General features: G+C 41.2%; 42 protein-coding genes and 1 tRNA gene (1 of these 43 only partly in view). 28 read left to right on the plus strand and 15 right to left on the minus strand.

The window, feature by feature from the left end:
* Together CWB80_RS11975 and CWB80_RS11980 are read left to right on the plus strand one after the other, a co-directional pair.
* Positions 1–387, plus strand: the final stretch of a protein-coding gene (locus tag CWB80_RS11975) for a DEAD/DEAH box helicase (RefSeq protein ID WP_138599616.1). It extends 855 nt beyond the left edge of the window; only the last 387 of its 1,242 coding nucleotides appear in the window; the start codon falls outside the window, past its left edge; it ends in the stop codon at positions 385–387.
* Between the two features lie 41 nt (positions 388–428).
* Entirely contained in the window at positions 429–1,397 is a 969-nt protein-coding gene (locus CWB80_RS11980) for a sensor domain-containing diguanylate cyclase (RefSeq protein ID WP_138599617.1), read from the plus strand.
* Here the strand turns inward: CWB80_RS11980 and CWB80_RS11985 are convergent.
* Positions 1,394–2,350: a methylenetetrahydrofolate reductase gene (locus tag CWB80_RS11985; protein WP_138599618.1), complete on the minus strand. Its 957-nt coding sequence runs from the start codon at positions 2,348–2,350 to the stop codon at positions 1,394–1,396. The genes CWB80_RS11980 and CWB80_RS11985 overlap by 4 nt on opposite strands.
* Before the next feature lie 247 nt (positions 2,351–2,597).
* Here CWB80_RS11985 and CWB80_RS11990 point away from each other — a divergent pair, with 247 nt between their 5' ends.
* Entirely contained in the window at positions 2,598–5,483 is a 2,886-nt protein-coding gene (locus tag CWB80_RS11990; protein WP_138599619.1) for a M16 family metallopeptidase, read from the plus strand.
* A gap of 35 nt (positions 5,484–5,518) precedes the next feature.
* Here CWB80_RS11990 and CWB80_RS11995 read toward each other — a convergent pair whose 3' ends face one another.
* Both CWB80_RS11995 and CWB80_RS12000 read right to left on the minus strand, forming a co-directional pair.
* A complete protein-coding gene (locus tag CWB80_RS11995; RefSeq protein WP_138599620.1) occupies positions 5,519–6,460 on the minus strand; it encodes a sensor domain-containing diguanylate cyclase in 942 nt (313 codons plus the stop codon).
* A 130-nt stretch (positions 6,461–6,590) separates the two neighbouring features.
* Complete coding sequence (locus CWB80_RS12000) at positions 6,591–7,169, minus strand: TetR/AcrR family transcriptional regulator (RefSeq protein WP_138599621.1); 579 nt, start codon at positions 7,167–7,169, stop codon at positions 6,591–6,593.
* Positions 7,170–7,318: 149 nt separating this feature from the next.
* On the opposite strand from CWB80_RS12000, the gene CWB80_RS12005 reads away from it, so the two are divergent.
* The 3 genes from CWB80_RS12005 to CWB80_RS12015 are packed head-to-tail and all read left to right on the plus strand — an operon-like array spanning position 7,319 to position 9,295.
* Positions 7,319–8,218 (plus strand): haloalkane dehalogenase, encoded by a 900-nt coding sequence (locus CWB80_RS12005; protein ID WP_138599622.1) that lies wholly within the window; start codon positions 7,319–7,321, stop codon positions 8,216–8,218.
* 8 nt (positions 8,219–8,226) lie between these two features.
* The gene (locus CWB80_RS12010; RefSeq protein ID WP_054551218.1) at positions 8,227–8,826 is read left to right on the plus strand and encodes an NAD(P)H-dependent oxidoreductase; all 600 of its coding nucleotides are present in this window, start codon (positions 8,227–8,229) and stop codon (positions 8,824–8,826) included.
* A gap of 28 nt (positions 8,827–8,854) precedes the next feature.
* A complete protein-coding gene (locus tag CWB80_RS12015) occupies positions 8,855–9,295 on the plus strand; it encodes a PaaI family thioesterase (protein WP_054551219.1) in 441 nt (146 codons plus the stop codon).
* Between the two features lie 159 nt (positions 9,296–9,454).
* On the opposite strand, the gene CWB80_RS12020 is transcribed toward CWB80_RS12015, so the two are convergent.
* Positions 9,455–9,772: a helix-turn-helix transcriptional regulator gene (locus CWB80_RS12020; RefSeq protein ID WP_054551220.1), complete on the minus strand. Its 318-nt coding sequence runs from the start codon at positions 9,770–9,772 to the stop codon at positions 9,455–9,457.
* 3 nt (positions 9,773–9,775) lie between these two features.
* A complete protein-coding gene (locus CWB80_RS12025) occupies positions 9,776–10,177 on the minus strand; it encodes a hypothetical protein (protein WP_171041522.1) in 402 nt (133 codons plus the stop codon).
* A 341-nt stretch (positions 10,178–10,518) separates the two neighbouring features.
* On the opposite strand from CWB80_RS12025, the gene cysE reads away from it, so the two are divergent.
* Together cysE and CWB80_RS12035 are read left to right on the plus strand one after the other, a co-directional pair.
* On the plus strand, positions 10,519–11,343 hold the full coding sequence (gene cysE, locus CWB80_RS12030; protein ID WP_138599624.1) for a serine O-acetyltransferase: 825 nt from the start codon (positions 10,519–10,521) through the stop codon (positions 11,341–11,343).
* A gap of 20 nt (positions 11,344–11,363) precedes the next feature.
* Positions 11,364–12,017: a hypothetical protein gene (locus CWB80_RS12035; protein ID WP_138599625.1), complete on the plus strand. Its 654-nt coding sequence runs from the start codon at positions 11,364–11,366 to the stop codon at positions 12,015–12,017.
* Between the two features lie 2 nt (positions 12,018–12,019).
* Here CWB80_RS12035 and xseA read toward each other — a convergent pair whose 3' ends face one another.
* Positions 12,020–13,354 carry an exodeoxyribonuclease VII large subunit gene (gene xseA, locus CWB80_RS12040; RefSeq protein WP_138599626.1) on the minus strand — a complete coding sequence of 445 codons (1,335 nt, stop codon included), beginning with the start codon at positions 13,352–13,354 and terminating at the stop codon, positions 12,020–12,022.
* Between the two features lie 134 nt (positions 13,355–13,488).
* On the opposite strand from xseA, the gene guaB reads away from it, so the two are divergent.
* Both guaB and guaA read left to right on the plus strand, forming a co-directional pair.
* Positions 13,489–14,958, plus strand: a complete 1,470-nt coding sequence (gene guaB / locus CWB80_RS12045) for an IMP dehydrogenase (protein ID WP_054551225.1) — start codon at positions 13,489–13,491, stop codon at positions 14,956–14,958.
* A gap of 100 nt (positions 14,959–15,058) precedes the next feature.
* On the plus strand, positions 15,059–16,636 hold the full coding sequence (guaA, locus tag CWB80_RS12050; RefSeq protein WP_054551226.1) for a glutamine-hydrolyzing GMP synthase: 1,578 nt from the start codon (positions 15,059–15,061) through the stop codon (positions 16,634–16,636).
* An 86-nt stretch (positions 16,637–16,722) separates the two neighbouring features.
* Here the strand turns inward: guaA and CWB80_RS12055 are convergent, their stop codons facing one another.
* Positions 16,723–17,853, minus strand: a complete 1,131-nt coding sequence (locus CWB80_RS12055; protein ID WP_138599627.1) for an FAD-dependent oxidoreductase — start codon at positions 17,851–17,853, stop codon at positions 16,723–16,725.
* A gap of 101 nt (positions 17,854–17,954) precedes the next feature.
* Here CWB80_RS12055 and CWB80_RS12060 point away from each other — a divergent pair, with 101 nt between their 5' ends.
* The 4 genes from CWB80_RS12060 to rimI all read left to right on the plus strand — a co-directional run bounded on the left by CWB80_RS12060 (position 17,955) and on the right by rimI (position 19,924).
* Positions 17,955–18,854: a LysR family transcriptional regulator gene (locus tag CWB80_RS12060; protein ID WP_138599628.1), complete on the plus strand. Its 900-nt coding sequence runs from the start codon at positions 17,955–17,957 to the stop codon at positions 18,852–18,854.
* A gap of 189 nt (positions 18,855–19,043) precedes the next feature.
* Positions 19,044–19,120 (plus strand) — tRNA-Trp (locus CWB80_RS12065).
* A gap of 68 nt (positions 19,121–19,188) precedes the next feature.
* A complete protein-coding gene (locus CWB80_RS12070; RefSeq protein ID WP_054551229.1) occupies positions 19,189–19,491 on the plus strand; it encodes a hypothetical protein in 303 nt (100 codons plus the stop codon).
* Positions 19,478–19,924 carry a ribosomal protein S18-alanine N-acetyltransferase gene (gene rimI, locus CWB80_RS12075; protein WP_171041523.1) on the plus strand — a complete coding sequence of 149 codons (447 nt, stop codon included), beginning with the start codon at positions 19,478–19,480 and terminating at the stop codon, positions 19,922–19,924. Before CWB80_RS12070 ends, rimI begins: the two co-directional genes overlap by 14 nt.
* Here the strand turns inward: rimI and CWB80_RS12080 are convergent.
* Positions 19,921–22,575 (minus strand): hybrid sensor histidine kinase/response regulator, encoded by a 2,655-nt coding sequence (locus tag CWB80_RS12080; protein WP_138599629.1) that lies wholly within the window; start codon positions 22,573–22,575, stop codon positions 19,921–19,923. The genes rimI and CWB80_RS12080 overlap by 4 nt on opposite strands.
* Positions 22,576–22,826: 251 nt before the next feature.
* Between CWB80_RS12080 and prfC the strand changes: the two genes are divergently transcribed.
* From prfC to CWB80_RS12100, 4 genes are all read left to right on the plus strand, one after another.
* Positions 22,827–24,410 carry a peptide chain release factor 3 gene (prfC, locus tag CWB80_RS12085; protein ID WP_054551232.1) on the plus strand — a complete coding sequence of 528 codons (1,584 nt, stop codon included), beginning with the start codon at positions 22,827–22,829 and terminating at the stop codon, positions 24,408–24,410.
* A 61-nt stretch (positions 24,411–24,471) separates the two neighbouring features.
* Positions 24,472–26,214: an arginine--tRNA ligase gene (gene argS, locus CWB80_RS12090; RefSeq protein WP_138599630.1), complete on the plus strand. Its 1,743-nt coding sequence runs from the start codon at positions 24,472–24,474 to the stop codon at positions 26,212–26,214.
* A 429-nt stretch (positions 26,215–26,643) separates the two neighbouring features.
* Positions 26,644–27,282 carry a pyridoxamine 5'-phosphate oxidase gene (pdxH, locus tag CWB80_RS12095; RefSeq protein WP_138599631.1) on the plus strand — a complete coding sequence of 213 codons (639 nt, stop codon included), beginning with the start codon at positions 26,644–26,646 and terminating at the stop codon, positions 27,280–27,282.
* Entirely contained in the window at positions 27,283–28,056 is a 774-nt protein-coding gene (locus tag CWB80_RS12100; RefSeq protein ID WP_054551235.1) for a TatD family hydrolase, read from the plus strand.
* Here the strand turns inward: CWB80_RS12100 and CWB80_RS12105 are convergent.
* Entirely contained in the window at positions 28,023–28,643 is a 621-nt protein-coding gene (locus tag CWB80_RS12105; RefSeq protein WP_054551236.1) for an AhpA/YtjB family protein, read from the minus strand. The two genes, CWB80_RS12100 and CWB80_RS12105, sit on opposite strands and share 34 nt — an antisense overlap.
* A 125-nt stretch (positions 28,644–28,768) precedes the next feature.
* On the opposite strand from CWB80_RS12105, the gene serB reads away from it, so the two are divergent.
* Positions 28,769–29,788, plus strand: a complete 1,020-nt coding sequence (gene serB / locus CWB80_RS12110) for a phosphoserine phosphatase SerB (protein WP_138599632.1) — start codon at positions 28,769–28,771, stop codon at positions 29,786–29,788.
* Here the strand turns inward: serB and CWB80_RS12115 are convergent.
* Entirely contained in the window at positions 29,771–32,251 is a 2,481-nt protein-coding gene (locus tag CWB80_RS12115) for a PilZ domain-containing protein (RefSeq protein ID WP_138599633.1), read from the minus strand. The two genes, serB and CWB80_RS12115, sit on opposite strands and share 18 nt — an antisense overlap.
* Positions 32,252–32,577: 326 nt before the next feature.
* Here CWB80_RS12115 and radA point away from each other — a divergent pair, with 326 nt between their 5' ends.
* Together radA and CWB80_RS12125 are read left to right on the plus strand one after the other, a co-directional pair.
* A complete protein-coding gene (gene radA, locus CWB80_RS12120) occupies positions 32,578–33,963 on the plus strand; it encodes a DNA repair protein RadA (RefSeq protein ID WP_054551239.1) in 1,386 nt (461 codons plus the stop codon).
* Positions 33,964–34,004: 41 nt separating this feature from the next.
* A complete protein-coding gene (locus CWB80_RS12125; RefSeq protein WP_138599634.1) occupies positions 34,005–34,937 on the plus strand; it encodes an aq_1923 C-terminal domain in 933 nt (310 codons plus the stop codon).
* 21 nt (positions 34,938–34,958) lie between these two features.
* Here CWB80_RS12125 and CWB80_RS12130 read toward each other — a convergent pair whose 3' ends face one another.
* Positions 34,959–35,297, minus strand: a complete 339-nt coding sequence (locus CWB80_RS12130) for a BON domain-containing protein (RefSeq protein ID WP_054551241.1) — start codon at positions 35,295–35,297, stop codon at positions 34,959–34,961.
* Positions 35,298–35,518: 221 nt separating this feature from the next.
* Positions 35,519–36,751, minus strand: a complete 1,233-nt coding sequence (srmB, locus tag CWB80_RS12135; RefSeq protein WP_055198154.1) for an ATP-dependent RNA helicase SrmB — start codon at positions 36,749–36,751, stop codon at positions 35,519–35,521.
* 76 nt (positions 36,752–36,827) lie between these two features.
* On the opposite strand from srmB, the gene CWB80_RS12140 reads away from it, so the two are divergent.
* Positions 36,828–37,526: a tRNA1(Val) (adenine(37)-N6)-methyltransferase gene (locus CWB80_RS12140; protein ID WP_138599635.1), complete on the plus strand. Its 699-nt coding sequence runs from the start codon at positions 36,828–36,830 to the stop codon at positions 37,524–37,526.
* Positions 37,527–37,529: 3 nt separating this feature from the next.
* On the opposite strand, the gene CWB80_RS12145 is transcribed toward CWB80_RS12140, so the two are convergent.
* Both CWB80_RS12145 and CWB80_RS12150 read right to left on the minus strand, forming a co-directional pair.
* Positions 37,530–38,213 carry a hypothetical protein gene (locus tag CWB80_RS12145; protein ID WP_138599636.1) on the minus strand — a complete coding sequence of 228 codons (684 nt, stop codon included), beginning with the start codon at positions 38,211–38,213 and terminating at the stop codon, positions 37,530–37,532.
* Between the two features lie 57 nt (positions 38,214–38,270).
* Positions 38,271–38,705 carry a hypothetical protein gene (locus CWB80_RS12150; RefSeq protein ID WP_138599637.1) on the minus strand — a complete coding sequence of 145 codons (435 nt, stop codon included), beginning with the start codon at positions 38,703–38,705 and terminating at the stop codon, positions 38,271–38,273.
* 104 nt (positions 38,706–38,809) lie between these two features.
* Here CWB80_RS12150 and CWB80_RS12155 point away from each other — a divergent pair, with 104 nt between their 5' ends.
* On the plus strand, positions 38,810–39,238 hold the full coding sequence (locus tag CWB80_RS12155; RefSeq protein ID WP_138599638.1) for a DUF2147 domain-containing protein: 429 nt from the start codon (positions 38,810–38,812) through the stop codon (positions 39,236–39,238).
* Positions 39,239–39,280: 42 nt separating this feature from the next.
* Here CWB80_RS12155 and fldB read toward each other — a convergent pair whose 3' ends face one another.
* Complete coding sequence (gene fldB / locus CWB80_RS12160; RefSeq protein ID WP_054551247.1) at positions 39,281–39,802, minus strand: flavodoxin FldB; 522 nt, start codon at positions 39,800–39,802, stop codon at positions 39,281–39,283.
* 128 nt (positions 39,803–39,930) lie between these two features.
* On the opposite strand from fldB, the gene xerD reads away from it, so the two are divergent.
* From xerD to lysS, 5 genes are all read left to right on the plus strand, one after another.
* Positions 39,931–40,818, plus strand: a complete 888-nt coding sequence (gene xerD, locus CWB80_RS12165) for a site-specific tyrosine recombinase XerD (protein WP_229677541.1) — start codon at positions 39,931–39,933, stop codon at positions 40,816–40,818.
* 59 nt (positions 40,819–40,877) lie between these two features.
* The gene (gene dsbC, locus CWB80_RS12170; protein WP_138599639.1) at positions 40,878–41,612 is read left to right on the plus strand and encodes a bifunctional protein-disulfide isomerase/oxidoreductase DsbC; all 735 of its coding nucleotides are present in this window, start codon (positions 40,878–40,880) and stop codon (positions 41,610–41,612) included.
* Between the two features lie 76 nt (positions 41,613–41,688).
* Positions 41,689–43,410 (plus strand): single-stranded-DNA-specific exonuclease RecJ, encoded by a 1,722-nt coding sequence (recJ, locus tag CWB80_RS12175; RefSeq protein ID WP_138599640.1) that lies wholly within the window; start codon positions 41,689–41,691, stop codon positions 43,408–43,410.
* A gap of 143 nt (positions 43,411–43,553) precedes the next feature.
* Positions 43,554–44,652, plus strand: a protein-coding gene (gene prfB, locus CWB80_RS12180) for a peptide chain release factor 2 (protein ID WP_105181232.1) whose coding sequence is annotated in 2 segments (ribosomal slippage) — positions 43,554–43,628 and positions 43,630–44,652 — 1,098 coding nt in all. Because the reading frame shifts where the segments join, the coding sequence is not laid out codon by codon here.
* Between the two features lie 26 nt (positions 44,653–44,678).
* Entirely contained in the window at positions 44,679–46,214 is a 1,536-nt protein-coding gene (gene lysS, locus CWB80_RS12185; protein ID WP_054551251.1) for a lysine--tRNA ligase, read from the plus strand.
* The last annotated feature ends 213 nt before the right edge of the window (positions 46,215–46,427 follow it).

Below are 46,427 nucleotides of genomic sequence, written 5' to 3' on the forward strand. Positions count from 1 at the left end.
GCATTACAAAACTTTAAATCTGGTGTAACTCGGGTATTAGTCGCGACTGATGTGGCCGCTCGCGGCCTTGATATTGCCTCTTTAAAATATGTCATTAACTATGAGCTACCTTATGTGGCTGAAGATTATGTGCATCGAATAGGTCGTACAGGTCGTGCTGGCGAAAAAGGGTTAGCGTTGTCGCTAGTTAGCATTGATGAACAATGGTTATTAGATGAAATAGACATTTTACTGGGCACCAGACTTACTCCTCAGTGGTTACCGGGGTATGAGCCAGATTTAACGAAAGAGCCTAAAAATATAAGAAAAAACACTAATAAAGCTCGTCGCTCGCGAGATAAAAAGCGTATTTTGGGTCAAAAAAGTATGAGACACCGTAAAAAGTGACGTATATTTATACTATCCACTGACTAAAATAAGTGTGTAGTATGTTAGAAGTTAATAAATGGTCATTTTGTCAGCCTGACAACCAGTTTTCTTTGCAAAAATGGCAAAAAACAGTCGATTTAATGACCGAGTTATTCTCAGCGCCTGCAGGCTTTATTGTTCATAAGACAGATGAAGCATACCGCATAATTGTTTCTAGCGAACAACGAGAAAACCCTTACCATGCTGGAATCGAGTTAGCCATTGACGACAATATCTTTTGCAAAAAGGTATTAAAAGATATGGCTCCTTTATACATTCCACAAGTTAGTCTAGATAATCAATGGGATGATTGTCCACTTACTGTCGATGGCGTTGAATCCTATTTAGGTGTGCCTATAACTTGGCCGAGCGGGGAACCGTTTGGTACTTTTTGTGTAATGGATTTTAAGAAAACTGATTATCAGCATAGTCTTTTAGAACTCATCGAACAGCTTAGGGATATGGTGGAAGATGATTTAGCTCTACTTGATAATTTCACCCAAATGCGTGAAATTGCGATGCTAGACCCCCTCACAAATATTTATAATCGCCGCGCACTGAATTTACTTTGCCAACATAAATTAAATCTTGCCGCCCGGTTGGGCTTTAATATCTGTTGTTTGTTTATCGATATAGATAACTTTAAACCACTCAATGATAAGCATGGTCACGAAGTAGGAGATAAAGCACTGATATGTCTGGCTGATACATTGAAGCAATATCTACGAGAGGCTGATATTATTGGCCGCTTAGGAGGAGATGAATTTATTGCGGTTCTGCAAGTGAAAAGTAACGACTGTATCGAAGCGATTAGCTACAAACTTAATGAAGCGTTTAAAGAAAACCTTAAACATATGGCAATACCTGAACTTAATTTGAGTATAGGCTCAGGTATTGTAGCTCAACCTAAAGAAACATTTGCTGAGTTATTAAAGCGGGCTGATGAAGATATGTATGAGAAAAAACAAGCCTCTAAACTTGCCCGCTAAGCTATTTGCTTTTCAGCTAGGTTTAATTCCATGGTTGCTTTAAGTAAACGATAAAGGTTAATTGACGCATCAATTTCTTCTTTACGGTTAGTTAAGCTCTCAATATTTAAACCTAGCGGTACATCTAAATGCGCACAGCTTTGTAAAATTAAATCGAGATTCTCACGGCAGATACGCACTGATTCACTCAATGTATTTGCAGAATCTAACATGCGGTACTTAGTTGCTTCTGGTACTGAAATACCTAGCCACTCCATAAACTCTAAGGTTTTTTCACCACCACATGGGGTAAACGTTAGAATAATGCGTTTTGGTGCTGTGCCTTGTGCTTTACAGCTACGTGCATAGCTGGTGATCAAATCAATCGTCGCTTGCGCATTGTAAACGGCTTGCGAGATGAAAAACTTACAACCTTGTGCTGTTTTTTCAACTAAGCGCTCATGTTCATTGCGTTTGCTAGCGTGACGTTCGGCAATGGTAACGCCACCTAAAAACACATCACTGCTTTGCTTTGCAAGCGTTTTATATGCATCAGGAAGGCTTAGTTTGATATCGCCATGAGATGATGGACTACCCACTAACACTAAGTTTTTTAATTCGAAGTCGTTACGTGTTTCGTTTAGCCATTCGGTAAACTCAGCTTCACCTCGTTGCGCTACGCTTTTGTATGTGATCACATCTAGTTGTGACAAGCTGCGCAGTAATTGACTGTATTCACGTGGATCCACTGTTTCTTTAAATGGGAAAGGACGAGGCTTTGCAATGCGGCTACTTTCATCTTGAATGTCGTAAATAATCACACCATCGTATTCAATTTCGTGTAAACGACCAAGTAGCTTTTGGGCAATGGTTTCAAGCTGTGCTTTATCAGTCCCTGACTTTGGAGGTGTGGTACCGATCAGGTAGACGCCTTGGTTGGTGTCTTCAATTTTCTCTTGTAATGATAAAGCCATAATCCTCATTCCAGCTCGTGCTAATGTTTATGACAAATAATATAGCAGCCATTTAGACGTCTAGATAGATTTTTTTCATGAAAGTTTTTCAATGACTATGAATTTTACTCAAGTTTAAAGCTGAGCGTTTCGCAAAATTGACACACCTGTTTACATAAATTATTGCGCTGACCCTCATATTTTCTGGCGCTTTGATGCATAATCAAGCAGCAATGATTATGAGAAAAATAACTAACAAGGGAACATTATGAAATTTAGATTATTAGCAACCAGTGTTGCTGTAACACTGGCGCTGAGTGGCTGCGCAAGTAACTCACAGTCAACTATGGTTAAAGAAGTCGAAATTGAGCAGCGAGTCAGCCAAGATGATAACCGTGTATTTAGCCAAGATTACCTATTAGAAGAGCTTGAAAACGGCCTTCGCGTGATGGTCGTTAAAACGGATTACCCAGATGTTGTGTCACTGCAAATTCCGGTATCGGTTGGTTCACGTAATGAAGTTGAAGCAGGTAAAACCGGTTTTGCACACTTCTTTGAGCATATGATGTTTAAAGGCTCTGAAAAATTCCCGCAAGATGTGTATTCAGATATTTTAAAGAACTCGGGTGTTGATAATCGCGCGTATACGACCAACGATTACACGAACTATCACTTAAACTTCTCAAAAGAGCACTTAGATAAAGTACTTGAAATCGAAGCTGATATTTTCCAAAACCTGACATACAGCGAAGAGCAGTTCCGCACCGAAGCGCTGACTGTAAAAGGTGAGTATTTAAAGAATAATGCTAGCCCAATTCGTAAGTTACTTTCTGCAGTTCGTAACGAAGCATTCGAAAAGCATACGTATAAGCACACTACAATGGGCTTTTTCGAAGACATTGAAGCAATGCCTGATCAAATGGCGTACGGTAAAGAGTTTTTCGCTAAATTTTATAAACCAGAATATGTATCTTTAGTCATTGTTGGTGATGTTGATCCACAAGAAACCATGGCGATGGTGAAAAAGCATTGGGGTAACTGGAAAAAAGGCGATTACCAAGCAGACATTCCTGTTGAGCCAAAGCAAAAAACAGCAAAATATGTACATGAGAAAAATGATGGTTTACCAGGCCACTGGTTGCTTGTGTCATACAAAGGCACGGCATGGGATCCTACTCAAAAGGACCGTGCCGCTCTTGATTTGATCTCACAGCTTTATTTCTCTAATAATTCGGCACTTTATCAAGAACTTGTTGTTGATAAACAAATTGCCAGCCAAATGTTTACCTATAACCCAGATACTAAAGATCCAGGTTTATTACATGTTTTTGTAAAAGTAGAGAACGAAGCGGACCTTGCTAAAGCCCGTGATGCGATTAACCGTACCTATGCACAAGCGCGTACTGAGTTAGTAGATGCGCAAAAGTTAGCTGATTTAAAATCAAACCTAAAATATAGCTTTATTAATGGTCTTGATTCATCGCAGTCAATCGCTTCAACACTTGCAAGCTACATGCACTTTGAGCGCGACCCAGAGGTGATTAACCAACTTTATGCCACGGCTGATAGCATCACGCCTGAGGATATCAAAACGGTAGCAAACAAGTACTTTGTTGATTCAAGCCGTACCACGGTGACAATGTCGGCGCTTGATAAAGTGGCTGGTTTTGAGCAAGAAGTTGATTTAAATGCGGCAGTTGCCAGTATTGAGCAAGCCCCAACAGAGCGTCACTTTAAAGTACTTGATAAAACAAATAGCTCACCATTGGTTGATGTGAACTGGTTATTCAATACCGGTGCAGCGGCTGATCCCCAAGGCAAAAAAGGCTTAGCGGCATTAACAGCTGCAATGCTAGCGCAAGGTGGCTCAGAAACGATGAGCTACAAAGATATTCAAAAAGCGCTATATCCACTAGCGGGAAGCTTTGGCTATCAAATCGATAAAGAGATGATTTCTTTACGTGGTCGTGTACATAAAGATAATGCTGCGCAGTGGTATGCACTTGTTAGCGACCAGATGCTAAACCCTGGCTTCAGAGAAGATGATTTTAAACGCCTGAAAAAAGAGCTTATTGATAGCATTAAAGCAGGCCTTAAAGCATCAAATGACGAAGAGCTAGGTAAAGAAGTGCTTTATCATCAACTTTATAAAGGCCACCCGTATGAAAGCTATAACTATGGTGATTTATCAGACCTTGAAGCACTGACGCTTGACGATGTAAAAGCATTTTATGCTAATCAGTTTACCCAATCTAAGTTAACAGTGGGTCTAATTGGTGCTATTCCGAGTGATGTTAAATCGACTATGCTGAAAGATTTAGCATCGCTTCCACAAGGTAAAGAAAGCCGCTTAACGATCCCTGATGCGCCAGAACTTAAAGGTCATCATGCAACGATTGTTGCAAAATCAGCGCAATCTACCGCTGTGTCATTTGGTTTCCCAATCGATACAATTCGTAGCAGTGATGACTGGACTGCGCTTTGGTTAGTGCGCTCTTACTTTGGCGAACACCGCAGCTCAAACAGCTTCTTGTATCAGCGTATTCGTCAAACCCGTGGTATGAACTATGGTGACTATGCATACATTGAGTACTTCCCGCGTGGTATGTTCCAAACTAAACCTGATGCTAACTTAGGTCGTTCAGAGCAAATTTTCCAAGTGTGGTTACGTCCGCTTCGTTCTAATAACGATGCGCACTTTGCAACGCGTACGGCATTATTTGAGCTTGATAAGCTGATTAAAAATGGCATCAGCAAAGAAGATTTTGAAGCGACTCGTAACTTCTTAATTAACTTTGTGCCACAAATGGTTGCAAGCCAAGACCGCCAATTAGGCTATGCCCTTGATAGTGAGTTCTATAACACAGAGAGCTTTGTTGACTATGTGCGTGGCAAGCTTGAAAAGCTAACCCTTGATGATGTTAACCGCGTTATTCGCGATAACCTGCAAACAGAGAATATCCACTATGTGTTTATTACTGGTGATGGCAAAGACATGCAAAAACGCTTAGCTTCAGAGCAAACATCACCAATGGTGTATAACGCTGAAAAACCAGCAGAACTTGTTGCTGAAGATAAAGTCATTGCAGACTATAAGCTCGCAATACCAGCAAAAAATATTAAAGTACTTGATGTCGAAAAAGTATTTCAGTAATAACTGGATAAACAAGCTCTAATCAATGCCCCTAATTAGGGGCATTTTTCTAGGTTTAATGGCTCGATGTTATCAGCAACCACAAGTTGATTTCGCCCTGCTTCTTTTGCTTGATAAAGCGCGCAATCAGCCATTTCAATGAGTAACATGGCATCACTATCGCTACTAGGGTAAATAGTAGCTAAACCAATACTAACCGTTAATGGATGACCTGTAAGTTCAGTTAATTGTAATTTACTGATCATATCTATTAAGCGTGTTACTAGACTTTGTGCTTGCTTACTTTGTGTATTGCCAAGCACCAGTACAAACTCTTCACCACCGTATCTGGCGCACAAGTCGCCGGGCCTGCGAGTAAATTCAGGCAGTAGTTTTGCAACTTCTTTTAGACAGCTATCACCAACTAAGTGACCAAATTTATCATTTAGCATTTTAAAATTATCAAGGTCAATCATAGCTAACGAAACAGGTAAATTTAATCTCGAGCAACGACTCCATTCTTGTAAAATAAAACTATCAAAAAATCGTCTATTAGCTATTTGTGTTAGGCCATCAATTCTAGCAAGTTGTTGGACTTGTTGTTCAGCAAGCTTTCTTTCGGTGATATTTAAGTGACTTATAACGATAAAACGCTGATTATCATAAAAAAGAGAAGCTGCTCGCATTAAAAACCAGCGCTTTTCCATGTCGCTATGGCATGGATATTCAAGATAGAACTCTTCGCACTGATGGTTAATTACTTGTTTTATTCCATTAAACGCTTTTGCTCCAAACTCATCGTTTTGGCAAGCCGCTGACCTACAAATTGCGAGGTAATTTTGTTGTTGCCATTGCTCATTGCACGCACAGTTATTTTGTTCGCCAAATGTTTGCCAGCTGCGATTTACAAATTTGATATCGCCTTCGGCGTTGATGACAACAATATGCTCAGGGAGAGTATCGAGTATTAACCTTAAAAATTCCTTTGACTCAAGCACACCAATTCCTGCTTTACACTTTTCTAAAGAGTAGCAATAAATTATTAGATTGCATGGTTAAAAGTAAAAAAGAGTGTGATTGAATAAATTTTACAGATGATAACTTACGAAGATTTATATGTAGTTTAATTTATTCATGCTCATCAGTAAGTAAGTTAAGTATAACTTCAGTCATTATTTTTGAAATTGAATCAATACGTTCGGGCATAGCTTGTGCAGTGATAGAGTAACCTTCTACAAATGGGATAAATATAGATACAGCTCTAGAAACGTTTGAGTCTGAGTGAGAAATAGGTCGCAATTTATCAGCTAAGATCAATGCCATTTCTTCGTAGTAAAATTTTATATGTTGATTGATAACTTCATTTCGTGTCGATATAGCCCAATACTCCCTAAATATTCTGCACATTTGGGTTAATTTCAAACCATGACTTAGAAAGCTCTCTAGCAGCGAATGGAACTCATTGCTTGGGTTCTCTAGGTTGCTTATTGGATCCATTTGTCTCATATCGTCAAGACATGATTTGAAATAGCGATCTGCCATCGCCTTTAAAAGCTCATCTTTATTTTTGAAATAATATTGAACATTGCTCAAAGTCATACCAGCTTCGTTGGCAACTTTTCTCATTGTCACGCCATAATCACCTTCGTGTCTAAGAATATGCAAAGCCGTATCTATTATTAAATCTGTTTTGGCATTTTTCTTCATTAAAATCTCAAAGTATTTCTGCTTAGTAATCAAACCTTATCATTTTACGAGTACTCAACAGTTAAATTCAATGTTGACATTGTAGGTCATCTGACCTAAATTTTAAATAGGTCGCTTGACCTAATTGTTTTTATTGTTGAGGAATAGGCATGATAAATAGTAAACGCACACCACAAAGTAGCTTTGATAATATTAAAGATTATCCTTTTAAAGCTAATTACTTTAGTGACTTGAATGGATATGAAGGCTTGAGGGGTCACTACCTTGATGAAGGTAATCCTGACTCTGAAGAAATTTTTTTATGTCTGCATGGTGAGCCTGCTTGGAGTTACCTTTACAGAAAAATGATCCCTGAATTTGTTAACGTCGGAGGCAGGGTGATAGCCCCAGATCTTTTTGGCTTTGGTAAGTCAGATAAACCAATTGATGAGAATGTTTATACGTTTGAGTTTCATCGTAACTACTTAATCGAACTTATTAAGAGGTTAGATTTAAATAATATTACTTTGGTTTGCCAAGATTGGGGAGGGCTTTTGGGTCTTACATTGCCTCAAGATATGCCAGAGCGTTTTAAAAGATTAATCATCATGAATACAGGGTTGCTGGTTGAGCCTGTGAGCAGTCCTGAATTCTTAAAATGGCATGACGATATCGTTCTGCCAAATGAATTAAATCTCGCTAGTTTTTTCAAAAAGTATGCGCCAACAATTGACAGCGATGAAGCGAGTGCATATGCATCTCCATATCCAGATGCAAGTTATCAAGCTGGCGTCAAAAAGTTCCCTAAAATTGTTGCTGCGCCAGATCCTCAGTGCGTAAAAATTTCAACTCGAGCATTTCAATTTTGGAAAAGTGAGTGGCAAGGCGAATCATTCATGGCAATAGGTATGAAAGACAAAATGTTAGGACCTACAGTTATGAATTTTATGCAAAGCGTAATCAAAAATTGCCCTGAACCTCTAGAAATAAATAATGCAGGGCATTTTGTGCAGGAATTTGGAGACACCGTTGCTGTTGCAGCACTTAAACATTTTAAATTAATAAAGTAAGGATCTTTATGAAAATCTTACACTTAGTATTTCACCCCGATCTCAACGCATCACGAGTCAATAATACTTGGAAGAAGCAATTAGAGCAGTCAGGTAAAGTAGCAACAAGTAGAGATATGTATTTGGAATATCCTGACTTTAAAATCGATATCGAAAAAGAACAAGCGTTGTTGTTGTCTCATGACAGAATCGTGATTCAATTTCCTATCTATTGGTGGTCAATGACTCCTCTTCTTAAGAAGTGGCTTGATGATGTTTTACAATATCAATTTGCATACGGAAGCAAAGGAGACAAGCTTAAAGGCAAAGACTTACAAATAATTTGCTCTGCTGGAGGACAAGCAAAAAATTACAATGGCTTTCATATGTTCGCTACTGTACCTGAGGTTTTAAAACCATTTCAGCTTACAGCCAACTTAGCCAAAATGAATTATTCTCAGCCATTGTACATGTTTAATGCAGATGCTTGTGGTGAAGACGAGGTTGTTAAGTATGGGCAAAAATGGGTAGAGGTCATTGATGACCCTCGGCGCGCCGATGGGCTTGAATACGCAAACGCAAAAATACATGAAGAACTAATAGATGTATATGCGCAACTAGGCCTTTAAAATCTTAAAGAAGTAGGGGAGTGGTTAGTTGAAAACGCTAGATTTTTTATCTGAACATATCGGTATTTCTTTCCAGCAAAGCGATAGCTATGGCGATTGGCTAGGTTTTGAAATTGATTCAGTCAAAAAGGAAGAAAATAAAGTTATTACATCATTATTAATTAGACGTGATCATGTCTCACCAACAGGGGCTGTTCATGGTGGTGTTGTCTCTGGGTTTCTCGATTCAAGCTTAGGCTGTGCGATGGTAACGATTATGGATAAAGGCCAAATGTGCAGTACTGTTGAGCTTAACGTAAAGTTTTTTAAACCGCTTTCTCCAGGTGATAAAATTATTGCAGAGTCAGAAGTGATCCATAAGGGAAGAACCTTATGTACGGTTATTGCTAATGTTTATAAATCAGATGCGCCTGATATACCTGTTGCGTTAGCTACTGCAACCTTTAATCGCTATCAATTAAAGCAGTAACATAAATACAGCCCAGCCGTGATGTAGCTGGGCTCTATATTGACCTATTATCAACTAAAGTAGTGAGCTAACTTTAACAGCTAGCGCAAAGAGTATGGTTGTTATTACAAAGCCGATAAGTGTAGTGTGGCCGCGTTGTTCTTTGGTCATCTTTCACTCCTAAAAAATAACTAATACTGTTGCCATACCAAGGGCAAAACTGACAAACGAAGAAGCTGCTACGATTGCAGCGAGATTTTGCTTACTCACTGCATGTGTTGTGCTTTGTTCTGGTGCTTCGTCATCGAGCTTAATAAGCTCACCTTGGCGCACTTCAAATACTGCGCATAGGCTCATGGTGGTTTCTTTTGATGCCGCACCTTCTTTTTCAACTCGTTGAATGGTACGTAGGCTTACATCACAGGCATCGGCCAATTGCTGCTGCGTCCAATCGAATTTAAGTCTAAGTGCTTTTATTGTATTAGGGTTCAGCTGCATTACTTACTTCCCAAGAAATGGTTCAATAAAAGTAACAACTGCATAACCCGATATTGCGCCACCAATAAAACAGCCTAAGGTAACCAAAGCTACTTGTTTTGGATTATCAGTAAGTGAGGTTTGGGTACTTCGTTTAACTAACTTGCCAGCTTTGTAAAACGAACATTCAAGCTTGCCGGTAAGTATATTTTGCATCTCGAATTTGACTGCATAAGTATTACCTTGGTAGCTAAAGTCATGATGACTTTTAAAACCGAAGCTGCGTTTTTCACTTACCAATTCGTCGTTTACATATACTTTTTCTTTACCGCTCATGATGTGACCAAAGCATGCGATTTGGTTGTCACCATCTTGAAAGTAAAATTTATAACCTAGCTTGTGTGAGCTTAGTACGTCGTTTTTCATCATCGTTTCCTTGTTAAGTTGATGATGTAAATTTAATGATTATTTTTGTTTTTTACGCCGTCAGCGATATGTCAATGCCTATTTTGGCATATGACAGATAAGATGTCATATCTGTTTTGTTATTGAAAAATAAGCACTTTAGCTGGGTTTTTCTTGCGGCGTACGAGTTTGCTACTGTCATATGTGGTTGGCTAAAAAGCACAGCAAAAAGAGTAAAAATAGGTGTAGTTACTCTGGTTATTAGATATAACCAGAACAAATAAACAACGGGTTAGTACATCTTGCTACAAATCCGTTAAACTTAAAGCTTAGCAGTTAGGTACAACCAGAAAGGCAATATTATGCGTCATGAAATTTGGCAAAAGCTTCGAGAAGAAGCAAACGAAGTCGTTTCCCGTGAACCGCTTTTAGCAAGTCACGTTTATTCGTGTGTGTTAAATCATGAATGCCTAGGTTCGGCGCTGAGTTTTATTGTCGCTAATAAACTTGCTGATGCAGTAGTATCGGCGTTTACAATCCGCGAATTATTTGACCAAGCCTTTGTTAAATGTGACCTAATGCTGACGCATGTGGCTCATGACATAAAAGCAGTTAAAGATCGTGACCCTGCGGCCGATAGTTACTTAACTGTTATTTTGAACCTTAAAGGCTTCCATGCAATACAAGCACACCGACTCGCAAATTGTTTATGGCAACAAAACCGAAAAGAGCTTGCTCGCTTCATTCAGAGCAGAACCTCAGAAGTATTTGGCGTTGACATCCATCCTGCTTGTAAAGTTGGTCATGGTATTATGTTTGACCATGCAACTGGGATTGTAATTGGTGAAACAGCAGTTATTGAAGATAACGTATCGATTCTACAATCTGTAACCTTAGGTGGTACGGGTAATGAGCAAGGTGACCGCCATCCAAAAATTCGCGCCGGTGTATTGATTGGTGCGGGTGCAAAAGTACTGGGTAATATCGAAGTAGGAGAGGGGGCACGTATTGGTGCAAACTCTGTCGTGTTAAGTGCAGTTCCAGCGCACACTACTGTGGTTGGGGTACCTGCTAAAGTGGTTGGCAAACCGAGCTGTCCCTGTCCTGCCGAAAGCATGAACCAAAACTTTTTAGATGATAGTACCACTACCGCTAGTAATGCCTCCCACACCAGTGCTATGTTGTAGTTTTACACTATAAAAGAGCAATGGAATTGTCTAAATTATCCTTCGGATTAACTGTAACAGCGTCATTTATTTGTGGCGCTGTCGCTATGTTACTTTTTCAATCAGACCCACAACAGCCACACACTTATCAGCAACAATTTGTTGAAGAACACATAGCTCAAGCACCAGAGCAGCAAGCCACTGCTATAGCGCCTGTTATTAATAAACAAGTCGCTGAAGTTAATTCAGATAGTTCAGCAGCTGTTAGCAAAACTGAGCTTGAGCAGCAAGTAGCAGAGCTTAAGTTGCAAGTCGAAAACCAACAAGCGGTGATTGCCAGTTACCGTTCAAGTGCGATACCTCCACAGCAAATCGACTCACACCTAGATGAACTTTATACCTTGTTAGAAGAGCAATCTCGGGATGAGACGTGGGCCTACCAAGTTGAAACAGCCATGAGCGATTTTTTAATCATGGCAGACTTACCAGTGCAACCACAGCTGAGTGTCTCTACATGCAAAAGCTCGGTGTGTCAGTTTAAGCTATTGCAACCTGAGGGGAGTGATGACTTGCCAAGTCATTATTGGCGTAACATGACCGATAAGATGATGGAACAAAGCTGGTGGAAGCAATTTAAATTTACCTCCACCACCTCAAGTGACGATAGTCTAACCATTATTGCAAGCACGGAGTAATTTTATACAACTTTTGATTGCAGTTGACCATCAGCAAGCTCGGTAGTTATAAGCTCACCAGAGCTTACATCGTTAACTGATTTTACAACGCCACCGTGCTGATTTTTAGTAATGCTGTAACCACGCGCTAACACACTAAGCGGACTCACAGAATCTAAACGGTTCGCTTGTAAAGAAAGCTGGTTTCGAGAACTTGAAAGTTGCTGTTGCATCGCCTGTGTAAGCCTTGCATGTAATTGCGCCAGTTGATGCTCGCTTTTCGCTAACTGCTTTTCGGGTGAGCGTTGCATTAAGCGTGGTGTTAAGTTAGCAAGTACTCGCTCATATCGCTGGATTTTACTACTCATCGCGCCATGTAAGGCCAAACTAAGCTCATCTAACTTTTGCGCTTGTTGATTGAGTTGATTACGCGGATGGCATAGCTGCAAGCGATGCTCAAATTGAGTGGCAGTACTGCGTTTTACAGCTAAAGCGTGTTTAAAGGCATGATTTAAGTGCCTAACTAACTGCGTAACTTTGTTATATAGCTCTTCGGTATTTGGACTAACTAGCTCTGCGGCTGCAGAAGGGGTTGCGGCGCGAATATCGGCAACATAATCACTAATTGTGGTATCGACCTCGTGACCAACGGCGCTAACAATAGGTAAGCGACTTTCAAAAATAGCGCGAGCTAATTGCTCATGGTTAAAACACCACAAATCTTCGAGTGAGCCACCACCGCGACCTAATATAAGCACATCTACTTCGTTGCGTTGATTGGCGATGTTTATTTTTTCTATTAATTGACTGTGTGCATCTGCACCTTGCACCATCGCTGGGTAAATCACGACTTCAAGCTGCGGAGCACGGCGTTTAAGTACCGTTAGAATATCGCGTATAGCCGCACCTGTGGCTGAGGTGATCACCCCAACGCGATTAATATTGGTTGGTAATGGTTTTTTGTGGGCTGAGCTAAATAGGCCTTCGGCAGCTAAACGCATTTTAAGCGCATCGAATTCTTGTTTTAATAAGCCTTCGCCAGCAGGAGCCATATGCTCAACAATCAGCTGATAATCACCTCGAGGTTCATATAAAGATACGCGGGCACGCACGGTTACTTGTGCACCATTGCTCGGGCGAAACGTTTGGCCGCGATTATTGCCGCGCCACATTGCTGCTTTTACCTGTGCTCGGTCGTCTTTTAACGTAAAGTACCAGTGTCCAGATGCAGGGGCTATAAAGTTAGAAATTTCACCATTTAAGATAAGCGATGAAAAGCCTTGTTCTAAAACATGGCGAATTTCCTTATTTAGGCGCGAGACCGTGTAAACAGGCTGTGTTGATTGCGTAAAAGCCATTAAAAACCCCAGTAAAAAATTCTCTGCGTACTTTAACACAAATAAATGAATAATTTTATTTACTCATGCTCATAACGCTGATAAAATTTGGCCGCAATTCCTTATACTCAGATCCACATGTGAGAAGTTGCACTATGCTAAGAATCGCTAAAGAAGCTCTTACCTTTGACGACGTACTTTTAGTACCAGGTCATTCTACTGTTTTGCCACACACGGCAAATATTTCAACTCGCTTAACGCGTGGTATCAATCTTAACTTGCCGCTAGTTTCAGCATCTATGGATACTGTAACAGAAGCACGCTTAGCGATTGCTCTAGCGCAAGAGGGCGGTTTAGGTTTCATCCACAAAAACATGACAATCGAAGAGCAAGCTAAAAACGTTCGTAAAGTTAAAACTTACGAAGCGGGCATTGTTTCTTTCCCTGTTACTGTGACTGCGGATCTTACAATTGCGGATGCTATCGCGCTTTCAGAAGACAAAGGTTTTTCAGGTTTCCCTGTAACCGACGCTGACAATAACCTTGTTGGTATTGTAACAAGCCGTGATATGCGTTTTGAAACGAAACTTGAGCAACCTGTTTCTACAGTAATGACGAAAAAAGAATCGTTAGTGACTGTTAAAGAAGGTGCAGACCGTGATGAAATCTTAGGTCTAATGCACGAGCACCGTATCGAAAAAATTCTCGTAGTTGATGATGCATTTAAACTAAAAGGCATGATCACTGTAAAAGATTATCAAAAAGCACAAGACAAGCCGCATGCATGTAAAGACGAGCAAGGTCGTCTACGTGTAGGTGCCGCTGTTGGTGTTGGCGCAGGTACTGATGAGCGTATCGCAGCCCTAGTTGAAGCAGGTGTTGACGTATTACTTATCGATACATCACATGGCCATTCACAAGGTGTTATCGACCGTGTTGCACAAACACGTCAAGCATACCCAGACCTACAAATCGTAGCAGGTAACGTTGCAACAGCTGAAGGCGCGATTGCTCTTGCTGATGCGGGTGTTGATGCTGTTAAAGTTGGTATCGGCCCTGGTTCTATCTGTACTACTCGTATCGTAACAGGGTGTGGTGTTCCACAAATTACTGCTATTTCTGACGCAGTTGAAGGTTTAAAAGGCCGTGATATTCCTGTTATTGCTGACGGTGGTATTCGTTTCTCTGGTGACATCGTAAAAGCACTTGTTGCCGGTGCATCATGTGTAATGGTGGGTTCAATGTTAGCCGGTACTGAAGAAGCACCGGGTGAAGTTGAGCTATACCAAGGTCGTTACTACAAATCATACCGTGGTATGGGTAGCCTTGGTGCGATGGACCAAAAAGAAGGTTCATCAGACCGTTACTTCCAAAAATCGAACGAAGCAGACAAACTTGTTCCTGAAGGTATCGAAGGCCGTGTTGCTTATAAAGGTCCTATCGCGACAATCATTCACCAACAAGTGGGTGGTCTACGCAGTGCAATGGGCTTAACAGGCTGTGCAACAATTGAAGAGTTAAATACTAAACCTCAATTTGTTCGCGTTACTTCAGCGGGTATGGGTGAGTCACACGTTCACGACGTGCAAATCACTAAAGAAGCGCCAAACTACCGCTTAGGTTAATTACCTTAAGGTATTGAAATTACATGGGCTAGCATCTGCTAGCCCTAATTTATTGATCATCTCCCTTTGGGAGAGCAGTTCCTGACTAACGAGATACTCCATGAGCAAAGACATTCACGATTCACGAATTCTCATTTTAGATTTTGGTTCGCAATACACACAGTTAATCGCACGTCGTATACGTGAGATTGGTGTTTACTGTGAGCTATGGGCATGGGATGTAACTGAAGAGCAAATCCGCGAATTTAATCCACAAGGTATTATTTTGTCGGGTGGCCCTGAGTCTACAACACTTGAAAACAGCCCACGTGCTCCTGAGTATGTATTTAACGCAGGCGTTCCAGTACTTGGTATCTGTTACGGCATGCAAACAATGGCAACGCAACTAGGTGGTAGCGTACACAGCTCTGATAAGAAAGAGTTTGGTTATGCACAAGTTGAAAAAGTAGGTAACTGTGCGTTATTCGATGCTATCGAAGACCACATTACTGACGGCGGTGCAGGCGTACTTGACGTTTGGATGAGCCATGGCGATAAAGTGATGGAAGTGCCAGAGACTTTCAAAACAACGGCTAAAACTTCAACATGTCCACATGCTGCAATGTCATGGGAAGAAAAACGTTTTTACGGCGTACAGTTCCACCCAGAAGTAACTCATACTCACCAAGGTTTACGTTTACTTGAGCGCTTCGCGATTGATATCTGTGGCTGTGAAAAGCTATGGACACCAGCAAAAATAATCGACGATGCGATTGAGCGTATCAAGGAAACTGTAGGTGATGACGAAGTTATCTTAGGCTTATCAGGTGGTGTTGATTCATCTGTTGTTGCCATGCTTATTCACCGTGCAATCGGCGACAAGCTAACGTGTGTATTCGTTGATAACGGTCTTCTTCGTTTAAACGAAGGTCAGCAAGTTATGGATATGTTCGGCAACAAGTTTGGCCTAAACATTGTTAAAGTAGATGCTGAAGATCAATTCTTAGCAGACTTAGCAGGTAAGTCAGACCCAGAAGATAAGCGTAAAGCGATTGGTCATACCTTCATTAAAGTATTCGATGAGCAAGCTAAAAAGCTGAAAAGCGCTAAATGGTTAGGTCAAGGTACTATCTACCCAGACGTAATCGAATCTGCTGCATCAGCAACAGGTAAAGCACACGTAATCAAGTCTCACCACAACGTAGGTGGTTTACCAGACGATATGGAAATGGGTCTTGTTGAGCCGTTACGTGAGCTATTCAAAGATGAAGTACGCAAAATTGGTCTTGAGCTTGGCCTACCATACGACATGCTTTACCGTCACCCATTCCCGGGTCCTGGTTTAGGTGTTCGTGTACTTGGTGAAATCAAGAAAGAGTACTGTGACTTACTACGTCGCGCAGATGCTATCTTCATTGAAGAGCTACACAAAGCTGAGCTTTACCACAAAGTAAGTCAAGCCTTCACGGTATTCTTACCAGTTAAATCGGTAGGTGTAATGGGTGATGCGCGTAAATACGACTGGGTTGTATCACTACGTTGTGTAGAAACAATCGACTTTATGACGGCACGTTGGTCACATTTACCTTATGAGTTCTTAGGTGTGGTTTCTAACCGTATCATCAACGAAATCGATGGTATCTCACGTGTTGTTTACGATATTTCAGGTAAGCCACCGGCAACAATCGAGTGGGAATAATCCACTGTAAGCTAGTCACTTGTACTGAATATTTATAAAGACACAAAAGCCCGCTTTTTTGAAGCGGGCTTTTGTTATTTAGACGGTTAGCATTTGGTGTGAGTTAAGTCTAGTCCTTGCATATAGAGTTGACTGAGTTGATCTGCGGATATACTTGGTGCATCTGTGGTTGAATGAGGTGATTGTTGAAAGATATGCTGAGCTATCAGTCTACCAGTGTTTTGGGCGCTGGAGGTTTTATGAATACGAGTTTCATATAGCTTTTTCAAAATAACATTGAGGCTACATCCTGTCTTAAATAATTGAGCTAGGTGCCAAACATCTTCAAGCGCTTGGCTAGCACCTTGCCCCGATGTGGGTAAGGAAGCATGTGCAGCATCTCCAATAATAATGAGATTCTCCTTGTGCCAATAGGGGAGTGGGTCAATATCATGTACAAATATGCGTTTTAAACTGCGTGGGTTATAGTTATTAAGTACCTGCTGAACTGTTTTAGGCCAATCCTGAAAACGCTCATGCATCTCTTCAAACCACTGCTTTATTGGTCTTGTATTATCAAGGTCACTAGGCCATGCCGCAGCCCAGTAACAACATTGATTTGCAACGGGTACTATACCAAAACGCTCATTATTATCTCTAAAATCATGAATTGTCTGCTCAAAAGGATTCAGATCAATTTCACAGGTGCCTATTATATTTATGAAGCCGTGGTATTTAGTTGGTATAGGTACTTTATACATATACTCTCGTGCTTTCGAATTCATTCGTCCATCGCAGCCCACCACAAGATCAAACTTATCTTTTAATTGCGCAATGTCTTGAGTATTGATGGTTTGATTGAAGTGAATAGTGGCATCCAGTTTCTCTAGTCGCTCAGCGAGTATCTTTATTAAGTCACGACGTAATATGCTAATAGTTGGAAAGCCACACAGAGAGTTTAGTGTTTGAATGTTAAACTCACCCCGTTGAGTGCCTTGTTTATCGTACTGCCGCATAGCAACTGGCAGACCACCATATTGGGTGAAATCATCTAATAGACCCAATTGTTTAAGCACAAAGGTCGCATTAGGCCATAACGTAACACCGGCACCGATTGTAGAAAAGCTATTGTTTCTTTCGAATAATGTGACCTTGATGCCTTGTTTTCTTGCAAATATCGCTAAAGCAAGGCCTGCAATTCCCGCACCTATAATGGCTATATGTTTAACTGAACTCATTTAAATATCCTAGTTGCTAAGAAAAAAATGATTGTTACTGATCTACTAAATAGGATAAATATGGTAATTTTGGTTTGTAAATCCCATTTGATGAGATAGTTTTGATAAGCAATATTGAATTACAGTGGCTTCTAAGCTTCCAAAAAGTATATGAACAATTAAGTATTAAGCGGGCCGCTGAGCTAAGCCAAATTCCAAAATCAAATGTGAGTCGTCATGTTGCACTTTTAGAACAAGCGTTGAATGTAAGATTATTGGAACGTACGACACGAAAAATGGTTGCAACAGAAGCGGGGGAACTTCTTTACCAGAACTTAACTCCGTTGCTTGTTGCGATGGGGGATGTTTTACAAGAAAGCTATCAAAGTAATGATTTAGTTTCCGGCCACTTAAAAGTCATTACGCCTGATTTGCCGTTTTTGGCGGACGCTATAGCTGAGTTTTGTCATAAATACCCTAACATTCAGTTAAGTTGTGATACTCAGCTTAATCCCGAAGAGGGGCTATTAGAAGGATTTGATATAGTAATACGTTTTGGGCGAGGCCCAGTGGAGGATTCTGGATGGGTTGCAAAAGAGCTCGTTCGTTGGCCAAGTTGTGTCGTAGCTTCTCCTAGTTTACTAGATAAACATCCTAAACCAAACTCAATGACTGAACTCGTTAAGCTTCCCTGTATTACAAGCCTATCAGTTCTACAAGGCATGCCATGGAAATTCAAACGAGCTGGCACGGTTAACGTTTCATCTCGTTATAAAGTAAATAGTGGACATATGGCAAAGTCAGCTGCCCTTAAAGGGTTAGGTTTTGCGATACTCCCTTATGACGCGTGCGGACAAGAGTTAGAGGAAGGACTGTTAATAAAAATAGATTCCCTAGCTGATGAGCCTGAAGATTTAGTTTTGTACGCTTTTTATTCTGGGCGTCGATATCCGTTCAAAAAAGTAAAAGCATTTCTTGAGTACCTGCAACTTGTGATTCAGCAACATTACCTTTCAGCATAGTGAAGCTATTTAAATTATTATAACTGTGTTTGGCTCTTTTAATTATCCGCAGATAACTTGGGTATGTTTAAAAAAAGCTTTGATAGCTTGCTAATTCGTCGTTTTGTTTATTTAAGAAGCAGTTAAACTAAAAACTGTGTTTTTTTACTTTACCTTTGAAAAAAGCTCTATATAATTCGACGACATTGCAGGGGCGTAGTTCCAATTGGTAGAACAGCGGTCTCCAAAACCGACGGTTGGGAGTTCGAATCTCTCCGCCCCTGCCATTTCTTCCTTCTTTACTTTAATCGCAAATCTTCCTATATTACTTGCTCTTAATCATGATTGAGTTGTTATGAATCCAAGTTACGCTGCGATATTCTCTGTACAATCTTTAGAGTTAAATCAACACTATCGAACTGCGCCTGATACTTCTGGCGAACAGATACCAAACACTCAACAAGAAACACTGACGCTACCGTTACAGTTTCACCAAGACCTCGAAAAAGCATTTGCGCCTTTAGTTATTACCCAAATCGTTAAAGCAACGAGTATTAGCTGGCAAGAGGGCTGCTTAGGCTTACCAAGCGATAAGCTGAATGGCGAACAGAAAAAACAACTTTGGTCTTTAATCGGTGAACAACTTGATAAGCTTTAAACCTTTAGATGCAACCTATATTAGCCAGTTAATGGCTATCGAAAACGCCTGCCATAGTCATCCGTGGACAGAGAAAACCATGCTGTCGTGTTTAGCTGGCCGTTATTTTAACCTAGCCGCTTTTCAAGGTGATGAGATGCTAGGTTTTTATATTGGTGAACAAGCAGGCCCAGATTACACTTTAATGGATATTTGTGTTGCGCCGAAGTACCAAGGGCAGGGCATTGCTAAGCAGTTGTTAAATGCCTTTATTGAGCACGGCGAGCAGCACCAAGCTGAAAACCTATTCTTAGAAGTGCGTGAGTCGAATGCTCCTGCTATTGGCCTGTATGAAAGCGCTGGCTTTTCACATATGTCGGTACGCAAGAACTACTATCCAACCGCGACAGGCAACGAAGACGCTATTTTAATGGGCATGAGCTTTAGCCTTTAAGATGCTTCTTCAAGGGCATTGATAAGCGCATCGTAGCATTGCTCCACCTGTTCAGTTTGATTACTGCGTAGCGCATTTTCAAGCTGACTCGCAGTCTTGTGAATAGCTTCAAAGCTAAAACACCCCGCACTGCCTTTTAAGCTGTGTGCTAATGAACGTAGCGCTTCCCATTCTTTAGCACGATACAACTGCACGACTTGGCTTAAATAATCAGGTAGTTTTGAGCGATAGTTGTCGTTAATTTGTTGGAACTTCTCACTTTTCAGTAAGTTTTCCCACTTGTTTTGACTGTCTTTTTCGATATGTAAGTAGCTTACAAGTACTTGCTCTAGGGCATCTTTGTCGATTGGTTTGGCGAGTGCTTCATCACAGCCCGCTTCAATATAGGTATCAACATCAGTCTTCATTACATTGGCCGTAAGCGCAATAATAGGGCCGTCATAGGCTGCGTGACGTAGCATTTGCGTTGCTTCTAAGCCGCCCATGACTGGCATCTGCATATCCATGATGATCAGCTGATAATCATTAACTAATGCCATTTCTACTGCTTCTGCACCGTTTTTCGCGATGTCAGGCTCAAGTCCCCAGGTTTGTAACAATAGTTTGATCAGCAACTGGTTATCTGGGTTATCTTCGGCCACTAGTATATTGGCATCAAAGCTATTCGCTGCGAATGAAAGCTGAACGTCTTTACTTGGTGAGAGTTGCTCGTAGCTATGAATAAACGCCTCTGCTTGTAACTGCTCAGCGTTTAAATGAGCAGCAACTTGTATGGTAAAACAACTGCCGTTTCCAGGTTCACTAATAAGCTGTACATCACCGCCTAGCAACTGGGCTAAGTTCTTTGAAATACACAAACCAAGACCTGTACCGCCAAAGCGGCGAGTTGTCGTCGCATCGGCTTGTTCAAACGGTTTGAATACCCTTTCAACCTCACGCTCTGACATACCAATACCTGTGTCTTGAATCGCAAACTCTAAATGTTGTTTATTGCTGTTGTAGCTAATATCAATCGAGATGCTGCCTTTCTCAGTGAACTTAACTGCGTTGCTGGCAATATTGATCAAGATTTGTTTTAAACGTGTGGTATCGCTATTAATGGTTTTGGGTACTGGTAGTTGGTAGTTAATATTAAATGTAAGTTGTTTTTCATTAGCCAGAGGGCGAATAATTGAATCAATATCATGTATAAGCTGCACTACATTACATGGTCCGCGTTCAACGGCGAGTTTTTCAGCTTCTATTTTTGATAAATCAAGAATGTTGTTAATAAGCTCAAGCAAGTGCTTAGAGTTACGTAAAATAGTGCTTAAATGCTGTTCATCATTTACCGCATCTTTGTTGTGCAGAAGTTGCTCTGTAAAGCCCATAATTGCGGTAAGTGGAGTACGAATTTCATGACTCATATTCGCTAAAAAGCGGCTTTTAAGTTGGTTTGCTTGTTCAGCTTGCGCAATGGCTACTTCTAGCTTGCTGTTCATTGCTTCGAGTGCTTTCGTTCTGCTCTCTACTTTTTCTTCTAGGTGATGTTTATATTCTTCAAGCTCGTCTTGGTAATGACGAATTTGGTTCACCATGTGATTAAAATCGTTGAAAAGCACGCCTACTTCATCGTTTGTGTGGGCTGGCAAGTACACAGATAAATCACCATCACCAACCCGATGACTTGCCGCACCTAATAGTTCAACTGGGGTCAGCAGTAAGTTGCGTACTACAATGTAGATAAGAATAGGCAGCGAAATCACAGAAATAATAACTATAAGTGCTGTGATTAAACTAATGGCTTTACCTGACTGGTAGAGTAAATCTTTAGGGGTGGTTGAGATCAAATAATCGCCATCAGTCATTTCAACTGCGTAAATTATGCGTTCTTCTTTATCAATACTTGAAAGTTCGATATTGGCAAGTTTGCCGTAGTTAGCGAGTTGTTTAATTTGCTCAAGCTCATATTCACTTAAATAATTGCCGCGTAAGTCATAGTCGGAGCTAAATAAAATCTGCCCCTTAGTCGTTAAAAATAAATTTAGCGTGTTATTAAATGGTGCTTCTAGAATACTAGCATTCAATATTGATGGTTCTACATGCACAACAATAAACCCCAGTTGCTGCGGCTGTTTTAAGTAGTAATCAATATTATAAATGGGGTGCACAAAGTAGAGGCTAGTAGAGCCATCTTCTTTGGGGATCATGAATTGTTGCTGGCGTAAATTCGATTGTAGCACTTGCTCAAAAAACGGGTAACTTTTAGGTGCTGGAGTTAATTGACTTGAATAAAATGCATCGCTTTTACCGTCTGGGGCAACATAATTAATGCTAACAATATCTGGGTAAGCTTCTGAATAGCTTGCAAATACATTCATCAACTCGCCAAGACGTTCAATGTATTGGTTTTTTGAGTCAGGTTCGCGGGCTAAAAAGTCTGCTAATACAGGAGAGGTTGAGAGTAGCTTAGTAATCGAGTGAAATGAGTCAATGTAATTAAAGATTTTTTGTTGCTGTTGCTCAACAAAGCGACTGACAATAAGTTCAGCTTGTTTTTTTGTTGAATTGGTCACATTTGTTAATGTAAAGCCACCTAAAAACAACAAAGGTAAGATCACTAATGGTGTGATATACCACAATAATCGAATACTGAGCTTACTGGTTTTCATGACCTAAATTGACATCCCTCCGTGCAATTTATCAATAGTATGCGTTACAACTTGATTACACAAGCCTAGCAAAAAAGTGAACAACGAAAATACCCAACTAAAAGGGAGTAATTACTCGCAATCGCTGCTTTTTTGGCTAAGACAAACAAGGTATAATGCTCGGCAATTCTATTTTATTTTTACAGTGCGCACCGAGCTTTATAATTTATAAGGCAGTTAAGTGCGCTTTGTTATGACTAAAAGCAGCTTACATGTCTAATTTAACTACCGAAATTAATAAACGACGCACCTTTGCGATCATCTCGCACCCGGATGCGGGTAAAACCACGATTACAGAAAAAGTTCTGTTATTCGGACAAGCGATTCAAAAAGCGGGTACCGTAAAGGGTCGTGGCTCAAACCAGCACGCAAAATCAGACTGGATGGAAATGGAAAAAGAACGTGGTATCTCGGTAACTACGTCTGTTATGCAATTTCCTTACAATGAGCGTCTAGTTAACTTACTTGATACTCCGGGACACGAAGACTTCTCTGAAGATACTTATCGTACACTGACTGCGGTTGACTCATGCCTAATGGTCATCGACGCAGCGAAAGGTGTTGAGGATCGTACTCGTAAATTAATGGAAGTAACACGCTTACGTACCACACCTATCGTAACTTTCATGAATAAGTGTGACCGTGATATTCGTGATCCAATGGAGTTATTAGACGAAGTTGAAACTGAGCTAAACATTGCCTGTGCGCCGGTAACTTGGCCGATTGGTTGTGGTAAAGAGTTTAAAGGTGTGTATCACATCCACCGTGAAGAAACGATTTTGTATAGCACAGGTCAAGGCCACACAATTCAAGAAGTTCGCGTTATCAAAGGTTTAGATAATCCTGAGCTTGATACTGCGATTGGTAGCGAACTTGCTGAGCAGCTTCGTGAAGAGCTAGAGTTAGTAATTGGTGCATCACACGAGTTTGATTTAGATCTGTTCTTAGCGGGCGAACTATCACCAGTCTACTTTGGTACAGCACTTGGTAACTTTGGTGTTGACCATGTTCTTGATGGCTTAACTGAGTGGGCTCCTGCGCCATTACCACGCGAAACAGAAGACCGCCAAGTTGCTGCAACAGAAGATAACTTCTCTGGCTTCGTATTTAAAATCCAAGCGAACATGGACCCTAAACACCGTGACCGTATCGCCTTTATGCGTATTGTATCTGGCAAATATAGCCAAGGTATGAAGATGAACCATGTGCGTATTGGTAAGCAAGTGAGTATTTCTGATGCGGTAACCTTTATGGCTGGTGATCGTGAGCGAGCGCAAGATGCTTACGCAGGTGACATCATTGGTTTACATAACCACGGTACAATTCAAATTGGTGATACCTTCACGCAAGGTGAGAAAATGAAGTTTGGTGGTATTCCTAACTTCGCGCCAGAATTATTCCGTCGTATTCGCTTAAAAGATCCATTAAAACAAAAGCAATTATTAAAAGGCTTAGTTCAGCTATCTGAAGAAGGTGCTGTGCAAGTATTTAGACCGCTTATCAATAACGACCTAATCGTTGGTGCGGTCGGTGTACTACAGTTTGACGTAGTTGTTGCGCGCTTAAAAGCAGAATACAACGTTGATGCGATTTACGAAGGTGTGAGTGTTAACACTGCACGTTGGGTAAGCTCAGACGATACCAAAAAGCTTGAAGAGTTTAAGCGTAAGTGCGAAAGCAACTTAGCGCTTGATGGTGGCGATAACCTTACTTATATCGCGCCAAGCCGTGTAAACCTAAACTTGTCGATGGAACGCTATCCAGACATCAAGTTTAACCACACGCGCGAAAACTAATACGCTAAGTCTGCTTCAAATTTAAGTGCCCGTACAGCGGGCCATAAAGGTAAAAATTACAATGAATATTCGTACTCTTTTAATCGACAAAGCAATTGCTGCTATGGTTGCAGCAGGGTTACCTGAAGACACTAATCCAGCGGTAACACAAAGCACACGTCCACAGTTTGGTGATTACCAAATCAATGGCGCAATGGGCGCGGCTAAAAAATTAAAATCAAACCCGCGTGAACTTGCGCAAAAAATTATTGATAACCTAGACCTTGCAGATATCGCAGAAAAAACAGAAATCGCGGGCCCTGGTTTTATCAACATTCACTTAAAGCCTGAGTTTTTATCAGCTAGCTTAAAAGCAGCAAACGAAGACGAAAAGCTAGCAGTTGCGCCACATGCAACAGCACAAAAAGTAGTTGTTGATTACTCATCACCTAACCTTGCTAAAGAAATGCACGTAGGTCATTTACGTTCAACCATCATTGGTGATGCGGTTGTTCGTGCCCTTGAGTTCCGTGGTGATGAAGTTGTTCGTCAAAACCACATGGGTGACTGGGGGACTCAGTTTGGTATGTTAATCGCGCACTTAGAAGATCAAATCAACCAAGGTGTAGACTTAGAGTCTGTAGCGCTGGCCGATCTTGAAACCTTCTACCGTGATGCGAAAAAACGCTTTGATGATGAAGAAGGGTTTGCCGACAAAGCCCGTAATTACGTTGTTAAATTACAAAGCGGCGACGCACACTGCGAAAAGCTGTGGAAGTTATTCATTGCCACTTCTGTAAAGCATTCTGAAGAAGTTTATAAGCGTCTAAACGTAACACTTACGCAAGATGACATCATGGCAGAAAGTGCTTACAACAGTGAACTTGCAAACATCATCGCACTATTGAAAGACAAAAATATTGCCGTTGAGTCTGATGGCGCACAAGTCGTGTTCTTAGATGAGCTTGCTAACAAAGACGGCGAGCCTTCAGTGTTTATCGTACAGAAATCAGGTGGTGGTTTCTTATATGCGACAACTGACTTAGCTGCTTGTGATTACCGCTCAAATAAACTGGGTGCTGATCGCATCTTAATCTTTGTAGATGCACGTCAAAGCTTACACTTCAATCAAGTTGAGCTAACCGCACGTAAAGCAGGTTTATTACGTGATGAAACAAGTTATGAGTTCTGCCCATTCGGCACCATGATGGGTGAAGACGGTAAGCCATTCAAAACACGTACTGGCGGTACCGTTAAGCTTGCTGATTTACTTGAAGAGTCAATCACTCGTGCAGCCGCTAAACTAGCTGAGCGTGAGTCAGACTTAAGCGACGAAGAGCGTAGCGAAATTGCCCGTAAAGTAGGTATTGGCGCAGTAAAATATGCGGATCTTTCTAAGCACCGTACTAGCGACTATATCTTCAACTGGGACACAATGCTGAGCTTTGAAGGTGCGACAGCGCCTTACTTACAATATGCATATACACGTGTTCGCAGTATCTTCCGTAAATCAGGTATTGATGCGGCGTCATTAACAGCAGACGTTGCAATCAACGAGCCGCAAGAAAAAGCGCTGGCACTTAAACTTCTTCAGCTAGAAGAAGTACTCGATCTAATGATCAGCGAAGCGACACCGCACGTATTATGTGGATACCTATACGAACTAGCAAGCCTATACATGACGTTCTACGAAGCATGCCCAGTTCTAAAAGAAGGCGTAGAGCCAAGTGTTCGTGACAGCCGTTTAGTACTTTGTAATTTGGTTGCGAAGACACTGAAGTCTGGCTTAGATCTTTTAGGCATCGAAGTAATGGAGCAAATGTAATCACCGTCGTATTTTAACCTAATACTGCGTTGTCAAACCGACTGACCCTAATCACATACAAAACACGTATGCTCATAGGGATAAGTCGGTTTTCCGCCTTGTCTTAGGCTAAACTACTTAGGTGAATTCTGCTTCGTGTAGTTCGCTTTGAAAGCACTCCTACACTTGCACAACGTTTAAGAGCTCGTAGGGATAAGTCGGTTTTCCGCCTTGTCTTAGGCTAAACTACCTAGGTGAACTCTGCTTCGTAGGTTGGGTAGAGCGCAGCGAAACCCAACATAAATCGCAGGCCCTAGACTCTAGGCGCTAGGGGAGTAGCTTGTAGAACCTAGCTTCGTAGGTTGGGTAGAGCGTAGCGAAACCCAACAAAATTGACAGCTCGACAACCTTGATTAATCTTTAGCTGATAGTAGCGATAGAGGGAATTTTATGAAACTTGAAGATATTCGCCGTGAATATTTACAGGATGGTTTATCTGAAGACATGCTTGATGCATCTCCAATCAAGCAGTTTGAGAAATGGCTTGAGCAAGCTGTTGCAACTAATTTGCCTGATCCGACGGCGATGGTCGTTGCAACAGTTGATGAGCATGGTCAGCCTTCGCAGCGGATTGTGCTGTTAAAGCATCTTGATGAAAATGGCTTCGTGTTTTTTACTAATACCGGCTCGCGCAAAGCGCAGGAGCTAAAAGGTAATAACAAAATTTCTCTGCATTTCCCATGGCACCACATGGAGCGACAAGTCATAGTCTACGGCGAGGCTAAACCCTTACCAACAACTGCTGTGGCTAAGTACTTTTTATCGCGTCCTAAAGAAAGCCAGTTAGCTGCATGGGCTTCTCGGCAAAGTCGTCCAGTGTCATCACGTAAGGTATTAATGGAAACATTTGCGAAAATGAAGCAAAAGTTTTCTGAGGGTGAAATTCCATTGCCTGATTTTTGGGGAGGCTATTGTGTTGAGCCTACTAAAATTGAATTTTGGCAAGGCGGAGCACACCGCTTACATGACCGCTTTATGTATCAACGCAAAGCCGATGGTAGTTGGCAGTTTGGTCGCTTAAATCCGTAAATGCGTTTTATCGATTCCCACTGTCACCTTGATTTTAGCGAATTTGATGAGACTCGCACAGAGCTCATCACAGCATGTAAGCAAGTAGGGATCGAGCACTTTATTGTGCCGGGTGTGAGCTTGGCGCAATCTACAAAACTATTATCGTTTACTAAATCAGAGCCAAGTATTTCAGTGGCTTTAGGTTTACATCCTTATTTTTTATCTGATCACCAAACTCATCATCTCGCTGAACTAGAGCAATTAGCGAAAACCCATTCAGGGCAGTTTATTGCCATCGGTGAGTGCGGCCTTGATCGGAGCATCGATAACCTCGATAAACAAACGCAGTTTTTTGAAGGACAGATAGAGCTTGCCAACCAACTCGCTTTACCACTTATTGTGCATCATAGGCAAAGCCATGATTTAATTGCTCGCTCATTTAAGCGCTGCAAACCAAAGTTTGGCGGGGTAATTCATGCCTTTTCTGGCTCAGAACAACAAGCTCAGAGTTATATAAAACAAGGATTTAAACTTGGTGTTGGTGGCGTGATAAGTTACCCGCGTGCTGCTAAAACTCGTAAAGTTATCAGCTTAATTGAGCTGCAGCATTTAGTGCTTGAAACCGACTCGCCATCAATGCCGCTGGCAGGTTTTCAAGGGCAGGTTAATACCCCGCTAAAGGTGCGCGATGTATTTACTCATTTATGTGAGCTTAAAGGCGCGACAGGCGATGCAAAGCTGCAACTAGCTGCAGAACTCTACGATTCTTGCTCTGAACTTTTCTTGATATAACGATTTATTTGCCAAAGCTTCAAGCCTCGACCTAATTGCCAAGTGAATATACAGGTGATCACCAGCATTAATAACACTTGTCGCCCTAAGTCATGGAAATTACTGTGGCTGGTTGCAATAGAAGCCTGTGTTAAATAGGTTATCGATACAAAACCAATTGGCCTTTCATTATCACTTATCACAGGCTCTACAAATGGGGTTTTAAGCTTACTTATACCGGGGGTTGAATCGGGTAATAAACCAAAGGTGTGGTGGCTTTGCCAATTATCACTGGCAGCAATTTGGATTCCTTGCTGATCGTAAATCGTTGCCGCTAACACATACTCATCTTCAGCAATGTGATTACACAACGCATTTAATTCAGGTTTATTTTTTTCTTGTAGCGGCGTTTTGGCGTTCAGTGCCATAAACTTGGTTAAGCTTATCGCTGTGCTATCAGCGCTATCATAAAGTAATTGGTGGCTTTGAAAGCTACTATTCATGGCAACCCAACTTAACAGCACAAAACAGGCTGTAGCCAAGCTTAAGCGCACAACACGTTGGCGATAAGTGGCTGAAAAGGGAATTTTAAGTTGGTTATTTTTCATAGTCACCGTATACGTTACTGACAGCATTTAATTTTGATGGTACAACATGATAACTTTAACAGCCCCTTGAGTGCGAGTGCCAAAAGCACTTCCAAGGACAGACATAAGTCTAATGTGGAGCCACTATGTCACAGCTTAGCTTAGCTGCTACACCTTCAGCAAATTTAGCTGAACAAATCAGCCTAAATAGCTGGTATAAAATTGAAAATAAACACCTTATTACAACAGACTTTACGCCAAAAGCAAATCAAGGCGTGTTCAGTATTGCTTTTGGTAATGAGCTTAATGCTGAGCAGTTACTTGCGATTAGTGATTTTTTAGCCGCGCAAGGGTTTAGTAATTTATCGCTTTGTTGTTATCAGCCAGTCGCAGACATGCCAGTAGCGTGGGGCTTTCATAGCGAAACAACAACAGTACTTAGTCCACTAGTATTAGTGGAATTTGCAAAGCAATTGGGTATTCAATTGGTGCAATTAACGGATCCGCCAACGGTAAATGAACCTGGCTTATTGCTGATGGATATGGACTCAACAGCTATTACTATTGAATGTATCGACGAAATTGCGCGCCTAGCCGATGTTTATGACGAAGTTGCAGCGGTGACCGCGCAAGCTATGGCTGGTCAACTAGATTTTGCACAAAGCTTAAAGCAGCGTGTTGCTAAGCTTGAAGGTATCGATGGTGACTTAATTGATGGCTTAAAAGCGCGTTTACCGCTGATGCCGGGGGTGAGTGAATTATGTCAATACCTAAAAGCGCATAATTGGCATTTAGCAATCGCATCAGGTGGCTTTGTGCCTTTTGCAGAGCAAGTGCAGTCACTGCTTGATTTAGATGAAGTGCATGCGAATACCCTTGAGTTCAAAGATAATCGTTTAACAGGCAAGGTCATAGGCACGATAGTTGATGCTGAGGAAAAAGCCCGTGTACTTAAACGAATCGAACAAAGGCTTACCTTAAATAACCGCCAAACTGTTGCCATGGGTGATGGAGCAAACGACTTAAAAATGATGGCTGCTGCAGGGCTTGGTGTTGCTGTGCACGGTAAACAGAAAGTAGTTGAGCAAGCACAAACAGCAATTAATGAAGGCTCATTACTACAAGTTGCCTACTTGCTTGGCCTACCATTAGATTACTCGCTTTAACCATGTTGCTTTGCGTTTACTCATTTCATTGATCAACCTTTGGTCAATATCAAAATGGGTAAGCGCTTCGTCGGTAATATCAATTATATCGCCTACGCCAGCTACTGCCCATAGCGCTTCTTCAAGATCTTTTGCTTTATGTAATGCGTACTGACTAATATATTTCAATTCATTCGCCAAATAATCAATATCAGGCCGCCCTGTGCGAGAAATGTACAGCCTGAAAATATATACTAAATCGCTTTTTAGTGCTTTTTTTACAAACAAGGTTTGTGGTTTATAGTCATCTTCACTAATACAACGACTAGTAATGGCATCGCTTATAACGGTTTTACGTGGGTCAAAGCGAACAAACAGGGTAAATGGCAGAGGTGGATCTTGGCGACTACGGTCTTTGATCAGCGGTGTGATCACTTCTGTAATTTGATCTGTCGATAAGAAACCATCGATACTAGTTGTTTCATTTAACAATCCAAAATTTTGTAATAAAACATGCAGTGGGCTTGGGTATAAGCCTTGGCCAATAGCGCCGGTTTTAAAATGCGCTGCTTCTTTATGTAAATAAAACGGAAACTGGCAAACGCTTTTAGTCACCATATTTCTTAGTGCAGTAGATAGCCCTGGAATTTTAGGGGATTCTTCACAAACACGTAGCTTGTCTTTGTTGTTATCAATTAATACCGTGAAAAACTTAATTGCCATATGCGGTAAGTCAGTAATTCGATGCACTTTTAAATTCACGGTCGTCAGTGACTTACTCACCGCCATGACTTCATAAGCAAGGTTTGTTAAATCATGCTTTTTGGTGATTTTTTGCAATTCAGGCAAGTTTAATTTAATGATATCGCCTTTTTTGAACTCAACAGGCTGGTCGAACTCAATTTGTAAGCCCATCACAGATAAATCACGGGTATGGCCTGTAATAGTTTGCTCATGGTGTTCTACACTTACAGCTGTTTTGTATAAATAGCGTTTATGAGCACGAAGGTTCACATACTCAAGCGCCACAGGCTCTAAATGAGGGGGCGTTTTATGCTTACTGTGACCGAACTGTTTAAGTTGGTTTACCGCATCTTTATTGTAATTAAGCTGTTGGTATGTTTGTTGTTCAAACTTAGTACCGATTGCGGTCAAAATAAGTAGATATTTAACATCTTTGATCAACCCTTGCACACGAGGTGTCGGTGGCTTATTTAGTTTTTCGATGTTTTTACCAGCACTGCTTGGTAGCGACAGTGGAATATACGAATCTTCCGGATGGCTTGGCATCAACTGAAGCTTAAAGCATTGCCAGCTATCTTTCTGGCTACCAAATCCTAAAAATAAATTTTTTAAGTTTGGTTGGCTATCAAGCTCAGATCGAGTTGCAGAATAATAATAAATTTTCCCGGCAACGGTATGAGTAAAAGTATATAAATACTCTTCTTTAACAGCTTCTGGAGAGCTTAGTAAGTCTCCCAATCGTTGTTGATTGATGATGCTGTACAGGCAAGACAACTTACGCTCATCACAAAAATAGCGTTGAATAAAAATATTATTTTCTGTGGTTAGCGCAAGGCTAGGATATAGCTTATCACCCTGTAGGCTTAAAAAGGTATAAAGTGAGGTAACACGAGGGATATAGTATTGCTCGTAGCCTTTTGAAACAACAGCATCTAAGGTGTTGTCGAGATTAACCTTATAGCGACGTTTGTTGCCATGGATAAAGCTTTCTAGAAACTCATCAAATTTTTCATTATTTTCAATAAAGGTACGCTTTAGGCGTATATGGTTATATTCACGAGAAACTTTCTCTACCGCTACGATCTCATATTGAATACCGTTTTTTAAACCAAGCTCAAAATCTTGCTCTAAGCCAACTAAGCGAAGACCTATTAACTGACCTTTTTTAACTTGATAACGTGGAGCTAGTTTTATTTTAGCGCCGCTCAGAGAAATATCAGACGTTGATGCTGCAACTTTGTTGTCTTTATCGAGTTCAACGGTGATTTTAATTGAGTAATTCATCCGCTCTTCGCGGCGACTCTCGTATGATGCAAACTTAATAACCTTAGCTGGCTGCTCTGTAGCGGCACTATCGTCAGCTAAAGCTTGCTCAGCGGCTTTTTTCTGCATTACCCGGTGATTGTTTTCGGTGTTCATTACCGCTTCGTAAACAGCAAGAGTATAACCACCGTGGCGTTTTATAGCATCTTCGAACACTTCAATGGCGGTATCGTCCATAAAGTGTTGTTTGCCATCATATTCGTAGGGTTTGACTTGACCAGTTACTTGACCACGTAAATCAATAAAGCGAGCTACTGGCTGAGATAAGCGTGACATTTCCATTTTAATCAAAAACTGCTCTGGCTTCGTTAAGCTAGCTGTCTTTGATTTAAATAGTTTGTCAAACTTAGGAGTGCCTAAATGCGCCTTTAGCTCTTCAACTAGGCTCTCATATTTAAGCAAAATGTCTTCAGCCATTTATAAAACCATCACCGTCTATCTAAAAAAGTAGGTATACTTGCAGGCAGTACATTATTAAAACTTGAGTAATCGCTACTTTTTTATTGTATTAGTTATTGTTATAAGTACCTGCCAAATAAATGGCAAGATTTGTAAAGTTTTATTTATAAGCAAAAAATGTGCCTTAAAGCACTTTTTATTGCGCTTATAGCTGTGTAAAAAAGCCGAACAGATTTAAGTTCAAAGGCTTCAGCTCATAAAACTACTATACATGAAATATTTAGCTAGTCAGTTTTTTAAGTTACTAATTAGTCAAAATAGAATAATTCAATAGGTAAGGCCGAATGGCAAAATCAGCAAAAATCGAATTTGTTTGCACTGAGTGCGGCATGAACTATCAGCGCTGGCAAGGGCAGTGTAAGTGCGGTGCATGGAATACACTTGCAGAATTTAAACCATCGGCAGGGCAATCAAAGCAAGCGGCAAGTCGTGCTGCAGTGGCAGGCTATGCCGGTATCGCAAGCGGTGGCTCAAAGAAAATCAACGAAGTTGCAACCACCGAGGCAGAAAAACGCCTTACCGAAATCGGTGAGTTAGACAGAGTATTAAGCGGTGGTGTAACGACAGGTTCCGTCAACATTATCTCAGGCGACCCTGGTGCCGGTAAAACGACTTTGTTGTCTGATTTAGTTGCACGTATGTCAAAGCTGATGCCGTCTTTATACTGTACAGCGGAAGAGTCTTTATCTCAGTTTAAAAACCGAGTGAATCGCTTGCGCTTAGATTATAACGAAGATGAGCTTTATTTGCTTTCTGAAACCAGTGTTGAAGCAATCATTGAAGAACTCGATAAAAACAAAATTAAATTTGCAGTTATCGATTCAATTCAGGCAGTGGTGACAGAAACGGCAAATGGTAGTCCAGGTTCACCGTCACAGGTAAAAAGTGCAGCTCAAGCATTAACGCAATACTGTAAGCAAAACGATGTAACTATGTTCATCATTGCCCATGTAAACAAAAATAACGAAATTGCTGGGCCGCAAACACTGGTACATATAGTTGATGCCTTACTGCATATTGATACTAACGATGGGCAAGTCAGAACATTGCGTGCCAATAAAAACCGTTTTGGTGACATCGACACAGTGGGTATTTTCAGAATGTGTGAACGCGGAATGCTGAGCGTTGATAACCCGAGCGAAATCTTTTTATCTGGTTCAAGCACAGAATCCCCAGGCTCAGCCATTACCTGTATACGTAAAGGTAACCGTAACTTACTACTCGAAATTCAATGTTTAACTACAGAAACCGAAGCTGAGTTCCCACAGCGGGTATGTGTTGGTTTGAACATGAACCGTATTAAGATGCTCACGGGAATTTTACGTAAACACACAAAGACAAAAATCTTTCACGACACCTTTTTTAATATTGTCGGTGGCTTAAAAATCGATGAGTCAGAGACTTGTATCGATTTAGCATTGGTTGCAGCGTTATTAAGCAGCTTGAACGAATTTGTTGTACCACGCACCACCTGTATTATGGGCGAACTTAGTTTAAATGGTGATGTAAGACCAATCGACAGCGGCGTACCTCGAGTGAAGGAGGCTGCGCAACACGGCTTTACAGAGATTTTTATTCCGCATCGCAATTACCATAAATCAATGGAAGGGCTTGGCGCTAAGATCACGCCAGTGAAAACCGTGCATGAACTATTGTCGTTAATCAACTAATGATACACTGCTAAAAATTTACACCAATTAAAGGAAATAAAATGAAAAAGTTAATTATAGCAGCGGTTGTTGCTGCGGCTGTTGGCGGTGCGTTTTACGCAAACTACGCAGCTACACAGGAAGTAAAAAAGGTCGTTGATCAGCAAATAAGTGCATTATCAGCGCAAAGTGGTGTAGATATTACTTACAATGATATTTCAGCAAATGTATTTGCTAGCAGCATGCAGCTTTCAGGGATTAAGGTTCAAAGCTATACTGGTGATGAGATGATTGCCACAATCGACAATATTGAAGTGACAGGATATGAAGTCGATGCAGTGCCGCCTCACACTGGATTTGTAATGAAGAGCTTTCGTTTTAGTGATGACTTTTTAGCGCAACTTCCTGAAAATGCGAACAATAAGTTAGCATCTGCAAGCTATGACGTAAATTCATCGCTAGATTATGATAAAGACACTGGTAGCAGTGATTTTGCTTTAAACGTTATTGCAAACCAAGTTGCTGATGTGCGTTTTAACTTAGGCCTTGCCAACTCAACGCCATTAATGGAAGCATCAATGGCAATAAGTAAAATGCAAAATGAAGCGCAAGGTGCAGAGCTGACTTTAGAGCAACAACTGCAACAGCAATCAAAAATGATGGCTGCAATGACTCAACTTGAGCCACGTAGCATTAATATGTCGATCGCCGACGAAGGTGAGCTTAAAGCAGTTGTTGATAGTTTCTTAGAAGCACAAGGTATGAGCCACGAGCAGTTCCAACAGACTGTTGCCATGCAGTTACAACAGGCGCCAGTAAGTGAAGAGCTAGCAGCTGCTATCACAAACTTCGTAAGTGGATTGTCTGAAATAACTGTGTCAGCAAGCTTACCTGAAGGAAAAACCATGATGGAGATAAACCAACAGATTATGGCGTTAATGGGGCAGCCAGAAGAATTAGCTAGCTACATTAATTTACAAGCAAGCGGTAAATAAACCTCTGTTAAATTATTAACCTTAAAGTGTCGGGTTGTTTAATGCGTTCACTTTAAGGTTATTTCTGATCTGGGTTACACCATGACTGTGCTCCAAAAATTTCTGCGCTAAAGCACGTTGAAATCCTGTTTCTGCAATTCCTTTTAATTCAACAGTATTGCCATCGATAATCACCTGAAGATGCTTAATCTTAAAATTCGGATTATTTGTTAACTTTTTCAGGGCCATTTGTTGTAGGCGAGGTTGTGCCGATGTGCTGGTTGTTAGCACGCTAGTATTGGCACTCACATTCGTTGCGCAAGCAAGTAAAAAAATACAGCTTAATAAAGTAATTACTATGGTTAATTTGAAGCGGCTCATACAATTCCCTCGTTGTTCTAGTCTGCTGTGAACTATTGCTGAACCAGTTACAATTATTATTCCATTTTTTAAGTTTTTGAATTTAATTGATTTTCTATTTTTGCCGGTCTGTATGGGTAAGAAAGTGTGAACTAATTACACACTAAATAAGTAAAAAGGGTAGGGTACAAAAATGCCGAGGCAAGCTCGGCATTTTTACTTTTATGATGTTAAAGTTAAAACTACTTTTTCTTCTTCGTTTTAGCTTTGGCTTTTTTCTTTGCCTTCATTTTTACTGGATCTTTTTTCTTCTTAGATGGGATCTTCGCTTCTTTGTGCTGTGGCTCAAGCCCTTTAATTACGCGGCGTTTAAGCTTTTGCTCAATGTAGCGCTCAACTTTACCAACAATTGCCACATCATGAGCTTCAATAAATGAAATCGCAATGCCTTTTTTACCAGCACGGCCAGTACGTCCTATACGGTGTACATATACGTCTGCGGTGCGTGGCATATCAAAGTTGATAACATGGCTGATATCAGCAACATCAATACCACGAGCAGCAACATCTGTTGCAACTAGGATATTGTTGCGGCCAGAGTGAAAGTTTTCCATCGCTTTCATGCGCTTATCTTGTGGCATTTCACCGCGTAACCAAGCAACACGAAGACCTTCGTTATTTAGCTCGCCAACCAGTGTCTCAAGGCGTTCACGAGTTTTAACAAACACAATAGCTTTATGAATGTCGTCACCATTTAACGTTTCAACCAACATTTTTAGCTTGTGGTCGTAGTCATCCGCAAGGTGAACCCATTGATGGATTTTGCCTTTTTCTTTACGTGAAGATTCGGCTTCAAGCAGTGCCGGATCGTTTAAGATTCGCTCTGCAAATAACTCAACACTGTCACCTTCAAGGGTGGCTGAGAATAAGAAACATTGACGGCGGTTACGTGCTTCATCACAAATGCGTAGCATTTCTTTACGAAAACCCATGTCTAGCATGCGGTCAGCTTCATCAAGAATAAGCATTTCAACGTTTTCAGCATGGAAGTTCTCTGTTTCGAGGTACTCCATTAAACGCCCTGGTGTGGCAATGAGAATATCGTTATTGCTTTCGAAAATTTCTCTGTGTGTCCCGTAGTTTATACCACCTGTCACAACCCCAATTTTAAGATGAGTTTGTGCTGCGAGTAATTCACATTGCTCATGAATTTGGTAAGCAAGCTCACGGGTTGGTGTCATGATCAATACGCGTGCAAAGCCAGGATCGCGACGCGGGAAATCAAGCAAGTATTGAATTGCAGGGATCAAAAACGCGGCTGTTTTACCCGTACCAGTAGGGGCAGATGCCAAAATATCACGACCTTGAAGTGCTTCAGGGATCGCTTGTTGTTGAATACTGGTTGGCGTATCAAAACCCATTTTATTAATGGCATTTAACAGCTTGTTATCGATATCAAATTCAGAAAATTGCATAGAGTGACATAAATAGAGGACAATTGAGCCTAATTATACGCGTTAACGCGGCTGTGGTGAATGAAAAGGTGAAAAAATGTCAGGCTTTGTGTTTAAACAATTTACGATAACGCAAACGCGCGCAGCGATGAAAGTATCGACCGATGGTATTTTGTTAGGGGCGTGGGCTGATGTGAGTGGTGCTAAGCACATTTTAGACATTGGTACAGGCACAGGGTTGTTGGCGTTAATGGCAAAACAAAGAATGCCTGATGCAAAAGTAAGTGCCATTGAAATTGATTCTGATGCCTGTAATGATGCTCGAGACAACTTTGCGGCTAGCCCATGGCCTGATATAAACCTTTTCGAAGGAGCTGTGCAGTCATTTAGTGCAGCAGAGCCTTTTGATGCAATCATCACCAACCCGCCGTATTTTAATGCGAGCCTAAAAGGTGAAAACCATGCTCGAAATACTGCCCGCCATACTGACGGCCTTAGCTTCAACGAATTAATAGCGACATGTACTAGGCTCAGTCATGGTAAAACGCGCTTGAATGTTATCTTGCCTTGCGTAGAGGCACAACAATTCATTGCTGTTGCAGCGCAAGCTGGCTGGTACTTAAAGCGCCATTGCTTGGTTCGCACCACCGACAAAAAGCAAGCGAGCCGAAGCCTGATGCTATTCAGCCAAAATAACGGTGAATGCGAAACAACGTCGTTAACCATACATGCAGCTGATGGCAGCTACAGCCAAGATTACAAGGAGCTATGTAAAGCTTTTTACCTAAAGATGTAATGGTTATTCAGCAATGCTCGCTTCAAGGCCATCTTCACTTAAGAGCAAGGTATATGACTGCCCATATGATGCGTCGCAGATTGAGACGGGTTCATAGACTCGCTTATCCTCATCGTTAATTCTTGATATTTTCAAGTCATCAGCGCAGTCATCAATGTGGTACCAGTAACTTAATTGATTCTGATATAAATTAACGAGTTGTTTTTCGACTTTTAAGCGAAGGTTTTCAGTTGCGAGAATACGAATCGCAAAAAAGTCATCTTTATCATCATTGGCTTTTTTGACGAGTGTTAAACGGAGCTTTTCTTCATTTTGCCAAGCAATAAAATGATAAGGTTGATCTTGAGCTACCTGATACATCTGTGTGGCTGAGTTACTTGTGTCGCTGTGATCGACTACATAAAAGGAAATACGACTACGTTCATTGTGAGCATGTGTTACATCAACGGGAGGTGATTGCGATGCAAGCGTATCAACATAGTATTCAGAGTCTTTAAATTCTTGAGCATCACCAAATAGATCAGTGTTAGCCATGTAATAATCCACTTCTAAATCAGTGGTATTAACGAGTGTGTAATTGTTCTCATACATTTCGTCGCCAAAGTTATGAGTTTCTTCAACTTCTAATTCATCACACCCTGCGAGCAAAATGCTTGCGGCAGCTATTATTGGTAGCGCACTTTTCATTGTTATTCCTTTTACAAATGAAGGAGCTGTTTAGCATACTTATAAGTTATTGTACCTTTATTGATTGTTAAATTGTACCGGTGGTTGTAATTGCATGACTTCATCAAGCTGAATTTGCTGAACATATTCAAGCTTTAATAGGGTATCTAATACAGCTTTACTGTGCGACTTTTCTATTTCGGCGCTGCAAAAATCAATAATGCTAAAGCGGCGCTTGATCAGCAGACCTTCGATGTCAGGTAAAGGATGTGTGGTTTCAATTAGCACGCGGGTCGTAGGGCAGGGATCGGCATAGCCTGAGCGTAATAACTTTTTTAAATTAAACAAGTTATCATCGAGCCGACCCAGCTCAATGGCGGCTTTAGCGCTATCAGGAATAAATAATGGCTCAGCAAAGCGATTTATTTTTATTTCGCCCGTGGCGTTAATTGTAGCTACCTGATTACTGTCGTAACTGACAATATCACCGGTAATTAATGTGAATTGACTCATTGTGTTCCCTCGCAATGTTGTGTCGATTTCAGAGCTAAGCAAAATGGTGTGTTTGCTTAAGCCCTGATATAGTGCCAAAGTCTTAAGTTTTATACGAGTTTTTTATGTTCCGTTTATCAATTGTTTTATCTACCTTATTATTTTCTCAGTTGAGCTTTGCCGCATTGACGCCAGTGGGTCTTTGGAAAACTATTGACGAAGAAACGAATGAAGCGAAATCTTTAGTACGTATCAGTGAGCAAGATGGTGTATTGGTTGGTAGTGTTGAAAAAATCCTTAACCCAGCCAAGCAAGATGCAATCTGCGAAAAGTGTAAAGGTGATAAGAAAAATCAGCCAATTTTAGGGTTACAAATTATAGAAGATGCTAAAGATGCCGGTGATGGTAGCTGGCAAGAGGGTGAAATTCTTGACCCGAACAATGGTAAAACCTATACCCTTAAACTGACGCCACAAGAACAAGGTAAGGTGCTTGAAGTACGCGGCTATATTGCATTTTTCTATCGAAATCAATATTGGCAACGCGTTGAATAACCATTAAAAAAGCCAAGCAATGCTTGGCTTTTTATTCATGGCTTACAAGCTTTCACTGTACTCAGTCATGACTTGTTCAACCCAGCTTGCGATACGTTCATCGCTGAGCTCATATTGACTGTCTTCATCAAGGGCTAGGCCAACAAATTGTTTGCCATCTTCAGTGAGTGCTTTTGAAGCCTCAAATTCATAACTTGCATCGTTAGGCCATTTGCCTAGCAAGGTAATGCTTTGATCACAAATTTCATCGTGTAACATGCCAAGTGCATCTTGGAACCACTGACCATAACCTTGTTGATCGCCCATACCAAACAGAGCCACGGTTTTGCCGTTTAGGTTAACATCTTTAATGTCGTCCCAGATTGATTCCCAATCTTCTTGCAACTCACCAAAATCCCAAGTTGAAATGCCGAAGATCACGAAATCAAATTGCTCTGCATTTTTTAATGGCTCATCTTTGATATTGTGAAGGCTCACGATGTCGTGACCAATAATATCGCGAATTTTCTCTGCCGCTATTTCTGTGTAGCAGGTTGTAGAACCATAAAATAAACCAATCTGCATCGTATTTATCACTGTGTATTTGCCTGATATGATAGGCGTAAGTTTACCGTAAGGTATAATCAATTGATACCTTGATAAGGATGAGAGTACGCGTGGCTGATAATAATTCACAAGCCCAAAAAGGTGTAATAACAGCAAATAACGCCGAACATTTAGAGTTATTTTTAGATACGCTGTATCTTGAGCAGGGAGTCAGCGAAAATACACTCGCCGCTTATCGCAGTGACCTTGAAAAGTTTTGCCAATTTTTAAAAGATAAAGACCTACTGGCTGTCCGCTCAGATGATATTGAAGCGTATTTAGCATACCGTGTTGATTTAGGACTGAAGTCGCGCAGTACAGCGCGAAGCATCAGTGCACTTAAGCGTTTTTATCAGTATTTTGTACGCGAAAAAGCCATTGCCGATTCGCCGATGGTCAATATTGCTCAGCCAAAAGCTGGGCAGTCATTACCAAAAACACTGTCAGAAGCCGAAGTCGAAGCTTTGCTTGCAGCCCCAGACATAGAAGATGCAATGGGGCTTCGTGATAAAGCTATGCTTGAGCTGTTATATGCTACTGGGCTTCGTGTTACAGAGCTAGTAGGACTCAGAATGGAGCAAATTAATTTGCGCCAAGCGGTGGTCTTTGTAAAAGGTAAGGGTAATAAAGAGCGTTTAGTTCCCTTAGGCGAAGAAGCAATGTACTGGCTTGAGCAGTTTTTAAAAGTGGGTCGTTCGCAAATGATTAAACATGCCACTGACTTTGTGTTCCCATCAAAGCGCGGGATTGGCATGACACGACAAACTTTTTGGCATCGCATCAAACACTATGCTATTTTGGCATCAGTTGAATCGCCGTTATCACCGCATACGCTCAGACACGCGTTTGCAACGCATTTGCTTAATCATGGGGCGGACCTTAGAGTCGTGCAAATGATGTTAGGTCACAGTGACTTATCAACAACACAAATTTATACCCATGTAGCGAATGAAAGATTGAAGTCGGTACACGAGCAACATCATCCACGTGCTTAGTGCAAGATTTTTAGAGATGTACCGGTCTATATAAAAAATGATCAGGATATAGGATATTTATGAAAAAGTTAGTTTTAGCCACAGCACTACTAGGCACAAGCTTAAATGTGTTTGCCAATGGCGTATCAACAACAGACGCTGCTGATGCCCCTATCATTGCTAAGTTTGCTGAATTAGGCGTAACCGTTAAGCAAATCAACCCAAGCCCAGTGGCAGGTCTTAAAGAACTAATTACTGACAAAGGTGTGTTGTACGCAAGCCCTGACGGTCAATTTCTAATGCAAGGAACACTGATTGACCTTAATAATCGAGTTAATTTAACAGAGCATGCTCTAAGTGACGTTCGTAAAGAAGGTGTTGCTGAGTACGAAGACTCAATGATCGTTTACAAAGCGAAAGACGAAAAGCATTCGATCACAGTATTTACCGATATCACCTGTGGTTATTGTCGTAAATTACACCGTGAACTTGATGACTTCTTAGACGCGGGTATCACGGTTAAATACCTTGCTTTCCCACGTGGTGGTTTACGTGGTAAAGGTTACCAAGATTTAATGAATGTATGGTGTGCTAAAGACCCTGCTGAAGCATTAACAGAAGCAAAAGCGGGTGCAGAAGTCGCTGCCGTGCCTGGTTGTAACGCACCAATTGCAGAGCACTACCAGCTAGGTCAAAGCTTTGGAATGTCGGGCACACCGGCAATTATTTTAGAAGATGGTACCATGATCCCAGGTTATCAATCAGCTGCGCAAATTAGCCAAGCGCTTGATGCTTTACCAAAAACATCTTCATAACTGATTTTTTAACGAAAAGGCCTATTTGTCGTAGGCCTTTTTTATTTGTCTTAAGCAAAGAAGTACCATTTCCGACATGGAAAAAATAATTCAAGCTCGTCCTCGTGTTGATGATTCGCATCTACCACACCATTTGCACCCTGTAATTAAGCAAATATATGCGACTCGACAGGTGCAAAGTGCCACCGAACTCGATAACAGTGCCGCGACATTACATGACTTTAAGTTGTTTAAAGATATCGACAAAGCTGTTGTGCTATTGCAACAAGCGCTAGCTGATCAAAGTCGCGTGTTAATCGTCGGTGACTTTGATGCCGACGGTGCAACCAGCACAGCAACCTTAATGCAAGGTCTTGCTATGTTCGGCTTAAAGAACCTTGATTACTTGGTACCAGACAGATTCAGCCTAGGTTATGGCCTAAGCCCCGCACTTGCTGAGCAAATAGTAACCATGCAACCCGAGCTTGTGATCACCGTTGATAACGGTATTTCATGTATCGATGGCATTGCCATTGTAAAGCAAGCAGGTATTAAGGTGCTGGTAACTGATCATCATTTACAAGGTGAAGCCCTACCAAATGCAGATGCTATCGTGAATCCGAATCGCCATGACTGTCAGTTTCCATCGAAATCGATAGCAGGCGTTGGGGTGGCTTTTTATCTGTTGATTGCTTTACGTAGCCACTTACGTGAACAAGGGTATTTTCAGCAAAATCCAATGCCAAATTTGGCTGAGTTACTTGATATTGTAGCCCTTGGTACCGTTGCCGATGTGGTCGCGCTTGATGCCAATAACCGTACCTTAGTTCATCAAGGTTTAGCACGTATTCGCAGTGGTAAAACACGCCCAGGTATCAGTGCCCTAATCGAAGTGGCAAATCGTAATGCGGCCCGTTTAAGTGCCAGTGACTTTGGCTTTTCATTAGCGCCACGCTTAAATGCAGCAGGGCGTTTAGATGATATGAGTTTAGGAATAGCCTGTTTGTTATCAAGCGATATAAACCAAGCACGCCGTATTGCCGGTGAACTCGACAGCCTCAATTATGAGCGCCGTGAAATAGAGCAGGGCATGCAAACTGAAGCACAAGCGGTGCTTGACCGTCTAGCATTTAAAACCGAGTCAGTGCCTGATGCCATTTGTTTATACCAAGCTGATTGGCACCAAGGTGTGATTGGTATTTTGGCTGGTCGCTTAAAAGAAAAGTATCACCGCCCGACGATTATTTTTGCAGCGGGTGATAACGGCGAAATAAAAGGCTCTTGCCGCTCCATTGAAGGGCTGCATATGCGTGATTTGCTTGAGCGAGTAAATACACTCTACCCGCATTTGATCAGTAAATTTGGTGGCCATGCTATGGCAGCGGGGTTGAGTATCAATGAGCAGTGTTTTACTGAATTTAAAACCGTGTTTGAGCAAATGGTGACAGACACACTCACTGAAGAGCATAAGCAAAGTATTTTACTTACCGATGGTGAATTGCCTAATGAGTGCTTTTCGATGGAGTTTGCCAACTTACTAAAAAATGCCGGCCCCTGGGGGCAGCAATTTCCGGAGCCAGTGTTTGAGCATGTATTCGAAGTAATACAGCAGCGTATTGTCGGTGAAAAACACTTAAAACTGGTTTTAAAACATCAATCTGGACGATTAGTTGACGGCATTGCATTTGGGGTTGATGTGCGTGCATGGCCAGATACCGAAGTGCGTTATGTGAAAGCGGCTTATCAACTCGATATAAATGAATTCCGTGGTAAATTCTCGTTACAGTTGATTATTCGAGAGCTACAAAAAGCGACATAAAAATATCGTTATAATCGACATAAAAGGCTAATAAAACGCTCGGTTTTTTGTTAAAATCGGGCGTTTTTAATATTTGTAGATAATTTACCGTATTTATTGTCGATATCGGTGCGCGGTAAATCAGCCATTTTGGAGTAATGTACATGTTTGAAGTGAATCCTGTGATTAATCAAATCAAGGAAATTCGCGAACGTACTGAACTGCTTCGGGGGTACCTTTGACTACCCTCTTAAGAAAGAGCGGTTAGAAGAAGTTAACGCAGAACTTGAAGATTCAGCAGTGTGGAATGAGCCAGAGCGAGCTCAAGCACTTGGCCGTGAAAAGTCGGCACTCGAAGCTATTGTTGAGACCATTGATAATCTAGTGTCTGGTACCGAAGATGTTGAAGGTTTAGTCGAGCTTGCTGTTGAAGCTGAAGATGAAGAAACCTTCGCTGAAGCCGAAGCTGAATTAGGCGATTTAAACGCCCAGCTTGAAAAGCTAGAGTTCCGTCGTATGTTCTCAGGCGACCATGATCAAAACGATGCTTACCTTGATTTACAATCAGGTTCTGGCGGTACTGAAGCCCAAGACTGGTGTAACATGCTACTGCGTATGTATTTACGTTGGGGTGAAGCAAAAGGCTTTAAAGTTGAACTGGTTGAAGCAACTGATGGTGATGTGGCTGGTATCAAGGGCGCAACTGTACGCTTTGTTGGCGAATATGCATACGGTTGGTTACGTACAGAAACAGGTGTTCACCGTTTAGTGCGTAAGAGCCCGTTCGACTCGAGTGGTCGTCGCCATACCTCGTTTGCATCGGCATTCGTTTACCCAGAAATCGACGATAATATCGAAATTGATATTAATCCGGCAGACTTACGTATTGACGTTTACCGCGCATCAGGCGCAGGTGGTCAGCACGTAAATACAACAGAGTCAGCGGTTCGTATTACTCACATACCAACCAACACTGTTGTACAGTGCCAAAATGAGCGTTCACAGCACAAGAATAAAGACCAAGCAATGAAGCAGTTAAAAGCGAAATTGTTTGAACTTGAAATTCAAAAACAAAATGCTGAGAAACAAAGCCAAGAAGATGCTAAATCTGATATTGGCTGGGGTAGTCAAATTCGTTCATACGTACTTGATGACTCGCGCATTAAAGACTTACGTACTGGCGTTGAAAACCGTAATACACAAGCGGTTCTTGACGGCGACTTAGATAAATTTATTGAAGCCAGCCTTAAATCTGGCCTATAACCACCAAGCTAAAAAAGAGCTAAAAAATGACTGATCAAATCCAAGACGAAAATAAGTTAATCGCTGAGCGTCGTGGCAAATTAGACGCAATCCGCGAAAATTGCCCAGCCAACGGTCATCCAAACCAATTCCGTCGTGAACATTACACGGCTGATTTGCAAGCTGAGTTTGGTGATAAATCGAAAGAAGAATTAGTTGCTGAGCAACATGTTGTATCAGTTGCAGGTCGTATTCTTGCAAAACGTGGTCCTTTCCTTGCGTTACAAGACATGAAAGGCCAAATTCAAGCGTACGCATCAAAAGACGTACAAAAAGAATTAAAAGCAAAATACGGTCAACTTGATATCGGTGACATCATCGGTGTTAAAGGCGCACTAAATAAATCAGGTAAAGGTGACCTTTACGTAGAAATGACAGAGTACGAGTTACTGACAAAGTCATTACGTCCGTTACCAGAAAAATTCCATGGTTTATCTGACCAAGAAACTAAATACCGTCAACGTTATGTTGATTTAATTACGAATGATGCGACACGTGAAACTTTCCGTATTCGCTCAAAAGTTGTTGAAGGTATCCGTCGTTTCTTAGCTGATCGTGACTTCATGGAAGTTGAAACACCGATGCTACAAGTGATCCCAGGTGGTGCGTCTGCACGTCCATTCGTAACACACCACAATGCACTTGATATCGACATGTACTTACGTATTGCCCCTGAACTTTACTTAAAACGTTTAGTTGTAGGTGGCTTTGAGCGTGTATTCGAAATCAATCGTAACTTCCGTAACGAAGGTTTATCAACGCGTCATAACCCAGAATTCACGATGATCGAATTCTACCAAGCATATGCGGATTACATTGACCTGATGAACATTACTGAAGACATGTTACGTACTGTTGCGACAGACGTACTTGGTTCACCAATTGTGGTAAACACAACGAAAGATGAAAATGGTGAAGTTGTTGATTCAGTAGAGTACGACTTTGGACAACCTTTTGCTCGTTTAACAATGAGCGAGGCTATCCTTAAGTACAACCCAGACTTTGATGCTGCGGTATTTAATGACCCTGAAAACCATTTTGAAGAACTTAAAGCGTACGCAAAGCAAGTACACGTTAAGATCCCAGAAAACTGCGTATGGGGCCCAGGTAAGTTCTTGTGTGAAATCTTCGAAGAGACTGCTGAGCATAAGTTAATTCAACCAACTTTCATTACCGCTTACCCGTGGGAAGTGTCTCCACTTGCGCGCCGTAACGATGAAAACCCATTTGTGACTGACCGTTTTGAATTCTTCGTAGGTGGCCGTGAATTAGCAAATGGTTTCTCTGAGCTTAACGATGCACAAGATCAAGCTGAGCGTTTTGCTCGTCAAGTTGAAGAGAAAGACGCAGGTGATGATGAAGCAATGCACTACGATGAAGATTACATTCGTGCGTTAGAGTACGGCTTACCACCAACAGCGGGTGAGGGTATTGGTATCGATCGTCTAGTGATGTTATTTACTGACTCACCAACAATTAAAGACGTGATCCTATTCCCACACATGCGTCCTCAAGCTGACTAATCAGCTAAATGTTCTGAAAACGCCGCTTTTTAGCGGCGTTTTTGTTATCAGAATTTTCTGATTTTTATTGCTCTCAATTTTTATATTTAATTGTAATTAGCTGATCTAAAAGAAAATGCTGAATTATACCATTCCGCATAAAGATTAAATCAATTTAATCCATTCCCGATTGCACATTTTCTTCACTCGATTCGGGATTGAAATAAAGTGATT

This window comes from Pseudoalteromonas sp. S1650 (assembly GCF_005887195.1).
GTDB lineage: Bacteria > Pseudomonadota > Gammaproteobacteria > Enterobacterales > Alteromonadaceae > Pseudoalteromonas > Pseudoalteromonas simplex.

Coding starts and splice junctions, on each gene's coding strand:
- CWB80_RS11980 (WP_138599617.1), top strand. CDS start 429: ATGTTAGAAGTTAATAAATGGTCATTTTGTCAGCCTGACAACCAGTTT.
- CWB80_RS12150 (WP_138599637.1), bottom strand. CDS start 38,705: ATGAGTCAATTCACATTAATTACCGGTGATATTGTCAGTTACGACAGT.
- CWB80_RS12005 (WP_138599622.1), top strand. CDS start 7,319: ATGATAAATAGTAAACGCACACCACAAAGTAGCTTTGATAATATTAAA.
- CWB80_RS12155 (WP_138599638.1), top strand. CDS start 38,810: ATGTTCCGTTTATCAATTGTTTTATCTACCTTATTATTTTCTCAGTTG.
- CWB80_RS12020 (WP_054551220.1), bottom strand. CDS start 9,772: ATGCAGCTGAACCCTAATACAATAAAAGCACTTAGACTTAAATTCGAT.
- dsbC (WP_138599639.1), top strand. CDS start 40,878: ATGAAAAAGTTAGTTTTAGCCACAGCACTACTAGGCACAAGCTTAAAT.
- cysE (WP_138599624.1), top strand. CDS start 10,519: ATGCGTCATGAAATTTGGCAAAAGCTTCGAGAAGAAGCAAACGAAGTC.
- CWB80_RS11985 (WP_138599618.1), bottom strand. CDS start 2,350: ATGGCTTTATCATTACAAGAGAAAATTGAAGACACCAACCAAGGCGTC.
- srmB (WP_055198154.1), bottom strand. CDS start 36,751: ATGCAATTTTCTGAATTTGATATCGATAACAAGCTGTTAAATGCCATT.
- xseA (WP_138599626.1), bottom strand. CDS start 13,354: ATGGCTTTTACGCAATCAACACAGCCTGTTTACACGGTCTCGCGCCTA.
- CWB80_RS11990 (WP_138599619.1), top strand. CDS start 2,598: ATGAAATTTAGATTATTAGCAACCAGTGTTGCTGTAACACTGGCGCTG.
- CWB80_RS12100 (WP_054551235.1), top strand. CDS start 27,283: ATGCGTTTTATCGATTCCCACTGTCACCTTGATTTTAGCGAATTTGAT.
- argS (WP_138599630.1), top strand. CDS start 24,472: ATGAATATTCGTACTCTTTTAATCGACAAAGCAATTGCTGCTATGGTT.
- serB (WP_138599632.1), top strand. CDS start 28,769: ATGTCACAGCTTAGCTTAGCTGCTACACCTTCAGCAAATTTAGCTGAA.
- CWB80_RS12070 (WP_054551229.1), top strand. CDS start 19,189: ATGAATCCAAGTTACGCTGCGATATTCTCTGTACAATCTTTAGAGTTA.
- CWB80_RS12125 (WP_138599634.1), top strand. CDS start 34,005: ATGAAAAAGTTAATTATAGCAGCGGTTGTTGCTGCGGCTGTTGGCGGT.
- CWB80_RS12130 (WP_054551241.1), bottom strand. CDS start 35,297: ATGAGCCGCTTCAAATTAACCATAGTAATTACTTTATTAAGCTGTATT.
- CWB80_RS12055 (WP_138599627.1), bottom strand. CDS start 17,853: ATGAGTTCAGTTAAACATATAGCCATTATAGGTGCGGGAATTGCAGGC.
- fldB (WP_054551247.1), bottom strand. CDS start 39,802: ATGCAGATTGGTTTATTTTATGGTTCTACAACCTGCTACACAGAAATA.
- pdxH (WP_138599631.1), top strand. CDS start 26,644: ATGAAACTTGAAGATATTCGCCGTGAATATTTACAGGATGGTTTATCT.
- CWB80_RS12080 (WP_138599629.1), bottom strand. CDS start 22,575: ATGAAAACCAGTAAGCTCAGTATTCGATTATTGTGGTATATCACACCA.
- CWB80_RS12025 (WP_171041522.1), bottom strand. CDS start 10,177: ATGAAAAACGACGTACTAAGCTCACACAAGCTAGGTTATAAATTTTAC.
- CWB80_RS12000 (WP_138599621.1), bottom strand. CDS start 7,169: ATGAAGAAAAATGCCAAAACAGATTTAATAATAGATACGGCTTTGCAT.
- radA (WP_054551239.1), top strand. CDS start 32,578: ATGGCAAAATCAGCAAAAATCGAATTTGTTTGCACTGAGTGCGGCATG.
- lysS (WP_054551251.1), top strand. CDS start 44,679: ATGACTGATCAAATCCAAGACGAAAATAAGTTAATCGCTGAGCGTCGT.
- CWB80_RS12145 (WP_138599636.1), bottom strand. CDS start 38,213: ATGAAAAGTGCGCTACCAATAATAGCTGCCGCAAGCATTTTGCTCGCA.
- guaA (WP_054551226.1), top strand. CDS start 15,059: ATGAGCAAAGACATTCACGATTCACGAATTCTCATTTTAGATTTTGGT.
- CWB80_RS12105 (WP_054551236.1), bottom strand. CDS start 28,643: ATGAAAAATAACCAACTTAAAATTCCCTTTTCAGCCACTTATCGCCAA.
- CWB80_RS12115 (WP_138599633.1), bottom strand. CDS start 32,251: ATGGCTGAAGACATTTTGCTTAAATATGAGAGCCTAGTTGAAGAGCTA.
- guaB (WP_054551225.1), top strand. CDS start 13,489: ATGCTAAGAATCGCTAAAGAAGCTCTTACCTTTGACGACGTACTTTTA.
- prfC (WP_054551232.1), top strand. CDS start 22,827: ATGTCTAATTTAACTACCGAAATTAATAAACGACGCACCTTTGCGATC.
- CWB80_RS12010 (WP_054551218.1), top strand. CDS start 8,227: ATGAAAATCTTACACTTAGTATTTCACCCCGATCTCAACGCATCACGA.
- CWB80_RS12035 (WP_138599625.1), top strand. CDS start 11,364: ATGGAATTGTCTAAATTATCCTTCGGATTAACTGTAACAGCGTCATTT.
- CWB80_RS12140 (WP_138599635.1), top strand. CDS start 36,828: ATGTCAGGCTTTGTGTTTAAACAATTTACGATAACGCAAACGCGCGCA.
- recJ (WP_138599640.1), top strand. CDS start 41,689: ATGGAAAAAATAATTCAAGCTCGTCCTCGTGTTGATGATTCGCATCTA.